This window comes from Brevundimonas sp. (genome assembly GCF_030656255.1).
Classification (GTDB): Bacteria; Pseudomonadota; Alphaproteobacteria; order Caulobacterales; family Caulobacteraceae; genus Brevundimonas.
The window spans coordinates 1-43,744 of the sequence record NZ_JAUSOE010000070.1; the positions used below are offsets into that span (position 1 = coordinate 1).

47 protein-coding genes and 1 other RNA gene are annotated in these 43,744 nt (G+C 68.5%); 27 read left to right on the forward strand and 21 right to left on the reverse strand.

The features are described 5' to 3' along the window. The 6 genes from purL to Q7J26_RS07380 all read left to right on the forward strand — a co-directional run. On the forward strand, positions 1 to 1,890 hold a 1,890-nt coding region (purL, locus tag Q7J26_RS07355), incomplete at its 5' end, for a phosphoribosylformylglycinamidine synthase subunit PurL (RefSeq protein WP_304935835.1). Further along, the gene (locus tag Q7J26_RS07360; protein WP_304935836.1) at positions 1,887 to 2,243 is read left to right on the forward strand and encodes a DUF305 domain-containing protein; all 357 of its coding nucleotides are present in this window, start codon (positions 1,887 to 1,889) and stop codon (positions 2,241 to 2,243) included. The genes purL and Q7J26_RS07360, both read left to right, overlap by 4 nt. 2 nt (positions 2,244 to 2,245) lie before the next feature. Continuing rightward, the gene (locus Q7J26_RS07365) at positions 2,246 to 2,749 is read left to right on the forward strand and encodes a hypothetical protein (protein ID WP_304935837.1); all 504 of its coding nucleotides are present in this window, start codon (positions 2,246 to 2,248) and stop codon (positions 2,747 to 2,749) included. A 101-nt stretch (positions 2,750 to 2,850) separates the two neighbouring features. Beyond that, positions 2,851 to 4,239 (forward strand): cytochrome P450, encoded by a 1,389-nt coding sequence (locus Q7J26_RS07370; protein WP_304935838.1) that lies wholly within the window; start codon positions 2,851 to 2,853, stop codon positions 4,237 to 4,239. A 90-nt stretch (positions 4,240 to 4,329) separates the two neighbouring features. Continuing rightward, positions 4,330 to 5,406 (forward strand): glycosyltransferase family 4 protein, encoded by a 1,077-nt coding sequence (locus tag Q7J26_RS07375; protein ID WP_304935839.1) that lies wholly within the window; start codon positions 4,330 to 4,332, stop codon positions 5,404 to 5,406. 91 nt (positions 5,407 to 5,497) lie between these two features. Next, positions 5,498 to 7,063 (forward strand): alkaline phosphatase, encoded by a 1,566-nt coding sequence (locus Q7J26_RS07380; RefSeq protein ID WP_304935840.1) that lies wholly within the window; start codon positions 5,498 to 5,500, stop codon positions 7,061 to 7,063. Here the strand turns inward: Q7J26_RS07380 and Q7J26_RS07385 are convergent. From Q7J26_RS07385 to Q7J26_RS07425, 9 genes are all read right to left on the reverse strand, one after another. After that, positions 7,015 to 7,368: a BlaI/MecI/CopY family transcriptional regulator gene (locus Q7J26_RS07385; protein WP_304935841.1), complete on the reverse strand. Its 354-nt coding sequence runs from the start codon at positions 7,366 to 7,368 to the stop codon at positions 7,015 to 7,017. The two genes, Q7J26_RS07380 and Q7J26_RS07385, sit on opposite strands and share 49 nt — an antisense overlap. Then, positions 7,368 to 7,823, reverse strand: a complete 456-nt coding sequence (locus tag Q7J26_RS07390; protein WP_304935842.1) for a MotA/TolQ/ExbB proton channel family protein — start codon at positions 7,821 to 7,823, stop codon at positions 7,368 to 7,370. Before Q7J26_RS07390 ends, Q7J26_RS07385 begins: the two co-directional genes overlap by 1 nt. A gap of 62 nt (positions 7,824 to 7,885) precedes the next feature. Beyond that, a complete protein-coding gene (locus tag Q7J26_RS07395) occupies positions 7,886 to 8,707 on the reverse strand; it encodes a TIGR00282 family metallophosphoesterase (RefSeq protein ID WP_304935843.1) in 822 nt (273 codons plus the stop codon). Next, positions 8,704 to 9,138, reverse strand: coding sequence for a PIN domain-containing protein (locus Q7J26_RS07400; RefSeq protein ID WP_304935844.1), 435 nt, complete (start codon positions 9,136 to 9,138; stop codon positions 8,704 to 8,706). Before Q7J26_RS07400 ends, Q7J26_RS07395 begins: the two co-directional genes overlap by 4 nt. Then, positions 9,138 to 9,338 carry a type II toxin-antitoxin system VapB family antitoxin gene (gene vapB / locus Q7J26_RS07405; RefSeq protein WP_304935845.1) on the reverse strand — a complete coding sequence of 67 codons (201 nt, stop codon included), beginning with the start codon at positions 9,336 to 9,338 and terminating at the stop codon, positions 9,138 to 9,140. The genes Q7J26_RS07400 and vapB overlap by 1 nt, the downstream gene beginning before the upstream one ends. An 88-nt stretch (positions 9,339 to 9,426) precedes the next feature. Next, entirely contained in the window at positions 9,427 to 9,969 is a 543-nt protein-coding gene (locus Q7J26_RS07410) for a 5-formyltetrahydrofolate cyclo-ligase (protein ID WP_304935846.1), read from the reverse strand. A 55-nt stretch (positions 9,970 to 10,024) separates the two neighbouring features. Continuing rightward, a non-coding RNA gene (ssrS, locus tag Q7J26_RS07415) (6S RNA) lies at positions 10,025 to 10,187 on the reverse strand. Between the two features lie 65 nt (positions 10,188 to 10,252). After that, a complete protein-coding gene (locus Q7J26_RS07420; RefSeq protein WP_304935847.1) occupies positions 10,253 to 10,582 on the reverse strand; it encodes a cell division protein ZapA in 330 nt (109 codons plus the stop codon). Next, positions 10,582 to 10,875 (reverse strand): hypothetical protein, encoded by a 294-nt coding sequence (locus Q7J26_RS07425; RefSeq protein WP_304935848.1) that lies wholly within the window; start codon positions 10,873 to 10,875, stop codon positions 10,582 to 10,584. The genes Q7J26_RS07420 and Q7J26_RS07425 overlap by 1 nt, the downstream gene beginning before the upstream one ends. A gap of 95 nt (positions 10,876 to 10,970) precedes the next feature. On the opposite strand from Q7J26_RS07425, the gene tkt reads away from it, so the two are divergent. The 3 genes from tkt (at position 10,971) to Q7J26_RS07440 (ending at position 15,820) form a co-directional block, all read left to right on the forward strand. Beyond that, a complete protein-coding gene (gene tkt / locus Q7J26_RS07430; protein WP_304935849.1) occupies positions 10,971 to 12,962 on the forward strand; it encodes a transketolase in 1,992 nt (663 codons plus the stop codon). 181 nt (positions 12,963 to 13,143) lie between these two features. Beyond that, positions 13,144 to 14,340, forward strand: coding sequence for a formate-dependent phosphoribosylglycinamide formyltransferase (gene purT, locus Q7J26_RS07435; RefSeq protein ID WP_304935850.1), 1,197 nt, complete (start codon positions 13,144 to 13,146; stop codon positions 14,338 to 14,340). A gap of 373 nt (positions 14,341 to 14,713) precedes the next feature. Further along, the gene (locus Q7J26_RS07440) at positions 14,714 to 15,820 is read left to right on the forward strand and encodes a site-specific DNA-methyltransferase (protein ID WP_304935851.1); all 1,107 of its coding nucleotides are present in this window, start codon (positions 14,714 to 14,716) and stop codon (positions 15,818 to 15,820) included. Positions 15,821 to 15,824: 4 nt separating this feature from the next. On the opposite strand, the gene mutY is transcribed toward Q7J26_RS07440, so the two are convergent. Continuing rightward, positions 15,825 to 16,871: an A/G-specific adenine glycosylase gene (gene mutY / locus Q7J26_RS07445; RefSeq protein ID WP_304935852.1), complete on the reverse strand. Its 1,047-nt coding sequence runs from the start codon at positions 16,869 to 16,871 to the stop codon at positions 15,825 to 15,827. Positions 16,872 to 16,892: 21 nt separating this feature from the next. Here mutY and Q7J26_RS07450 point away from each other — a divergent pair, with 21 nt between their 5' ends. The 6 genes from Q7J26_RS07450 to Q7J26_RS07475 all read left to right on the forward strand — a co-directional run bounded on the left by Q7J26_RS07450 (position 16,893) and on the right by Q7J26_RS07475 (position 23,262). Then, entirely contained in the window at positions 16,893 to 17,444 is a 552-nt protein-coding gene (locus tag Q7J26_RS07450; RefSeq protein WP_304935878.1) for a DUF721 domain-containing protein, read from the forward strand. 95 nt (positions 17,445 to 17,539) lie between these two features. Continuing rightward, positions 17,540 to 18,187: a DsbA family protein gene (locus Q7J26_RS07455; RefSeq protein WP_304935853.1), complete on the forward strand. Its 648-nt coding sequence runs from the start codon at positions 17,540 to 17,542 to the stop codon at positions 18,185 to 18,187. 5 nt (positions 18,188 to 18,192) lie between these two features. Beyond that, on the forward strand, positions 18,193 to 18,810 hold the full coding sequence (locus Q7J26_RS07460) for a DsbA family protein (RefSeq protein ID WP_304935854.1): 618 nt from the start codon (positions 18,193 to 18,195) through the stop codon (positions 18,808 to 18,810). A gap of 1 nt (position 18,811) precedes the next feature. Beyond that, complete coding sequence (locus tag Q7J26_RS07465; protein ID WP_304935855.1) at positions 18,812 to 19,402, forward strand: thioredoxin domain-containing protein; 591 nt, start codon at positions 18,812 to 18,814, stop codon at positions 19,400 to 19,402. 12 nt (positions 19,403 to 19,414) lie between these two features. Then, a complete protein-coding gene (locus Q7J26_RS07470) occupies positions 19,415 to 22,852 on the forward strand; it encodes an AAA family ATPase (RefSeq protein ID WP_304935856.1) in 3,438 nt (1,145 codons plus the stop codon). Next, positions 22,849 to 23,262 (forward strand): surface-adhesin E family protein, encoded by a 414-nt coding sequence (locus Q7J26_RS07475; protein WP_304935857.1) that lies wholly within the window; start codon positions 22,849 to 22,851, stop codon positions 23,260 to 23,262. The genes Q7J26_RS07470 and Q7J26_RS07475 overlap by 4 nt, the downstream gene beginning before the upstream one ends. On the opposite strand, the gene Q7J26_RS07480 is transcribed toward Q7J26_RS07475, so the two are convergent. The 4 genes from Q7J26_RS07480 to Q7J26_RS07495 form a co-directional block, all read right to left on the reverse strand. After that, on the reverse strand, positions 23,213 to 24,364 hold the full coding sequence (locus tag Q7J26_RS07480; protein WP_304935858.1) for a mechanosensitive ion channel family protein: 1,152 nt from the start codon (positions 24,362 to 24,364) through the stop codon (positions 23,213 to 23,215). The genes Q7J26_RS07475 and Q7J26_RS07480 overlap by 50 nt on opposite strands. 70 nt (positions 24,365 to 24,434) lie before the next feature. Beyond that, entirely contained in the window at positions 24,435 to 25,526 is a 1,092-nt protein-coding gene (gene murG / locus Q7J26_RS07485) for an undecaprenyldiphospho-muramoylpentapeptide beta-N-acetylglucosaminyltransferase (RefSeq protein ID WP_304935859.1), read from the reverse strand. Positions 25,527 to 25,586: 60 nt separating this feature from the next. Next, entirely contained in the window at positions 25,587 to 25,985 is a 399-nt protein-coding gene (gene folB, locus Q7J26_RS07490; protein WP_370651920.1) for a dihydroneopterin aldolase, read from the reverse strand. Between the two features lie 4 nt (positions 25,986 to 25,989). After that, the gene (locus tag Q7J26_RS07495; protein ID WP_304935860.1) at positions 25,990 to 26,751 is read right to left on the reverse strand and encodes an SDR family oxidoreductase; all 762 of its coding nucleotides are present in this window, start codon (positions 26,749 to 26,751) and stop codon (positions 25,990 to 25,992) included. A 258-nt stretch (positions 26,752 to 27,009) separates the two neighbouring features. Here Q7J26_RS07495 and Q7J26_RS07500 point away from each other — a divergent pair, with 258 nt between their 5' ends. The 5 genes from Q7J26_RS07500 to uvrC are packed head-to-tail and all read left to right on the forward strand — an operon-like array spanning position 27,010 to position 31,600. Beyond that, positions 27,010 to 27,831, forward strand: a complete 822-nt coding sequence (locus tag Q7J26_RS07500; protein WP_304935861.1) for a sulfotransferase — start codon at positions 27,010 to 27,012, stop codon at positions 27,829 to 27,831. A gap of 22 nt (positions 27,832 to 27,853) precedes the next feature. Further along, positions 27,854 to 28,327: an NUDIX domain-containing protein gene (locus tag Q7J26_RS07505; protein WP_304935862.1), complete on the forward strand. Its 474-nt coding sequence runs from the start codon at positions 27,854 to 27,856 to the stop codon at positions 28,325 to 28,327. Positions 28,328 to 28,379: 52 nt separating this feature from the next. Continuing rightward, positions 28,380 to 29,240, forward strand: a complete 861-nt coding sequence (locus Q7J26_RS07510) for an alpha/beta hydrolase (RefSeq protein WP_304935863.1) — start codon at positions 28,380 to 28,382, stop codon at positions 29,238 to 29,240. Positions 29,241 to 29,271: 31 nt separating this feature from the next. Further along, complete coding sequence (locus Q7J26_RS07515; RefSeq protein ID WP_304935864.1) at positions 29,272 to 29,718, forward strand: DMT family transporter; 447 nt, start codon at positions 29,272 to 29,274, stop codon at positions 29,716 to 29,718. Positions 29,719 to 29,734: 16 nt separating this feature from the next. Further along, on the forward strand, positions 29,735 to 31,600 hold the full coding sequence (uvrC, locus tag Q7J26_RS07520) for an excinuclease ABC subunit UvrC (protein ID WP_304935865.1): 1,866 nt from the start codon (positions 29,735 to 29,737) through the stop codon (positions 31,598 to 31,600). Between the two features lie 6 nt (positions 31,601 to 31,606). Here uvrC and Q7J26_RS07525 read toward each other — a convergent pair whose 3' ends face one another. Further along, positions 31,607 to 31,984 (reverse strand): type II toxin-antitoxin system VapC family toxin, encoded by a 378-nt coding sequence (locus Q7J26_RS07525; protein WP_304935866.1) that lies wholly within the window; start codon positions 31,982 to 31,984, stop codon positions 31,607 to 31,609. Positions 31,985 to 31,995: 11 nt separating this feature from the next. After that, positions 31,996 to 32,232 carry an antitoxin gene (locus tag Q7J26_RS07530; RefSeq protein ID WP_304935867.1) on the reverse strand — a complete coding sequence of 79 codons (237 nt, stop codon included), beginning with the start codon at positions 32,230 to 32,232 and terminating at the stop codon, positions 31,996 to 31,998. Positions 32,233 to 32,300: 68 nt separating this feature from the next. Between Q7J26_RS07530 and Q7J26_RS07535 the strand changes: the two genes are divergently transcribed. Both Q7J26_RS07535 and pgsA read left to right on the forward strand, forming a co-directional pair. Further along, positions 32,301 to 32,921 carry a carbonic anhydrase gene (locus Q7J26_RS07535; protein WP_304935868.1) on the forward strand — a complete coding sequence of 207 codons (621 nt, stop codon included), beginning with the start codon at positions 32,301 to 32,303 and terminating at the stop codon, positions 32,919 to 32,921. Positions 32,922 to 32,965: 44 nt separating this feature from the next. Beyond that, positions 32,966 to 33,610, forward strand: a complete 645-nt coding sequence (gene pgsA / locus Q7J26_RS07540) for a CDP-diacylglycerol--glycerol-3-phosphate 3-phosphatidyltransferase (protein WP_304935869.1) — start codon at positions 32,966 to 32,968, stop codon at positions 33,608 to 33,610. Here pgsA and Q7J26_RS07545 read toward each other — a convergent pair. Together Q7J26_RS07545 and Q7J26_RS07550 are read right to left on the reverse strand one after the other, a co-directional pair. After that, positions 33,607 to 34,122: a TIGR02281 family clan AA aspartic protease gene (locus Q7J26_RS07545; protein WP_304935870.1), complete on the reverse strand. Its 516-nt coding sequence runs from the start codon at positions 34,120 to 34,122 to the stop codon at positions 33,607 to 33,609. The genes pgsA and Q7J26_RS07545 overlap by 4 nt on opposite strands. Before the next feature lie 74 nt (positions 34,123 to 34,196). Next, positions 34,197 to 34,415 (reverse strand): DUF1289 domain-containing protein, encoded by a 219-nt coding sequence (locus Q7J26_RS07550; RefSeq protein WP_370651921.1) that lies wholly within the window; start codon positions 34,413 to 34,415, stop codon positions 34,197 to 34,199. 156 nt (positions 34,416 to 34,571) lie between these two features. Between Q7J26_RS07550 and Q7J26_RS07555 the strand changes: the two genes are divergently transcribed. Beyond that, positions 34,572 to 34,724: a hypothetical protein gene (locus tag Q7J26_RS07555; protein ID WP_304935871.1), complete on the forward strand. Its 153-nt coding sequence runs from the start codon at positions 34,572 to 34,574 to the stop codon at positions 34,722 to 34,724. A 115-nt stretch (positions 34,725 to 34,839) separates the two neighbouring features. Next, positions 34,840 to 35,637: a crotonase/enoyl-CoA hydratase family protein gene (locus tag Q7J26_RS07560; protein ID WP_304935872.1), complete on the forward strand. Its 798-nt coding sequence runs from the start codon at positions 34,840 to 34,842 to the stop codon at positions 35,635 to 35,637. A 9-nt stretch (positions 35,638 to 35,646) separates the two neighbouring features. Here the strand turns inward: Q7J26_RS07560 and Q7J26_RS07565 are convergent, their stop codons facing one another. The 3 genes from Q7J26_RS07565 to Q7J26_RS07575 are packed head-to-tail and all read right to left on the reverse strand — an operon-like array spanning position 35,647 to position 38,622. Continuing rightward, on the reverse strand, positions 35,647 to 36,651 hold the full coding sequence (locus Q7J26_RS07565; protein ID WP_304935873.1) for an efflux RND transporter periplasmic adaptor subunit: 1,005 nt from the start codon (positions 36,649 to 36,651) through the stop codon (positions 35,647 to 35,649). 34 nt (positions 36,652 to 36,685) lie between these two features. Further along, a complete protein-coding gene (locus Q7J26_RS07570) occupies positions 36,686 to 37,453 on the reverse strand; it encodes an ABC transporter ATP-binding protein (RefSeq protein WP_370651922.1) in 768 nt (255 codons plus the stop codon). Further along, a complete protein-coding gene (locus Q7J26_RS07575; protein WP_304935874.1) occupies positions 37,450 to 38,622 on the reverse strand; it encodes an ABC transporter permease in 1,173 nt (390 codons plus the stop codon). The genes Q7J26_RS07570 and Q7J26_RS07575 overlap by 4 nt, the downstream gene beginning before the upstream one ends. A gap of 214 nt (positions 38,623 to 38,836) precedes the next feature. Between Q7J26_RS07575 and Q7J26_RS07580 the strand changes: the two genes are divergently transcribed. The 3 genes from Q7J26_RS07580 to Q7J26_RS07590 all read left to right on the forward strand — a co-directional run bounded on the left by Q7J26_RS07580 (position 38,837) and on the right by Q7J26_RS07590 (position 43,685). Then, on the forward strand, positions 38,837 to 40,930 hold the full coding sequence (locus tag Q7J26_RS07580) for a S46 family peptidase (RefSeq protein WP_304935875.1): 2,094 nt from the start codon (positions 38,837 to 38,839) through the stop codon (positions 40,928 to 40,930). A gap of 179 nt (positions 40,931 to 41,109) precedes the next feature. Further along, entirely contained in the window at positions 41,110 to 43,179 is a 2,070-nt protein-coding gene (locus Q7J26_RS07585) for a S46 family peptidase (RefSeq protein ID WP_304935876.1), read from the forward strand. Beyond that, positions 43,176 to 43,685 carry a GNAT family N-acetyltransferase gene (locus Q7J26_RS07590; protein ID WP_304935877.1) on the forward strand — a complete coding sequence of 170 codons (510 nt, stop codon included), beginning with the start codon at positions 43,176 to 43,178 and terminating at the stop codon, positions 43,683 to 43,685. Before Q7J26_RS07585 ends, Q7J26_RS07590 begins: the two co-directional genes overlap by 4 nt. The last annotated feature ends 59 nt before the right edge of the window (positions 43,686 to 43,744 follow it).

Consider the following 43,744-nt stretch of genomic DNA (forward strand, 5'->3'; position numbering starts at 1 on the left):
GTGGGCGGCATCATGCGCGACGTCTTCACCATGGGCGCCCGGCCGGTGGCCCTGCTGAACGCCCTGCGCTTCGGCGATCCCAGCCACGAGAAGACCAAACGCCTGGTCAAGGGCGTCGTCTCCGGCATCGGCGGCTACGGCAACTGCGTCGGCGTGCCGACCGTGGCGGGCGAAACCAATTTCCACGCCGGCTACAACGGCAACATCCTGGTCAACGCCATGTGCGTCGGCCTGGCCAAGGCCGACAGCATCTTCTATTCGGCCGCGCCCTCGGCCGGCCTGTCGGTGGTCTATTTCGGTTCCAAGACCGGCCGCGACGGCATCCACGGCGCGACCATGTCCTCGGCCGAGTTCGACGACGAGTCGGAATCCAAACGCCCCACCGTCCAGGTCGGCGACCCCTTCGCCGAGAAGCTGCTGATCGAGGCCACCCTCGAACTGATGGCCTCGGGCGCCGTCGCCGCCATCCAGGACATGGGCGCGGCCGGCCTGACCTCCTCGTCGGTCGAGATGGCCGGCAAGGGCGGCGTCGGCCTCGAGCTGAACATGGACGCCGTGCCCCCGCGCGAAGAGGGCATGACCGCCTATGAGATGATGCTGTCGGAAAGCCAGGAGCGGATGCTGGCGGTCCTCAAGCCCGGGCGCGAGGCCGACGGCGAGCGCATCTTCAAGAAATGGGGCCTGGACGCCGCCACCATCGGCGTCACCACCGATACCGGCCGTCTGGTGCTGAAGCATCACGGCGAGACGGTCTGCGACGTGCCCCTGGCGCCCCTATTCGACGACGCCCCCCTGTATGACCGCCCTTGGGTCCAGCCGGAGCTTCAACCGAAGCTGAACCCCGCCGACGTCCCCGCCCCCGAAAACTGGGCCGATGCGGTGATGAAGGTGATCGCCTGCCCCGACATGGCCTCCAAGCGCTGGATCTGGGAACAGTACGATCGCCACGTCATGGCCGACACGCTTCAGGATTCGGCCACCGGCGCCGACGCCGGCGTGGTCCGTGTCCACGGCACGGACAAGGGCCTGGCCGTCACCAGCGACTGCACCCCGCGCTATGTCCAGAACGACCCCTATGAGGGCGGCAAACAGGCCGTGGCCGAGGCCTGGCGCAACCTGACCGCCGTCGGCTCGCGCCCGATCGCCATCACCGACAATCTGAACTTCGGCAACCCGCAGCGCCCCGAGATCATGGGCCAGATCGTCCGCGCCATCGACGGCATGGCCGAGGCCTGCCGCGAGCTGGTCTTCCCCGTCGTCTCCGGCAACGTCAGCCTGTACAACGAGACCAACGGCGTCGCCATTCCGCCCACCCCGACCGTCGGCGCCGTCGGCCTGCTGCCCAACTACGACGTGGTGACCAACTTCTCGACCATGGCCGCGGGCGACACTCTGGTCCTGATCGGCCAGACCGTCGGCGAACTGGGCGCGTCGATCTATCTGCGCGAGGTCTTGGGCCGTGAGGACGGCGCGCCGCCTCCCGTTGACCTGAAGCTGGAGAAGAAGACCGGCGACTTCGTGCGCGACCTGATCGAGGCCGGCGATCTGACCGTGGTCCACGACCTGTCCGACGGCGGCCTGATCGGCGCCGCCGCCGACCTGGCCCTGGCCTCCGACGTCGGCGTGACCCTGGACGCCTCCAGCGCCGCCCACGCCCACATCTTCCTGTTCGGCGAGGACCAGGCCCGTTACCTGGTCGCCGTCCCCGACGCCGACGCCCTGATCGCCAAGGCCCAGGCCGCCGGCCTGCACGCCTCGGTCGTCGGCCACGCGGGCGGCGACGCCTTCGCCTCCAAGGGCGACAAGGGCGAACTGTTCAGCATCCCCGTCGCCCACCTGCGCGAATGGCACGAAGGCTGGATGCCGGGCTGGCTCGGCGACGCCGCATGATCCGCGCCGCCCCGCCTGTCGCGCTGCTCTTCCTGTTGGCGGCCTGCGACGGCGGCGGCGACCCGGTGCAACAGGCGCTGCGTGAAGCGTCGGCCGCCAACCAGGCGGCGGCGACTCGCACCACTGCCGAGACCCAGGCCCAGGCTCGCACATCGGCTCAGACCGCGGATCAGGCCTATGTCGCCAAGATGATCGCCCATCACGAAGGTGCCGTCGCCATGGCGAGGATCGCCCTGCGCGACAGCCGCGATCCCGACATCCGCCGCATGGCCCAGACCGTCGTCGACACCCAGACGCGCGAGATCGCCGAGTTGAAGGCCTGGGTGCCGACCGCCGCTCCGGCGGCGAACTGAGCATGGCCAAAGGATCCTATCTCGGCGGTGGAAAACGGGCGGGTTCCCCCAAGGCCAAGGCGACGCCGCCCGGACGCTCTCGGGTGCAAAAGCCGGAGCGGCCCGTCGGACGCACGCCGTCCAAGCCTTCACAGATCACCAGGGACGAACTGAAGCATTTCGCCTTTCGTGATCGCTCCAAAGAGGCGTTCCTGGATGAACTCGACCCTCTGCTCCGCGCCTGTTTCAAGAGCGGCTTCACCCGGCCCAACGAGGTCGCCGGCCTGCTGAACAAGGCGGGAAAGACAACCGCATGCGGACAACCGTGGACGCCTCACCTTGTCTGGGGTCTTCAACGCTTTCTGTTCGAGCGGCGCGAAAAGAAGAGGGCGTCTCAAACGGCTCCAGCGGCGCCGTCGGCCCCTGTTTCAAAGCCCCCGGCCTCAAGCCAACGTGCGAAGGATCTGGCCGCCGAAGATATGGCGCGACTGCTCGGCGCCATCGGCAGGACGTCGCCTTCTCGTTGACGTCGCGCTGATTCACTGTGCTTCATGAACGCATTCGCCAGATCGAGCGTTTTACGGACGAAGCGCCCGGCTGAGCCGGCGATTTGCACAGGGAGCGTCTTATGGACGCCACGACCGCCGACACCATCTTCCGCCCCGCCATCCCGCCCCGTCGCACGGGCGGTCCGCTGCCCCTGCTCCCCTTCCTCTGGGTCAGCTGGCGCGATCCGCTGCGCATGTGGTCCGAGCGGCATTTCACCGAGCCGCAACTGCACGGGAACTCGGCCTTCGGCGAAATCCTGGTGGTCAGCCACCCCGAAGGCGTCCGCCACGTCCTGACGGAAAACGCTGCCAACTATGAGAAGGGCGACCTGCAACGTCGTGTGCTGGGACCGATGCTGGCCGAGGGCCTGTTGCTGACCGAGGGCGAGGTCTGGCGCCGCGCCCGCCGCATCCTGGCCCCCCTGTTCACCCCGGCCAAGATGGCCACCCTGAACGCCCGCATGGCCGAGGTCTGCCAGGCCCGCGTCGCCGCCTGGTCCCTGTCGGCGCGCGGCCGGGTGCTGGATATCGATTCCGAGATGTCGGGCCTGACCTTCGACATACTGTCCGCCACCATGTTCTCCGACGAGCTGGGCGGCGAGGCGCGTGGGTTCGAGCGCGCCCTGAACCAGTTCCTGGCTAATGGCGCGCGCATCGATCCGCTGGACGTGCTGGGCGCGCCGGACTGGGCCCCGCGCCTGGGCCGGCTGGCCAGCTTCCGCTCGGCCCGCTTCTTCGAACAGCGCGTCACCACACTGGTCGAGGCCCGCCGCGCCCGGATTGAGGCCGACGCCGACGCCCCCGACGACCTGCTCAGCGCCCTGCTGCTGGCCCGCGATGAGAACGGCGGACCCGGCCTGTCTGACGAAGAGGTCGCCGCCAACATCCTGACCTTCATCCTGGCGGGACACGAGACCACGGCCCGCGCCCTGGGCTGGACCCTGCACCTGCTGTCGCGCCAGCCCGAATACCTGGCCCGGCTCCAGATCGAGGCCGACGCCTTCGACGTCTCCGATCCCAAATGGGCCGAGAGCCTGCCCTGGACCCGCGCCGTGCTGGACGAGACCATGCGCCTGTTCCCGCCCGCCCCGACCATGGCCCGCAAGGCCCTGGCCGACGACGAGATCGGCGGCCAGCCGATCAAGGCCGGCGCCACCGTCATCATCTCGCCGTGGATCCTGCAACGCCACAGCCTGCTGTGGGACGACCCCGACGCCTTCAAGCCGGAGCGTTTCCTGCCGCAGAACCGCAAATCCATCGACCGCTACGCCTACATCCCCTTCAGCGCCGGTCCCCGCGTCTGCATCGGCGCCGCCTTCGCCATCCAGGAGGCGATGATCGCCCTGGCCTCCATCCTGCGTGTCGCCGAGGTCGAGGCTCTGACCACGGTCGAACCCCGCCCGGTCCACCAGATCACCCTGCGCAGCCGCGACCCCATGCGCCTGCGACTGCGCGCCCGACGGCGCTGACGATAACGACGGCCGGGTCGCCCGTTACAAACCCATCGCGGAGGCGACACAAACCGCCTATAGGCGGCGAATCTCTCGTCGGATCATCCCTTGCGCACCGCCGTCCTCCTGCCCCCCGGCTGTCTCTTTTCCCAAGCCCAGCCCAACTCCATGGAGACGGTCGTCCGCACCTTGCTGACCTCCGGCACGGAACACGAGACCCGGGTCTTCTGCAGCGAGGGCGCCGACGACCACAATGCGCCGGGCGTCGTCGCCTTGCCACGCCAGGGTCGCCAGCAGGCGCTGATCGCCGCCCTCAAAGACTTCCAGCCCGACCTGATCGAACACCACCAGCAGGTCAAACAGGCCCTCGCCGTCTCCTCGCGTCTCCCCGACGCCGCCCACCTGCTGTACCGGCACAACGCCCTCAAGCCGGCTCGGCATCTGCTGGACCGCTGGCGCTACGGCGCCCGCTACGCCCGCATGGACGGCTTCGTCTTCGTCAGCGTCGCCGAGCGGGACGCCTTCGCCCGCACCTATCCCCGCCTCGCCGACCTCGCCCACGCCCTGCCCAACGCCATCGACTCAGCCGCCTGGTTCGCCCCGCCAGAAGATCGTCAGCCGGTCATCGCCTTCGCCGGCCGGGCCATGCCGGAAAAGGGGCTGGACGTCCTGTGCGCCGCCCTGCCCGCCGTGCTCGACGCCCATCCCGACTGGCGGGCTGTGCTGATGTTGAACGACTGGGATAGGCACGCCGCCTGGGCCGGACCGCATCTCGCCCCGCTCGAACGTTTCGGCGCGCGTGTCGCCGTCCTGCGCTCCGCCCCCCTGTCGCAGGTGCGCGACCAGATGAAGACCGCCGCCATCGCCCTGACCCCCTCGGTCTGGGACGAGCCCTTCGGCCTGACGGCGATTGAGGCTCATGCAGCGGGCGCGGCCCTGATCTCGTCAGGTCGGGGCGGCCTGCGCGAGGCCAGCGGCGACCACGCCCTCTATGTGGACGACATCACGCCCGAAAGCCTGGCGGCGGCGATGGAGCGGCTGATCAACCGGCCTGAAGAACGCCTGGCCTTGGCCCGCGCGGGTCAGAGCTATGTGATGGCGACCCATACGCCGCAACAGCGATCCGCTGAGCTGGAACAGATCCGCAAAACCGTCCTCCTGTCGCGCCGCCGCCCCGCCGCCTGACGTGCGACACAGCGCCCCGCGCTCTGTGGCCACGGCTGGAAAATCTGTCACATCGCGGCGATAGAGCCGGGCTTCAGTTCGGGGATTTTCGATGACCAAACTCGCCCTCTCCCGCCGGTCCATGCTCGCGGCCTTCGGCGGCGGTCTGGCGCTGTCGCCCACCGGCCCCGCCCTGGCCCAGGCCGTCTTCGACACCAACCCCTTCCGACTGGGCGTGACGGCGGGCGACCCCCTGCCCGACGGCTTCGTCATCTGGACACGACTGGCCCCGGACCCCGTCGCCTACGGCTCGGGCATGCCCAGAGCGCCCGTCGCGGTGAAATGGGAAGTCGCCGCCGACCGCGGCTTCAACACCGTCGTCCGGTCCGGCGAGGTGATCGCCCGGCCCGAACTGGGCCACTCCGTCCACGTCGAGGTCGAGGGGCTGGAGCACGCCCGCCTCTATTTCTACCGTTTCCAGTGCGGGACCGAACGCAGCGGCGTCGGCCGCGCCAAGACCGCCCCCCTGGCCGGCGCCTCCGTCTCGGCCGTCCGCTTCGGCGTCGCCGGCTGCCAGGACTATGAGCAGGGCTATTACACCGCCCACCGCAAAATGGCGGCGGAGGACCTGGATTTCATCTTCTGCTACGGCGACTACATCTACGAAGATCGAGGCGACCCGATTTATCAGTCGGCCGCCGGTCCCCTGGACAACACCCGCGTCCACCTGGGCGGCGAGATCTACAGCCTCGACGACTACCGCCGCCGCTATTCCCAGTACACGATGGACGCCGACCTTCAGACCTCGCGCGCCTCGGCCGCCTGGTTCTGCACCTTTGACGACCATGAGGTCGACAACAACTGGGTCGGCGACATCGACCAGGACGGCGTCTCGCCCGAAGTTTTCAACCTGCGCCGCGCCGCCGCCATGCAGGCCTTCTACGAATTCATGCCGATGCGGAAATCGGCCTTCCCGCGCGGCGTCGCCATGCAGGCCTATCGCCGGGCCCAGTATGGCGACCTGCTGGACGTCGCCTTCCTCGACACTCGCCAATACCGCACGGACCAGCCCTGCGACGACCGCTACAACGCCACCTGCCCCGGCATAGAGGCGACGGCGGCTCAGGTGTTGGGCGACGCCCAGGAGGCCTGGCTGCTGACCAACCTCGACCGCTCGAAAGCCCGGTGGAAGGCCCTGGCCCAGCAGGTCATGATGATGGATCTGAACCGCAACACCTCCGGCGGCCAGGGGATCAACACCGACAGCTGGGCCGGCTACCGCGTGCCCCGCAATCGTCTGCTGCGCCACATCCGCGACCGCCGCATCGACAATGTCGTGGTCCTGACCGGCGACGAGCATCAGAACTACGCAGGCGGCCTGTGGCTGGACGGCAGCCAGCCCGAAGGCGCCCCCATCGCCGTCGAATTCGTCGGCACCTCGATCAGTTCGCGCGGCGACGGCTCGGACCGTGGCTCCGACTACGACCGGTTCATGGCGGCCAATCCCCAGCTGAAGTTCCGCAATTCCCAGCGCGGCTATCTGGTCTGCGAGGCCACGCCCGACCTCTGGACCACCCAGTTCAAGGTGCTCGACAAGGTGTCCGATCGGTCGGGCGTGCTGACGACCCGTCAGACCTTCGCAATCGAGGCGGGTTCGAACACGCTCACCGCCGCCTGATCCTTGAGGTAAAGCACCAGGCGTTCGCGATCACCTTCGAACAGACGATCGACGATCGCCTGAACCTCATAGTCGAGATAGTCGTCGCGGCTGACCTGGGGAACATACACCAGAACGCCCGACGTCTTGTCGGATCGAATGATCTCCTTGCGCATCAGCCGGTTCAGCAAGGTCTTGATGGTGGCGTCGCCCCACGACTGCTCCTTTCGGACTTCCTCGAGCAAGGCCTTGGGGGACAAGGCTCCCCTCCGCCAAAGCGCGGCCATGACCGCGCTTTCGGCTTCGGTGATCGCAGCGCGCAGCATCAGGCGTTCAGAACGGCGCGGTCAATTCGAGCATCGACCGCCCAGTTGCACGCCACCGCCACCACGCCGGCGAGAAGTCCGAGCACCAAGACCAGGGTCGCTTCCGCCAGCCCCGGCGCCAGCACTTCTAACGGAACCGGGCGCCCCAGGCCGGCTATGCCGAGGAACCCGAACAGGGCATTTAGACCGGCCCCCAAGAGACCCAACAAAGGACCGGCGAAACGTAGGGCGGCCAAATAGGCTGAGCCGCCGCTGATATTTGGCGACAGCAGTTTGCGCACTGTGACTACGACTGCCGCGACCATCGATGCGCAAAGCATCAGCATCATCAGCTTGATCGGAACCGCCGCATCGAGAAACACCGTCGCCGCCGTAAAGTCAGAGGCCGCGAAGGCGGGCGAAGACATGCCGATCAGCGGAACGGACGCCGGCAAAACGAGATAGGCACGTGACATGATGCTCTCCAAGATTACGTTCGTAATCTCTCGAAACTACACGCGTAATCCGCGCCGTCAAGCTACAAAGCCGGCACCGCCTGGCTCAGCCGTCCGCCGACCCGGATCGGCTCGACCCGCGTCGCCAGCCCCGTCTTGTCGTCGGTCTCCACGAAGACGCCACAGATGGTCGCCGGACCCGATGCGGGCATGTAGCGACCGCCCGAAAGCCGGGTGGTGAAGCGGCGCAACGGCTCTTCCTTCTCGTTGCCGATGACGCTGTCATAGTCGCAGCAGCCGCCGGCGTCGGTCTGATAGGCCGTGCCGCCGGGCAGGATCTGGCAGTCGGCGGTCGGGACGTGCGTATGGGTGCCGACCACCAGCGAGGCGCGGCCATCGCAGAAATGGCCCATGGCCATCTTCTCGCTGGTCGCCTCGCAGTGCATGTCCACGATCACCGCATCGGCCACGGCCCCCAGGGGCGCAGCCGCCAGCTCGCGCTCCACCGCCCCGAACGGATCGTCCATCGGGTCCATATGCACCCGGCCCAGCACGTTCATCACCAGGACGGTGCGGCCCGTGTCCGTCTCGAACAGATTGGCCCCGGCGCCCGGCGCATCCATCAGGCGCGGATAGTTGGCCGGCCGGATCAGGCGCGGCTCGCGCACGATATAGGTCAGGGCCTCGCGCTGATCCCACGAGTGATTACCCAGGGTCAGACAGTCCGCCCCCGCCATGAACAGCTCGCGCGCCGTGTTCTCGGTGATGCCGAAACCGCCTGCGGCGTTCTCCGCATTGATCACCACGAAGTCGAGCTTAAGGTCGCGCTTCAGGCCCGGAAGATGGTCGCTGATCCCGTCACGGCCGGACTTGCCGATGACGTCGCCGAAAAATGCCAGTCTCATTTGATGCTCGGCGCGTTCGGACCCGCGGGCCAGTCTTCGACCCGCAAGCCTTCGACGCGTTCGAACTCGCGCAGATTACCCGTCACCAGGATCAGACTCCGACTGCGGGCGTGCCCCGCAATCAGAATGTCGTTTGAACCGATCAATTCGCCGCGCCTTTTCAAATTGGCCTTGATGTCGGCCGCGTGTTCGGCCGCAGCCGCATCGAAATCAAGCACGGTCATCCGCGCCAGCAGTCTTTTGGTCTGTTCTCGGCGCTGCTCGGGCCGATCCGACACGGCCGCGCCATACAGAAGCTCCATCGCCACAACGGTCGAAGCCGCAATGGAGTCGGCCGCATCGTTCAGCCGATCCGCCAGGGGCCCGCTCAGAAACGGCCTGTTTCTGAGAATGCGGACACAGACATTGGTGTCCAGGCTGTAGCGCAGCATCAGAATTCCACGACGGAATCGTCGATCGGATCTTCAGGCTCGCAAATATCTATGCCCGGCTCGGCCAGAAAATCAGTCCAGACCGCATCCGCCGGCACAAGAAGCAGACTCCGCCCCTCCTGTATGACGCGCAGCTCCTTCACGTCATCGGGAAAGGCCACGGCCTTGGGCAGCCGCACCGCCTGCGAGCGGTTGGACATGAAGATCGAAGCCTTCAGCGGCGCTTTCCACGGGGCGTTCATTCCAGAACAATGAGGGAAGGCAAGGTATATGTCAACGACATATCCCTCAGAACGCCCGATACCCCGCCTCGGTCAGCACCCCGTGCAGCCCCATGTCGTGCGCCTCCAGGCTCATCACCTCCACGGCCTGCCCCGCATAGGAGAAGCCGATCCGGATCACCTCCGGCCGCGCGGCGAAGGTGCGGTCGTAATAGCCTCCGCCCTGCCCCAGCCGCCCGCCAGACGCGTCGAAGGCCAGCAGCGGCGTGATGATCAGATCCGGATCCAACACCTCCGCCAGCGGCAGGGGCGCAGGACAGCCGGCGGCGTCCATCTCCAGCGGCTCGCCCGGCGACCAGGCGCGAAAGATCATCGGCGCGTCCCGCTCCAGCACGACCGGCAGGCAGAGCCGCCGTCCCGCAGCCTCCAGCGCCACGCTCAGGGCGTCGGTGTCCAGTTCGGATCCCATGGCGCGGTAAAGCGCGACGACCTCGCCCTGCGGCAGGGCGTCGGCGTGACCGGCGGCGCGGCTCGCGGCCATCGGATCGCCCTCCGCCAGCCCCTTGCGCCGGGCGCGGGCCGCCGATCGAAGTTCGTGTTTGTCAGACATGGGGGCGCTCGGTTGGAGCGCGTCGCCGCGCAAGGCGAAGAAGGGGAAAGAGGTTGGCGGCGCCGCAAGAACCGTGAAGGGCGTTTAAATCCTCTCGAACCTGGGTAGCCAGGTGGGCTCCATATGCCCAGGCCCTCGAGCCCGGACAGGGACAGATCCCTTTGAGTGAATTAAGGTCGCGAGGAAATGTATGCCTTCGACGAGGGCCGCAGCAAGACCCGCCGTCCAGCAAGATAGGCGCTGCGCCCCGCCTTCTCAAGCGCCGTGATCAGATGGCCCGTGATCAGATGTTTTGCGCGATCTTCTCGATCCGCGCGGCGACGGCGTTCAACGCCTCGGCCACGCCGTCGGTCGAGGCCGTCGGCTGAACCATGGGCTGGCCTCCGGAAGCGGGACCGCCCCCGGCGTTCAGCCGCGCCTCGTGCAATTCATCCGACAGGATCAGGGCCGACATCAGGAACAGCCGCAGATCCCCGACATGACCGACGTCCTGGGCCACCTGGCGCACCTGGTTGTCGAACTGTTTGGCCAGGATGCGGACCCGCTCCTCCTGCCCGTCGGCGCAGCCCACCGCATAGGGGCGGCCGTTCACCTCCACCGTCACCGTCGCCATCAGCCGGCCTCGCTTTCGGTCTCGTCGTCGTCTTCGGTCAGGTCGTCCCGATCCAGCACCTCGCGCACCGCCGCAGCCGCCCGGGCCAGGGCCTGCGACGCCTCGCGCCCGGCGGCCTCCAGCTCGGCCACGCGCGCCGCATCCGCCCCGTTCCCAACTCGGGGCGCGAACAGGTCGTCGTCGGCGATCGCCGGCGCGGAGACCGGTCGGGCCTTCAGCTCCAGGATCTTGCGTTCAAGTTCGGCCAGGGCCCGGTCGATACGGGCCCGTGCGGCCGTGGTGGCGTCAGCCATCGGTCGCTCCTTATAAATTCCGTATAGAACCCGAGGACGCGCCGGGGTAAAGCGGCGCGCTTCTGAATTTCGCTTCCGCCGAAAGGTCTTCCCCCGTGACCGACGCCAAATCCGCCCCCAAGGCCACGCCCCAGCAGATGGCCAACGCCATCCGCGTCCTCGCCATGGACGGCGTCGAACAGGCCAAGTCGGGTCACCCCGGCATGCCCATGGGCATGGCCGACGTCGCCACGGTGCTGTTTTCGAAGTTCCTGAAGTTCGACGCGAGCCGCCCCGACTGGGCCGACCGCGACCGCTTCATCCTGTCGGCGGGCCACGGCTCGATGCTGATCTACTCCCTGCTGCACCTGACCGGCTACAAGGCCGCGACCAAGGAAGAACTGTCGAACTTCCGCCAGTGGGGCTCCAAGACCGCCGGTCACCCGGAATACGGCCACATGCCCGGCGTCGAGGTCACCACCGGCCCCCTGGGCCAGGGCCTGGCCACCTCGATCGGCTTTGCGATGGCCGAGCGTCACCTGGCCGCCAAATACGGCGACGACCTGGTCGACCACCGCACCTGGGTCGTCGCCGGCGACGGCTGCCTGATGGAGGGCGTGTCCCAGGAAGCCATCGCCCTGGCTGGCCGCTATCGCCTGAACAAGCTCACCGTCCTGTGGGACGACAACGAGATCACCATCGACGGCAAGGTCTCCCTGTCCGACGCCACCGACCAGAAGGCCCGGTTCAAGGCCGCCGGCTGGGCGGTCAAGGCCATCGACGGCCATGACATGGACGCGATCAAGTCCGCCCTCAAATGGGCGACCCGCCAGGACAAGCCGACCCTGATCGCCTGCAAGACCAAGATCGGCAAGGGCGCCGCCACCATGGAAGGCAGCCACAAGACCCACGGCGCGGCCCTGGGCGCGGCCGAGATCGCCGCCACCCGTCTGGGCCTGGCCTGGGATCACGAACCCTTCGAAATGCCGGCGACCATCGCCGACGCCTGGGCCAAGGTCGGGCGTCGCGGCGCCAAGGACCGCAAGAAGTGGGAGGCCCGCCTCGCCGCCTCCGGCCAAGCCGCCGACTTCACCCGCGCCATGAAGGGCGAGCTGCCGGAGGGCGCCTTCGACGCCCTGAACGCCAAGATCGCCGAACTGATCGAGACCAAGCCCGCCCAGGCCACGCGCCAGTCCTCGGGCGCCGCCCTGGACCAGGTCTTCGCCGCCATCCCCGAACTGATCGGCGGCTCGGCCGACCTGACCGGCTCGAACAACACCTTCGTCGCCGGCACCCCCATCCTGGACGCGCCGTCGTATGAAGGCCGCTACGTCAACTGGGGCATCCGCGAGTTCGGCATGGCCGCCGCCATGAACGGCCTGGCCCTGCACGGCGGGATCATACCCTATGCCGGCACCTTCATGGTCTTCTCGGACTACAGCCGCCCGGCCATCCGTCTGGGCGCCCTGATGGGGGTCCGCGCCATCCACGTCCTGACGCACGACTCGATCGGCCTGGGCGAGGACGGCCCGACCCACCAGCCGGTCGAACATCTGGCCGCCCTGCGCGCCATCCCCCACCTTCTGGTCTTCCGCCCCGCCGACACGGTCGAGGCCATGGAATGCTGGAAGATCGCGCTGGAGACGAAGACCTCGCCCTCGGCCATGGCCCTGTCGCGCCAGAAGACCCCGGCCGTCCGCACCGTCGCGGGCACTGAAAACCTGTCCGCCAAGGGCGCCTATGAGATCAAGGCCGCTTCGGCCGAGGCCAAGGCCACCCTGTTCGGCACCGGCACGGAACTGGCCCTGGCCCTCAAGGCCGCCGAAACGCTTGAAGCCGAAGGCGTCCCGACCCGCGTCGTCTCCGTTCCCTGTTTCGAGCTGTTCGAGCAGCAGGACGCCGCCTACCGGGCCTCGGTCATCGGCCGCGGCACGGTGCGCGTCGCCGTCGAGGCCGCCATCAAACAGGGCTGGGAAGGCTTCATCGGCGAAGACGGCGCCTTCATCGGCATGACCGGCTTCGGGGCCTCGGCTCCCGCCGAAGTCCTCTACGACAAGTTCGGCATCACCGCCGACGCCGTGGTCGCAGCGGTGAAGGCGCGGCTGTAATCTCTCTTCATCTCCCTCTCCCCCTGCGGGAGAGGGAGACCGCGCACGGCGGCGCAGCCGTCGTCCTGGCGCGGTCGGGCGAGGGGTCGCACCGGCCGCAAAGTTCAACATCAACCGACCCCTCATCCGGCCCTCCGGGCCACCTTCTCCCGCAGGGGGAGAAGGGACGTTGGAGCAGACGATGAAACTCGGCACCCCGCTTTCCGACACCGCCGTCCGTGTCATGCTTCTCGGCTCGGGCGAACTGGGCAAGGAGGTCGCCATCGAGCTGCAACGCCTCGGCGTCGAGGTGATCGCCGTGGACCGCTATCCCAACGCACCGGCCATGCAGGTGGCGCACCGCAGCCACGTCATCCCGATGACCGATCCTCATGTGCTGAATGGCGTCATCCTGGCCGAGGCCCCGCATATCATCGTGCCCGAGATCGAGGCCATCGCCACCGAGGTCCTGGCCGATATCGAGGCCGCTGGAATGGCCGTGGTCATCCCCACCGCGCGCGCCGTGCAGCTGACCATGAACCGCGAGGGCATCCGCCGCCTGGCCGCCGAAGAGCTGGGCCTGCCCACCAGCCCCTACGCCTTCGCCGGCAGCGCCGAGGAACTGGCCGCCGGTGCCGAGACCGTCGGCTATCCCGCCTTCGTCAAACCGGTCATGTCATCGTCCGGCAAGGGGCAATCCTTTGTCGAAAGCCCTGATGAAATCGCCGACGCCTGGACCTACGCCCAGGACAGCGGCCGCGTCGCCGGCGCCCGCGTCATCGTCGAGGGCCGCATCGACTTCGATTTCGAGATCACGCTTCTGACCGTCCGCGCGCGCGCCGCCGACGGCTCGACCGAGACCTCCTTCTGCGCCCCCATCGGCCACCGCCAGGTCAAGGGCGACTATGTCGAAAGCTGGCAGCCCCAGGCCATGACCCCCGCCGCCCTCGCCGCCTCGCAAGACATCGCCGGCAAGGTCACCGACGCTCTGGGCGGTCTCGGCGTCTTCGGCGTCGAACTCTTCGTCAAGGGCGACCAGGTCTGGTTCTCCGAGGTCTCGCCCCGCCCCCACGACACCGGCCTGGTCACCCTGGCCAGCCAGACCATGAGCGAGTTCGCCCTCCACGCCCGCGCCATCCTGGGCCTGCCCGTCGACGTGACCCTGCGCGAACCCGCCGCCAGCGCCGTCATCTACGGCGGTATGGAGGCGCAGGGCGTCGCCTTCGAAGGCGTGGCCGAAGCCCTGTCCGTCCCCACCGCCGACCTGCGCCTCTTCGGCAAGCCCGAAGCCTTCGACCGCCGCCGCATGGGCGTCGCCACCGCCCGCGGCGCTGACGTCGATCAGGCCCGCGAACGGGCGCGCGAGGCGGCGGGATGCGTGAAGGTGGTGCGCGGCTGACCTGACGCGCCCCCTCCGTCACGGCGCTCCGCGCCGCGCCACCTCCCCCAAGGGGGGAGGATCTCCGTCATCTCATTCCTCCCCCCTTGGGGGAGGTGGATCGCCGGCGAAGCCGGCGAGACGGAGGGGGCCCGAACGGCGCCAACTGTCACAATGACGCTGGTCCTGCCGTAACATTTCCAAGGGCTTGTCAGATTTTCGTCCCGACTTTCCCGCCAGGGCTTCCCCGCCCAGCCCTCCAGAACTTCGCAGCGAAAGCGCGTCGGCGCCTCCGATCACCCGCATCACGGCGCGCAAAGAAACCCCCGGAATCAACATTGCCTTAACCGTAAGGATTCACCATGCGCGTCTCACTGTTCCGGGGCCGCGTTCCATGTCCGATCTGAAGACCTCAATCCTGGCCCCGGTTCTGGACAAGGACGTCATTCACCGTGGCGACTGTATCGCCGTGCTGAAAAACCTGCCCGACGCCTCGGTCGACATGGTCTTCGCCGACCCCCCCTATAATCTCCAGCTGGGCGGCGACCTGCTGCGTCCCGACAATTCCAAGGTCGACGCCGTCGACGACGACTGGGACAAGTTCGACAGTTTCGCCGAATACGACACCTTCACCCGCGCCTGGCTGACCGAATGCCGCCGGGTGCTGAAGCCCGAGGGCTCGATCTGGGTGATCGGCTCCTATCACAACGTCTTCCGCCTGGGCGCGGCCATCCAGGACCTGGGCTTCTGGGTGCTGAACGACATCATCTGGCGCAAGTCCAACCCGATGCCGAACTTCAAAGGCACCCGGTTCACCAATGCTCACGAGACCCTGATCTGGGCCGCCCGGTCGCGCGAGCAAAAGCGCTACACCTTCAACTACGACGCCCTGAAGGCCTTCAACGAAGACACCCAGATGCGGTCTGACTGGACCTTCGCCCTGTGCACCGGCGAAGAACGGATCAAGGACGCCGACGGCAAGAAGGCCCATCCGACCCAGAAACCCGAGGCCCTGCTGCACCGCGTGCTCCTGTCGGCCACCCGCCCCGGCGACGTCGTGTTGGACCCCTTCTTCGGCACCGGCACCACCGGCGCCGCCGCCAAACGCCTGGGCCGCCACTACATCGGCATCGAGCGTGACGAGACCTATGCGACCGTCGCCGAGACCCGCATCGCCTCGGTCATTCCCGCCAATCCCGAAGACCTGATGGTCATGGGCTCCAAGCGCGCCGAGCCCAAGGTGCCCTTCGGCGCCCTGGTCGAGGCCGGCCTGCTGCACCCCGGCGACCGTTTGTACTGCCCCAAGGGCGAACGCGAGGCCCGCGTCCGCGCCGACGGCTCGCTGGTGTCCGGCTCGATGACCGGCTCGATCCACAAGCTGGGCGCCCTGTTCGAGAACGCCCCGGCCTGCAACGGCTGGACCTACTGGCGGTTCAAGACCGACCAGGGGCTGAAATCCATCGACGCCCTGCGCGCCGAAATCCGCGCGGGGATGCAATAGGCCCTCAGATCAGGGCCGGTTCGCCGGCCCGATCCAGCGCCTTGGCGAAGACCGTGGGCAGAGCCGCCCGCGCCGCCTCGAGCGCCAGCCACTGATAGTCACCACCCGCCTCGACCCGCGCTGTCCGCACCGTCAGGGTCAGGCTGAAATGGGTGAAGACATGCTCGACCGCCCCGGCCTCACGCCAATCGGCGGACACGGGCGGCTTCACGTCAGGCGCCGCGCCCCAATCCGACGTCGGCAAGCCGAGCATCCCGCCCAGCAACCCCTTGTCCGGCCGCCGCTCCAGCGCCACCCGCCCCTCGGCGTCGATCATGACGAAGGCCACGCCTCGGCGATGCGGCCGCTCCGCCTTCTTCAGTTTTACCGGGAACCGATCCGGCGCTCCGCTCGCCAGGCCCAGACACTGGTCCGCCGCCGGGCACTGGCCGCACAGCGGCGACTTGGGCCGGCACACCGTCGCCCCCAGATCCATCAGCGCCTGCGCCCAGTCGCCCGGCCGCTCATCGGTGACGAAGAGGCCCGCCAGCCGCTTCAACTCGGGCCGGGCCTTTGGAACCGGGATCTCGACCGCGAACAGCCGCGCCATGACCCGCTCGACATTGCCGTCCACCACATTGGCCGCGCGATCAAAGGCGATGGCGGCCACGGCGGCGGCCGTATAGGCGCCCACCCCCGGCAGGGCCAACAGGCCGGCTTCCGTATCCGGAAACACCCCGCCATGCTCGCCCGCCACGGCCCGCGCACAGGCCAGCAGATTGCGAGCCCGGGCGTAATATCCCAGCCCCGCCCAGGCGGCCATGACCTCGCCGTCCTCGGCCGCCGCCAGATCCGACACCGTCGGCCAGCGGGCGGTGAAGCTCTGGAAATACGGCGTCGCATGCGGCGTCGTGGTCTGCTGCAGCATCACCTCCGACAGCCAGACCCGATAGGGATCGGTCCGCGCCTCCGCCCCCGGCGGCGCGCGCCACGCCAGGCGGCGCGCATGGCCATCGTACCAGGCCAGCAATTCGGAACGGATCAGAGAGACGTTGGGAGAGACGGGGGGCATGAGATGACGCTATATAACCCCATGCGCCGCCCGCTGCCCACAGACGCCGAGGTCCGCGAGATCCTGTCGCGCCGCCGCACCCGCCCGGCGCCGCGCCCGGCGCCGCGCGCCGGCAAGGCCCTGACGCCGCTGATCAAGAAACTGGACGAGAAGTTCGGCCGCGGCGCCGGCGCGCTGGAGCCCCGCTGGCGCGAGATCGTCGGCGACCGCCTGGCCCGCGTCACCCGCCCGCAGAAACTGACCAAGGGCAAGGCCGGCCAGCCCGGCGTGCTGGAGCTGCGCGTCGCCGGCGCCGCGGCGCTTCTGGTCCAGCACCAGTCCGAAGACATTCTGGCCCGCGTCAACCTGTTCCTCGGCGCCGGTTCGGTCGATCGCCTCCGCATCGCCCAGGGCCCGATCAAGCCCCTGACCGAGGCCGCCGCCCGGCCCAACCGCGCCGCCAAGCCCCCGCCCCTGGCCGCCCAGGCCGAGGCCGATCTGGCCGCCTCCATCGCCGACGCCCCTGAAGAACTGCGCGCCGCCCTCGCCCGCCTGGGTCGCGCCACCCTGTCGCGTTCGAACGACCGCGATTGACAAATCTTCGCCGCACCTGTTCTCGAATGATCAAGGTTGCGCTGTTCCCCGGGAATCGCGCGATCATCCGGCAACGCTCCGACCAAGGAAGTCCCATGGCCAACTTCGAAACCCGCTTCGCCCGCATGAGCCGCCGTGCGGCCATCACCGGCGCCGCCATGGCGACCATGGCCCTGGCCGCCTGCGGCGGCGGCTCCAAGGGCGCGGCCGAGGGCGACATGGGTCTGGGCGCGCCGGAAGGCGCCAAGGTCACCGTGGTCGAATACGCCTCGGTCACCTGCCCCCACTGCGCCCTGTGGCAGGCCAACACCTGGCCGGCATTCAAGGCCAAATACGTCGACACGAACAAGGTCCGCTACGTCTTCCGCGAACTGCCGACACCGCCGGTCGACGCCGCCACAGCCGGCTTCCTGGTCGCCCGCTGCGCCGGCCCGGACAAGTATTTCGACGTCGTTCACCAGCTGATGGCCACCCAGCAGGAGATGCTGACCTCGTCGCCGCGCGACTGGCTGCTGCGCACCGCCCAGGCCGCCGGAATGTCCGAACAGCAGTTCAACGACTGCGTCACCGACAAGGACGCCGTCGCCGCTATGGAGACCCGCGTCCAGGCCGCCCGCACGGCAGGCGTGACCGGCACCCCGGCCTTCTACGTCAACGATACCCAGGTCATCACCCCCGGCGGCGAAGGCGCCAGCCTGGCCGACCTGTCCGCGGCCATCGACGCCGAACTGGCGAAGAAGTAACGATCATGCTTCGGGGGGCGGGCATGTTTGGAAAACTGGCGCTGATGCTGGCGGCGACGCTGGTCATCGGCGCCTGCGGTCAATCGGGCGGCAAGGCGGCCGAGGGCGAAATGGCGCTCGGCGCGGCCGAAGGCGCCAAGGTCACGGTGGTCGAATACGCCTCCGTCACCTGCTCGGCCTGCGCCGCCTGGAACGAGACGGTATGGCCCGCTTTCAAAGCCAAATACGTCGACTCCGGCAAGGTCCGCTATATCTTCCGGGAATACCCCACCCCGCCGGCCGATGTGGCGGCGGCCGGCTTCCTGATGGCGCGGTGCGCCGGGCCGGACGCCTACTTCCCCACAATCGACGCCATCATGCGTAGTCAGGTGGAATGGCGTAACGGCGTGGCGCCGCGCGACAGCCTCATTCGGATCGCCGCGGCCCACGGCATGGACGAACAGGCCTTCATGGCCTGTGTGACCGACGAACAGGCCATCAAGGCGCTGGAAACCCGCACGGCAGCCGCGCGCGCCGCCGGCGTGACGGGCACGCCCGCCTTCTTCATCAATGATCAGCAAGTCCAAGGCCGGTCTCTGGATGAGCTTTCCGCCGTGATCGACCCTCTGCTGGGAGCCCCCTGACATGCGTCTGGCCCTGATCTTCTCGCTTCTTTTCGCGCCGCTCCCGGCCTTCGCCGCCGAGCCGCCGCCGCCCGTGACGGCCCAGGATCATGTGCTGGGCCGGGCCGACGCGCCGGTGACGGTGATCGAATACGCCAGCTTCACCTGCTCGCACTGCGCCGACTTCCACAACGACGTCCTGCCGGCCTTCAAGGCCCGCTATATCGACACGGGCAAGGTCCGGCTGGTCCATCGCAACCTGCCGACCGCCCCGGCCAATGTCGCCGCCGCTGCGGCCGCCGTGGCCATCTGCGCCGCGCCCGGCCGCTATTTCGACGTGGCCGAGGTCTTCATGCGCGATCAGGCTGAGCTGCGCACCACCGGCGCCCAGCCCTGGTTCGAGGCCGGCGTGGCCGCCAGCGGCAAGACGCGCGAGCAGATCGAAACCTGCCTCAGCGACCCCGCCACCGGCGCCGCGCTTCAGGCCCAGATCGCCGGGGCGCAAGAAGCCGGCGTGGCCGGCACGCCCAGCTTCTTCGTCAACGGCAAGCCCGTCGCCGATCATTCGCTGGAAGCTCTGTCGGCCGCCGTCGACCCGCTGCTGCGCCGGTAAACGCCAGGCCCGATGCAGTTCCAGCGCCTCCGGCTCGTCGGCTTCAAGTCGTTCGTCGACCCGGCGGAGGTGCACATTGAATCCGGTCTGACCGGCGTCGTCGGGCCCAACGGCTGCGGCAAGTCCAATGTGCTGGAAAGCCTGCGCTGGGTCATGGGCGCCAACTCCGCCAAGGCCATGCGCGGCCAGGGCATGGACGACGTCATCTTCGCCGGCGCCTCGGGCCGCCCCCCGCGCAGCCACGCCGAAGTCAGCCTGACCATCGACAACGCCCAGCGTCGTGCGCCCCAGCCCTTCACCGACAGCCCGGTGCTGGAGGTATCGCGCCGCATCGACCGGGGCCAGGGCTCGACCTACCGGATCAACGGCAAGGAGGTCCGCGCTCGCGACGTCCAGCTGCTGTTCGCCGACGCCTCGACCGGCGCCAACTCCCCCGCCCTGGTCCGCCAGGGTCAGATCAGCGAACTGATCGCCGCCAAACCCCAGAACCGCCGTCGCATCCTGGAAGAGGCGGGCGGCGTCGCCGGCCTGCACACCCGCCGTCACGAGGCCGAGCTGCGGCTGAAGGCGGCCGAGACCAATCTGGAACGCCTCGACGACATCGGCCGCGAGCTGGAGACGGCGCTGAACCGGCTGAAACGTGAAGCCCGCCAGGCCGAGAAATACAAGAAGATTTCCGCCGAGATCCGCGCCCTCCAGGCCGCCCTGCTCTACGTCCGCTGGAACGACGCCCAGGTCGCCGCCGAGTCCGCCGCCCAGGAACTGCGCGACGCCGACCGCGCCGTGGCCGAAACCACGACCGCCGCCGCCGCCGCCCAGACCGCCGCCCTGTCCGCCCAGGAAGCCCTGAAGCCGGCGCGGGAGGAGGACGCCGTCGCCTCCGCCCTTCTGCACCGCGCCAGCCTGGAACGCGACCGCCTCGACATGGCCGAACAGGCCGCTCGCGCCGAAGTGGACCGCCTCAAGGCCGAAACCGCCCGCATCGCCGCCGATACTGAGCGCGAGACCAATATGGCGGCCGACGCCCAGCGCGAACTGGACCGGCTGGACCACGAACTGACCCGGCTCCAGGCCGAGATCGCCGCCGCCCCCGAACGCGGCCCCGAACTGGACAAGGCCCTGGTCGCCGCCGAGGAGGCCCGCAAGGCCGCCGACGCCGAGGTCGAACGCCTGGCCGGCGCCCTGGCCGCCGTCGAGGCCCGCGCCGCCGCCGAAGCCGCCCGCCGCCGCGACGCCGAAACCCGCCTGTCACGCGTCGCCGGACAGTTGGACCAGGCGAAGCGGGAACGTGACGCCCTGGGTCCGCTGGAAACACCCGAGCTTGAAACCGCACGCCAGACGCTGGAGACGGCTCAGACCGAACTGACCGCCGCCCGCGAAGCCGTGGAGGCGGCCGAGGCCAAACGCGGCGACCTGGCCCGCGCCGAGCAAGAGGCCCGCACCGCCGCCCGCACCGCCGAAGACCGGCTGGGCCGGTTGCAGACCGAAGCGCGCGGCCTGGCCCAGCTGCTGGTCGGCGGCAAGCGTGACCATCCGCCCGCCCTCGACAGGGTCCGCGCCGACCGGGGCTATGAAGCCGCCCTCGCCGCCGCCCTGGGCGAGGATCTGGATGCAGCCCTGGACGCCCGCGCCGCCGCCTATTGGGGCGGGGCCGATCCCCACCCGCCGGTCTGGCCCACGGGTGTCGAACCCCTGTCCGATCACGTCCAGGCCCCCGAGCAACTGGCCGCCCGCCTAGCCCTGTGCGGCGTCGCGCCCCGCGCCCAGGCGGCCGAGCTGGCCCGCACCCTGCCGGTCGGCGCCCGTCTGGCCACGCCCGAGGGCGACCTCTATCGCTGGGACGGCTTCGTCAGCCGCGCCGAGGCCCCCCGCCCCGCCGCCGTCCGCCTGGCCCAGCGCACCCGCCTGGCCGAGCTGGAAACCGAGATCGATAAGGGCAAGCCGGCGCTGGAGCAGGCCCAGGCCGCGCAAAAAGCCGCCGCCGACGCCTTCCGCGCCGCCGAGGAGGCGGTGAAGACCGCCCGCCTGAAACCCTTCGCCGCCGACAAGGCCGTGACCGCCGCCCGCGACCGCGTCGAAACCCTTGCCCGCGACCAGACCCGCCGCGAAGCCCGCGCCCAGGCCCTGGACGAAGCCCTGGCGCGCTTGACCGCCGAGGTGGCCGAGGCTGAAGCCGCTCTGGCCGCCGCACAGACCGTCGATGCTCCATCCGAGACCCTGGCCGGCCTGCGCGACGACTTGACCGCCGCCCGCGCCGCAGCCGACGCGGCTCGCAGCGCCGCCCAGACCGCCCGGTCGGACCGCGACGCCGAGGCCCGCGACCGCCAAGGCCGCGAGCAACGCCTGGGCAGCTTGACCCGCGCCCGCGACGGCTGGATCTCCCGCTCCAAGGACAGCGCCGCCCGCGTCTCCGCCCTGGCGAAGGACGCCGAGCGGACCGCCGCGCAACTGAAGCAGGCCGAGGTCGCGCCCCAGGGCTTCGCCGAACAGCGCAGCAAGCTGCTCGACACCCTGACCGCCGCCGAACAACGCAAACAGGCGTCGTCCGACGCCATGGCCATGGCCGACACCGCCGCGACCGAGGCCGACCGCGCCGCCCGTGCCGCCGACGCCGCCGCATCCCAAGCCCGCGAGACCCGCGCCGGTCTAGCCGCTCGCGCCGAAGCCGCCGCCGAAAAACTGACCGAGGCCGAGGCCACCCTGCGCGAAACCGCCCAGATGTCGCCGGAAGACCTGGCCCGCAAGCTGACCGACGAGGCCGTGGCCCGGCCGCCGGACGCCGCCGGCGCCGAGAGCCTGCTGTACGGGCTGGAGCGCGAACGCGAGGCCCTGGGCGCCGTCAATCTGCGCGCCGAGGACGAAGCGACCGAATACGGCGACCGGCTGAACAGCATGAAGTCGGAACGGATCGACCTGACCCAGGCCATCGCCAAGCTGCGCGACGGTATCGACGAACTGAACGCCGAGGGCCGCGAGCGGCTGATCGCCGCCTTCGATGTGATCAACGCCAACTTCAAGGCCCTGTTCGAGGCCCTGTTCGACGGCGGCCAGGCCGAGTTGAAACTGGTCGAGAGCGACGATCCGCTGGAGGCCGGGCTGGAGATATACGCCTGCCCGCCCGGCAAGCGGCTTTCGGTCATGAGCCTGATGAGCGGCGGCGAACAGGCCCTGACGGCGGCCGCCTTGATCTTCGGCGTCTTCCTGGCCAACCCCGCCCCCGTCTGCGTGCTGGACGAGGTCGACGCCCCGCTGGACGATGCGAACGTGGACCGGTTCTGCAAGATGCTGCACGAGATGCGGTCACGCACGGACACCCGCTTCATCGTCATCACCCATAACCCGGTGACCATGAGCCGGATGGACCGGCTGTACGGCGTCACCATGCCCGAACGCGGCATGAGCCAGCTGGTCAGCGTGGACCTGCACCAGGCGGAGAAACTGGTCGCATGATCGCCCTGCTGCTGGCTTTTGCAGAGCCCCAGTTGGTCGAAACCGGCGTCGGTCGGTTCGCCATCTACGCCGATGTCGCCTCCATCGAACGGGAGGGCGATACGGCCTGGATGCGCGAGCTTCAGGTCACCGAAGCGGGATTCAAGGTCGGGGATGTGACCTTTGTCGGCGGCTGGTCCCGCTGGGCCTTCGACTGCCGGGCCCACACGGCGGATCGGCTCGACTTCGCTTCCCTGCGCGAAGACGGGACCGAAGGCCCCGCGACCGCAGACCCCGCCCCGGCCTATGCGGCGGCGCCGGGCGGAGATGCGGCCGAACTGCTGGCGGTGGCGTGTGGCGAGGCTCCTGTTCGCGAGACCCTCAGACTGGACGAAGCAATCCTTCGGGGCCAGGCGGCGCTGGCGGACTGACCGGCCGCTCTTCTCCCTGCGGCCATTCCAGGCGGTCGCGCGGCAGGGCTTCGCGGCATTGGTCGCGCATGAAGGCCATCAGCTTCTCGCGGATCTCGCAGCGCAGGTCGAAGGCCACCGGGGCGGACCGCGCGCTGGCCAGGCAGCGGACCTGAAGCACACGCTCGGTGATGTCCGTCACCTGCATGACCTGGACGTCGCCGTCCCACAGCTTGGACGCCTTGACGATGCCCTCGAAGGCCTCACGCAGCCGGTCGATCGGCGCCTCATAGTCGACGTAGAAAAAGGCCGTGCCGATCAGACGGGCGTTCTCGCGCGTCCAGTTCTGGAAGGGCGTCGAGATGAAGTAGGACAGGGGCAGCACCATGCGCCGCCAGTCCCACAGCTTGACCACCACATAGGTGGCCGTGATCTCCTCGACATTGCCCCACTCGTTCTCGACGATGACGGCGTCGTCCAGGCGGATGGGCTGGGTCAGGGCGATCTGGATGCCGGCGACCATGTTCGTCAGGATCGGCTGCAGGGCCAGACCGGCGATGATGCCGACCACCCCGGCCGAGGCCAGCAGGCTGACGCCCCACTGGCGGAAGCCGGCGATGGTCATCAGGGCCAGGCCCACGGTGACGATGAACAGGATCACCTTGGCCACCCGCTGCAGGATGCGGGTCTGGGTCAGGTGTTTGCGGGCGAGCAGATTGTCCTCGACGGCGATATTGTACCGCTTCAGGTGCATCACCGACCACATGTCCAGCAGGCCCGAGGCCAGCCAGCCCAGGGTCAGGACGAACAGGAACTGCAGGATGTTGCGGATGTCCTGGGACGGGCCGGGATCCATCGGCGAGACGGTCACGCCGATGCCGACGCCGATGATGATGATCAGGACGCGCAGCTTGACCCGGGCGCGTTCGACCGCCCCGCGCCAGAAGACGTCCTTGTTCTTCACGACCCGGCGCAGGATGGCGAAGACGATCTTGTGCGTCAGCCAACCGCCGCCGACGAAGACCAGCAGGACCAGGACGATGACCGCCCATTCGGGCAGCCAGTCGAACTGATTCCACAGGGCGCGGATCTGGCGGGTGACGGCGATGATTTCGGGAGGCATGGCTTCCTAACGCATCAGGTCCGCAAGGGTTGAGGTCTCCTCCCTATCGCGAAGCGATGGGGAGGAAACATTATGAGCGCCTCGCTGTCGCCTCGACCAGATCGGCCAGACGTTCAGCGGCGTCAGGGATGGCCACCGAACGCGCCGCCGCCGACATGGCGGACAGGCGGGCGGGGTTGGACAACAGCCCCTCCAGCGTCGTCGTCAGCCCCTGAACCGTCAGATCATCCTCCAGCAACATCTCGGCCGCCCCGGCGTCGACCAGAGCCTTGGCGTTCAGGCGCTGGTGGTCGTCCATGGCGATCTTCAGCGGGATCAGCACCGACGGCAGGGCCGCAACCGCCAGCTCGGCGCAGGTCGAGGCCCCGGAACGACCGACGACCAGATGCGCCTTCGACAGCCGTTCGGCCATGTCGCGGAAGAAGGGGGCGACCTCGGCCTCGATCCCGGCCTCCAGATAAATCTGGCGGGCGGTCTCCAACGTCTCGGGCCGCGACTGCTGCTGCACCTTCAGACGACGCCGCAGGGCCTCGGGCAGGGCCCCCAGGGCGCGGGGCGTGGTCTCGGACAGGATGCGGGCGCCCTGGCTGCCGCCCGTCACCAGCACATGGATAGGGCCGCCCTCGACCGGCGCGGCATAGGGGCGGTCAAACAGGGCGCGGATCTCGGCCCGCACCGGCGAGCCGACGACGTGCGAACGCCCCTGCACCTTGGCCGGCGCCCGCTCCAGCGTCGGAAAGGAAGAGGCGACTTCGTTCACATAGGGGGCCAGGACGCGGTTGGTGCGGCCCAGGACCGCATTCTGTTCATGAATGACCGTCGGCCGCTGCGACGTGACCGCCGCGACCAGGGCCGGCGCCGACGGATAGCCGCCGAAGCCCACCACCACATCCGCCCCCAGCCGGTCGAAGGCCTCGCGCGCCTGCATCACCCCCTTGAAGATGGCGACGCCCGCCTTGACCAGGCCCAGCGGCCCGGAACCGGTCGCCGCATCCAGGGCCAGCCGTTCCTCGGCCGGGAAGGCGTGGGCGTATTGTTCGCCGCGATGATCGGTCGCCAGCACCACGCGCCAACCGCGCGCGGCCAGCTCACGCGCCAGGGCCTCGGCCGGGAACATATGGCCGCCGGTGCCCCCGGCGGCGAGGACGCAGAGCTGGGTCATGGATGCGGTCTCCGAAAAACACCGTCTGAATAGTCTGAAACCCGGACGACAAGGACGCCCTTAGCGCCCCAGCACGATCTCGCAGCCCGGCGCGATCACGGCGGCCAGGGCGCCCGGCTTCTCGATCCGCACCGTGGCCCGCTGCACCCGTCGATCCTCCAGACAGGCGCGCGCCAGACGTTCGGCGAAGGTCTCGACCAGGCCGACATGCCCCTCGGCCGCAATCGCCCGCGCCGCATTGGCCACGGTCTCATAGTTGATGGTGTCGCCCAGCCGTTCGATGGGTTTGGGCTCCAGCTCCAGGGTCACGTCGATGACCAGCCGCTGCAACCGGCCCTGTTCGTGGTCATAGACCCCGATCCCGGCCTCGACCTCCAGCCCGCGCACGAAGACGCTCAGCCGCTCGTAGCGCAAGGGTTCGTCCGCCGGGAACGGCGAGACCGACGACGACTGAACCACGCGGCTACTCCTGGATGTCGGGGGTGCGCCAGGCCAGATGCTGGCCCCCATCGACGGCGATCATCTGGCCCGTGACCATGCGCGCGTCAATGAGCCACAGCACGGCCTCGGCCACCGCCTCGGGGCTGCCGGGCGTCTGCAACAGGGTGCCGCGCGCCTCGGCCGCAAATTCCTCGGGCGTCTGATGGATGGACGGCAGGGTCGGCCCCGGCCCCACGCCATTCACCCGAATGCCCGGCGCCAGGGCCTGGGCCAGGGTCTGGGTCGCCCACCACAGGCCGTTGCGCGACAGGCTGTAGGAGAAGAAGCGCGGATCCGGCTTCAACACCTTCTGATCCAGCAGATTGATGATCACGCCTTCCACGGTCTGGGCGGCGAAAGCTTCCGCCAGCACGATGGGCGCCCTCAGATTGGTCTCGATATGCAGGTCCCAGCTGTCACGCGTCAGGCCGCCGACCCGGTCGTCCTCGAACACCGAGGCGTTGTTGACCAGCACGCTGACCGGCCCCAGCGAATCCGCCGCCGCCGGAACCAGCGCCCGCACCTTGGCCTCGTCCGTCAGGTCCGCCTGCAACAGGCACGTGCGCCGCCCCAGGCCCGCGATCTCGTCGGCCAGGGTCCGGGCGTCCTCGCCCGACGCATGATGATGGATCGCCACGTCGAACCCGGCTCGCGCCAGCTTCAGACAGATGGCACGCCCGATCCGCCGCGCCCCGCCCGTGACCAGGGCGACGCCCCGGCCCGCGCTCGCCGAGGATTCAGTCAACCCGACCGAACTCGAAGAAGTTAAAGGCCGAGAGGACGGCGATGAAGCCGAAGATGATGCCGAGAGCCAGCATGGGATGCTCCTGTTCGGCTTAAGGACTAGAGGGAGATTAGAGGCGGTTCAAGCCGCCTGCGGCTCTCGTTCTCCGTCGCACCCTCGAAACATCCGCCCCCGGACCGAAACGCAGGCGACACCCAAAGACCAAACGACGCCCGCATTGCTCGGCTTCACTGGCGCCTCACCCCGACGAGGCCCCGAATGCACGACGATCCCCGCCCGCGACGCCTCCACATCACCGGCGCGCCCCGCAGCGGCACCACCCTGCTTCACGTCATGGTCCTGACCTGTTTCGACATCGACGGACCGATCGAGGCCGAGCAGCGCCTCCGTCGCCGCGTCCCGCGCGACCGGCGTCTGGTCTGCTCCAAATGTCCGGGCGAGGTGGACGCCGCCGTCTCGATCCTGAGGTTCGCCCCGCGCCTGGACGTCATCTACGTCGCCCGCGATCCGCGAGAGATCGTCACCAGCGAGCACGGCGCCCATCCCGGTCGCTATTTCACCAATCTGAGGGTCTGGCGCCGCGCCGCCCGCGCCGCCGCCCGCGCCCAGGGCCATCCGCGCTTTCACGTCGTGGACTACCACCGGCTGGTGACCCAGCCCGACGCCGTCCAGGCCGAGTTGATGACCGCCATGCCCTGGCTGCGGCCGCTGCGCCCGTTTTCGCAGTATCATCTGGCCGTCCGCCGCCCCAATTCGGAATGGCTGCCGGCCATGCGCCAGATCCGCCCGGTCTGTCCGTCCAGCCTGGGCGCCTGGCGGCGTCACCTGCCCCGCATCCAGGGTCAGATCCGCCGTCACGGCGATCTGTGCCGCGACCTGATCGCCCTGGGCTATGAGCCCGACCGAAGCTGGATGCAGGTGCTGGACGGGGTCGAACCCGACCTGCGCCCCAGCGTCAACGCCGAGACCCCGTCCCTGCGCCGCCGCCTGAAGGAACGCCTGCCTCGCTTGCGCGACATCGCCCTTTACGTGATCCGCAACAGGGTGCCCGCATCGGCGCGGCTCTTGACCCAACGGTGATCCCTAATGCCATGGTCGCGGCATGAGCACCTGGCGCACCCGCATCGAACCCTTCACCCGGCCGCTGTTCTTCGCCTGGTCGCGGCTGACGCGCGGCATGACCCTGGGGGTGCGGGCGGTGGCGGTGGATGACGAGGGGCGGGTGCTGCTGGTCAAGCACACCTATCTGGCCGGCTGGTGGCTGCCCGGCGGCGGAGTGGACAAGGGCGAGACCACCCAGGCCGCCGTGGTGCGCGAACTGCACGAAGAGGCGGGGCTGATCGCGCGGGGGGCGCCGCGCCTGGTCTCGATCCATTCCAACGAACGCTTCTTCCCTGGCGATCATGTCGTGGTCTTTCGCATCGACGCCTTCGACAGCGGCGAGCGCACCAGTCATGGCGAGATCGCCGAGATCGGCTGGTTTTCTCCCTCCGACCTGCCGGACGACGCCCACCGCAGCACGCGGGCGCGACTGGCCGAGATGTTCGACGGCGTACAAATCGATACAAATTGGTGAGGCGGATCGGACGGCGCACGGCGTTATTCTGAGGGTCACGAAAGGACGTCCCATGCCCGTCTCCCGCCGCGCCGCCCTGATGGGCCTGACCCTCGCCGCCCTGCCGCTCTCGACTCCGGCCTTGGCCCAGCGCCGCTTGAGACGCCGGGAAACCCAGACCGGCCGCAGCGCCGTCGTCCCCGCCCACACCTGGACCTTCGGCACCGATCCGCTCCAGGCCTATGACGTCTATGCCGACCACGGCTCCGGGCCGATCCTGATGTTCGTCCACGGCGGCGGCTGGTCGCGCGGTGAACGGGCGATGGTCAGCGAACTGCCCGCCTACGCCCAACGCCACGCCCTGACCCTGGCCTCGACCAGCTATCGTCTGGCGCCCGCCGTCAGCGCCCGCGAATCGGCCATGGACGTCGCCGCCGCCGTGGCCGACCTGAAACGCCGCCTGCCCGGCCGCCCCCTCTATCTGCTGGGCCATTCGGCCGGCGCCCATCTGGCCGCCCTGGTCGGGATCGACCCCGACTATCTGGGCGCGGTCGGGCTGAAGCCGTCGGATTTGGCGGGGGTCATACTGCTGGACGGCGCCGGCTATGACGCCACCGCCTCGCGCGGGGACGGCCGGCTCGACCAGTGGCTGGGCCAGACCTATGACCAGGCCTTCGGCGACCAGGCCGCCGCCCTGTCGCCCACCCTGCGCGTCCGCCCCGACGTGGCCTATCCGCCCTTCCTGATCTTCCACGTCGCCCGGCGTCAGGATTCGGCCCTCCAGAGCCGCGGCCTGGCCGACGCCCTGACCCGCGCCGGCGGCCGGGCCGATGTCGTCGCCGCCCCCGACGACAGCCACATGACCATTAACCGCGGCTTCGGCGTCGCCGGCGACCCCGAGGGCGAACGCGCCGCTCGCTTCATCTCGGGCTAGCAAACGGCCGGGGCCGTGCTAGCCAAGGCGCATGAACCCGTCCCTGATCGCCCTCCTCATCGTCGTCCTGGCTGGGGGCGCCACCGCCCTCCAGGCGCCGACCAACGCCAAGCTGGCGACCGCCGTCGCCTCGCCGGTCAACGCCGCCTTCATCTCCTTCGCCGTCGGCACCACGGTGCTGGGGATCGTCGCCGCCCTGATGCATACCCGCCCCGACTTCGCCGCCGCCCGGGCGCTGCCCTGGTACGCCTGGCTGGGCGGGGTCTACGGCGCCTGTTTCGTGGTCGCCGCCGCCTGGGGCGTGCCGCGCCTGGGGGTGGCCATGACCATCACCCTGATGGTCGGCGGCCAGCTTTTGCTCAGCCTGATCCTCGACCATTTCGGCGCGTTGGGCGTCCCGCGCCAGCCGCTGAACCTGGGCCGGATCGCCGGGGTCGGTCTGGTCTTAGCGGGCGTCCTTCTGGTTCGGCGGTCGTGAGCCTATATCCCCCCGGATGACCGAGGAGACGCTCGATTCGAACCTGACGGCCGCCGCGCTGATCGCCGACGAGGCGCGTCGGGCGCCCGACAAGCCGGGCGTCTATCGCATGTACGGCGAGGACGGCTCTTGCCTGTATGTCGGCAAGGCCAAGTCGCTGAAAAAGCGCATCGTCCAGTACGCCCAGGGCCGGTTCCACACCCAGCGCATCGGCCTGATGGTGGCCCAGACCCGGTCGATGGAGCTGGTCGTCACGGCGTCCGAGACCGAGGCCCTGCTGCTCGAATCCAACTTCATCAAGAAGCTGAAGCCGCGCTTCAACGTCCTGCTGCGCGACGACAAGTCCTTCGCCGAACTGATGATCCGCAGCGACCACCGCGCGCCCCAGGTGAAGAAGCATCGCGGCGCCCACACCACCCCCGGCCACTACTTCGGCCCCTTCGCCTCGACCTGGGCGGTCAATCGAACCCTGAATACGCTGCAGAAGGCCTTCCTGCTGCGGTCCTGTTCGGACAGTGTCTACGAAACCCGAACACGCCCCTGCATGCTGCACCAGATCAAGCGCTGCTCGGCCCCCTGCACCGGCCTGATCTCGCTGGAAGACTACGGCGAGCTGGTGACAGAGGCCGAACAGTTCCTGCGCGGCAAGTCGCGCGCCGTCATCGGCCGCCTGTCGCAGGAGATGCAGGCCGCCTCCGACGAGATGGATTTCGAACAGGCCGCCCGCGTGCGCGACCGCATCCGCGCCCTGTCCGCCATTTCCATGGAGAACTCCGTCAGCGCCGACAGCGTGGCCGAAGGCGACGTCTTCGCCCTGCACTCCGACGGCGGCCAGGCCTGCGTCCAGGTCTTCTTCTATCGCGCCGGCCAGAACTGGGGCGGCCGCGCCTATTTCCCGCGCGTGGACAAGACCGACACCGATCCTGAGATCCTGGCCGCCTTCCTGGGTCAGTTCTACGAGGACAAGCCGATCCCGCGCCTGATCCTCTCCAACGTCCGCCCGCACGAGCTGGAGCTGCTGGAAGAGGCCTTCTCGATGAAGGCGGACCGCAAGATCGAGATCGTCCGCCCGATGCGCGGCGAGAAGCTGGCCTTGGTCGACCACGCCCTGACCAACGCCCGCGAGGCCCTGGGCCGCCGCCTCGCCGAAAGCTCGGCCCAAGGGAAAATCCTGGACGAGGTCTGCGAGGCCTTCGGCCTGGAGACCCGGCCCGAGCGGATCGAGATCTACGACAACGCCCATATCCAGGGCACGAACGCGGTCGGCGGCATGGTCGTGGCCGGCCCCGACGGCTTCCAGAAGTCGCAGTATCGCAAGTTCAACATCCGGGGCGAGGATCTGACGCCCGGCGACGACTACGGCATGATGCGCGAGGTCATGCGCCGCCGCTTCGCCCGCCTGGTCAAGGACGAGGAAGAGGGCGAGGACGCCGTCCGTCCCGACCTGCTGCTGATCGACGGCGGCGCCGGGCAGTTGGCCGAGGTGCTGGCGGTCCTGGCCGACCTGGGCCTGGACGACATCGCTGTGGTCGGGGTCGCCAAGGGGCCGGATCGCGACGCGGGCATGGAAAAGTTTTTCATGCCCGGCAAGCCGCCCTTCATGCTGCCGCTGAAGTCCCCGGCCCTCTACTATCTCCAGCGGCTCCGTGACGAGGCCCACCGTTTCGCCAACGGCGCCCACGCCAAGCGCCGCTCGATGGACATCAAGAAGAATCCCCTCGACGAGATCGAAGGCGTCGGCCCGGGCCGCAAGAAGGCCCTGCTCCACGCCTTCGGCTCCGCCAAGGGCGTCGGCCGCGCCTCGGTGTCGGACCTGGTCAAGGTGGACGGCATCAACCAACCCCTGGCCGAACGCATCCACGCCTTCTTCAGGCAGCCATAGGCCGCCTCACCACTCCAGCAGGGTCAGGCCGGGAATGTCGCGAAAGTCGTCGGCGTTGCGGGTCACCAGCGTCGCGCCCGAAGTGATCGCCTGCGCCGCGATCATCCGGTCCAAAACCTTGCGGCGTGAGAAGCCGCAGGTTTCGACGATGACGCGGTACGCCTTCGCCTCGTCGGATCCGAATGGAAGCACCGGCACGACCTCCAGCAGAGCGTCCAACCGCGCCCGCCGTTCTGCGGTGCTTGCGTCCAGCCGGCCAAGATCGGCTTCCAACTCCACGCGGCTGATGACGGACAGCAGAAGCGGAGGATCAAGGGCGTCCACCCGTTCGTCGATCAGCGCGTCGCCATCCCGCAGATGAATGGCGACATTGGTGTCAAGCATATAGGCCACGCCTAGAGACCCGGACGTTCGGGGATCTCGACCTCGTGGCGAATACCGATGCTGGCCGGCTTAGGCAGGCTACGAAGCTTGGCCAGCATCTCTTTGACAGGTTTTCGCTTAGGCGAAATGGTAACGACGTCGCCCTTGCGATCGATCTCGACCTCGACGCCCGGCCCAAACGCAAATTCCTTGGGCAGGCGTACGGCTTCACTGTTGCCGCTGCGGAATGTTCGACTGGTGACGGGCATGGCGCGCTCCTTTGTATACACACGTATACACGATTTATCGACGCGGCTCAAAGCGCTACAGGCGCCTTATGAGCGACATCAACGATGAACTGACCGCCGGCTATCGCCGCTTCCGCGCCGACCAATGGCCTGCCGCCCGCGCCGAGTATGAAGCCCTGGCCCAGGGCCAGAAGCCGCACACCCTGATCGTGGCCTGTTCGGACAGCCGCGCCGATCCGGCCCTGATCTTCGACGCGGCGCCCGGCCAGCTGTTCGTGGTGCGCAACGTCGCCAATCTGGTGCCGCCTTATGAGCCCGACGGCCTGCTGCACGGGGTTTCGGCGGCGCTGGAGTTCGGGGTCAAGGTGCTGAACGTCAAGCGCATCGTGGTCATGGGTCACGCCCACTGCGGCGGGGTCAACGCCATGCTGAACGGCGCGCCCGACAGCTGCGCCGACTTCGTAGCCCCCTGGGTGGCGCAAGGCTCGGCGGTGGTCCGCCGCGTGGCCGAGGAAGTGTCCGAAGACCAGGTCGAAGGCGCCGCCGAAGAGGCCGTCGTCCGCCTGTCCATCGAAAACCTGCGCACCTTCCCCTGGATCGCCGAACGCGAGGCGGCCGGCGAACTGACCCTGACCGGCCTGCATTTCGGCATCGCCGACGGCGTCCTGCGCGCCCTGACCAACAAGTCGAGGTTCGAACCGTTGGCGTGATCGCCGAACCATGCCACACCCGGCGCGTTGCAACGGACATGACGATGACCACCGCCCACCGCGCCAATCCCATTCCGAACATCCTGACCGGCATCCGCCTGTTCGCCGGGGTGGTCATGTTCGCCATGATGGCCGGGGCGGCGCCGGGGGCGCTGGACGCCTGGCTGTCGCCGGACACCCAGGCCAAGTTCGGGATCTGGGCCTTCTGGATCTTCGTCATCGCCGCTTCGACCGACTGGGTCGACGGCTTCCTGGCGCGCCGCTGGAACTCGACCACACGCTGGGGCGCCATTCTGGACCCGATCGCGGACAAGGTGCTGATCACGGGGGCCATCCTTGGCGTGCTCGCCTCCGGCTCCCTGCCGGGCATCGCCCTGCCCTGCGGCCTGATCCTGTTCCGTGAGTTCGCGGTCTCGGCCCTGCGCGAGACCATGGCCGGTCGGATCGAACTGCCCGTGACCCTGGCCGCCAAGTGGAAGACCACCGTGCAGATGGTGGCCCTGGCCGCGCTTCAGCTGACCCTGTTGTGGACCGCCTTCGGCCTGCAGGAGCCGGACGGTTCGCCCCTGTCGTGGCAGCCGGCGTTCGAATCCTTCGCCGTCTTCCTGATCTGGTTCGCCGCCGTCATCACCCTGTGGACCGGCTGGCAGTATTTCCGCGAAGCCAAACGCCAGATGCGGGATCTTTAGGGCCTGAGCGTCAAGCCGTTCGGCGTCGCCTCGAAAGCGGACAGCCGGCCCAGATAGCTCCTGCCCACCAGCGAATACGTCAGGCCGTCCTCGACCACCAGGGCCTCGACATAGTCGACCCGAACGCCGGCGACCGAGATCGTCTTCAGGTCGACCGGCGCGGCCCGCACCACGCCCGAAGCGGTCTGGACCTTGCCGGTGAAGGCTTCGGGCGCCGGATCGACGCCCAGCCGACGCGCGTCGGCGCGGGTCAGGGCCACCACGGTGGCGCCCGTATCCACCAGCACCTGCACCGCACGGCCTTCGATCTTGGCCTGGGCCCAGTAATGGCCGTCCGGTCCCTTGACCACCTGGGTCGGGGTTCCAGACGCGGAGGCCGTGATCGCGACATCGGCGGTCGCCGCCATGGCGGCCTCTCCGCCTTGCAGATGACGGATCGTCAAAGCTGTCGCGAACGAGGCCACAAGGGCGACGCTCATCACGGCGGCGGACTGAAGGTCGATGCGGATCATGGACCCTGCCTATCCGACCCAGGTTGGAATGCGGTGAACCGACTTGGCTGACGAAACCTTAAGCCCCGACCGACCTAGCCCAGCTTGGCCGGGTCCACCCGAGACCGTCGAGACGGCAGATCCGCCATCACCGCCGCCCGTTCTGCGTCGCTGAGCGCGCGCCATCCAGCGATCTCGCCCAAGGTCCGGAAACATCCCAGACACAGGCCGCTTTCGCCGTCGACGGCGCACACCATGACGCAGGGCGTGGCGATCGACTTCGGCGGCCCGGCCGGGCGCGGGGCCTCGCTCAATGTGACACCGTCAAGAAATATACTCCGCTTGCTGATCGATAAATTTGCAATTTCCGCGAAGCTGTCTATCTTGGGCTCTGACGCGAAACGACTGATGGTGAGATTCCATAGGTACGACGCGTCTCTTTTCATCGTTCTGCGAAAGGAGACGCCAAAATGAACGATAAGGAGCGTAACCTCCAACACGCCATGATGTCCTTCGCCCTTTGGGGCGGGATGCTGGTCAACAGTCGGCACCTGCCGTCGAACTCGGGACGGGCGGTCAGCCATCCGTCCAACTTCGTACCCTATACGCCCAAGAAACGCTGACGGCCTCGAAAGCCTGATGCTGCGGAAGCCCCGGTCCAGCCGGGGCTTTTGCAATTCCGGGCTTGCCTGACGCGGCGTTCGCGGTCGATGACGGCGGGGAACGAGGGAGACGACCATGGGCCTGATCACTGAAACGAGACAGGGCGCGATCCTGGTCTGGACGCTGGACCGCGAGGCCCGGCTGAACGCCCTGCCCGATATGACGGACGGGGAAGAGTTCGCCGAGGCCTGCGCCCGCGCCAATGCGGACATGACGGTCAAATGCGTGGTCCTGACCGGCGCCGGGCGCGCCTTCTCCGCCGGCGGCGACCTGACCGCCATGCGCGACCGCCGCGATCTGTTCGAGGGGTCCGGCGCCGACATCCGCGCGCGCTATCGCCGCGTCGTCCACCGGATCGTCCGCAGCCTCTATGATCTGGAGATCCCGCTGGTCTCGGCCGTCAACGGCCCGGCCATGGGCCTGGGCTGCGGCATCGCCGCCACGGCGGACATCCGCATCGCGTCGGACCGCGCCAGCTTCGGCGTGCCCTTCCTGAAGTTGGGCATCATTCCCGGCGACGGGGGCGCGTGGCGGCTGCCGCGCGACGTCGGCTACGCCCGCGCCGCCGAAATGCTGTTCACCGGCCGCAGCGTCGACGCCGAGACGGCCGAGCGTTGGGGCCTGGTCAACCGGGTCGTGCCGCACGACCGGTTGATGGAAGAAGCCCTGGTCACCGCTGGCCAGATCGCCGCCCAGCCGCCCCAAGCCCTGCGCATGGCCAAGACCCTGATGCGCCAAGGCCGCGATCAGACCTTCGAACAGATCCTGGAGCTCTCGGCCGCGATGCAGGCCCTGGCCCACATGACCGACGACCATCTGGAGGGCGTGAACGCCGTGCTGGACAAGCGGCCAGGCGAATTCACCGGCCGCTGATCCGTTTGCTTACTGAGGGCGCATCGCCTGGTTCGGGCCGACGCCGGCGGCGACGGCGCGCTTGGCGCCGGCGGTCTCGCCCGGCTTCATGAACTTGACCAGAACCCTTTGGCCGATCAGCAGAGGCGCGTCGCCGGCCGAGGCCACGACCTCGACCACCCGCTCGTCGGTGCGCTGCGAGGGATCGTCCGAGGCCAGCTTGCGGGCGCCGAACACAGCCGCCCGACGCATGACGGCGCCGATATAGACCTTGGTCGTGTCGCCTTCCGGCGTAATCTCGACGGCCTGGCCGTCGCGCAGGTTCGGCAGGTCGCTTTCGACCACTTCAGCGCGGACGATGCGCGGCGCATCCGGCTCCAGATCGAACATGGTCGAGACGTTCAGGGTCGAGGCGCCGGCGCCGGGATTGGCGTAGCGACGCACGATCCGGCCGGCGCTGGGCGCACGGATGATGGTCAGTTCCTGATCATAGCGCGCCTGGTCCAGTTGGGCGCGTGCGGTCTGGACGGCGGCGGTCTGGGAGCCGAGGCGCGCCTGAGCCGAGGCGATGGCGTCCTGGGCCTGGTCGATGCGCTGGGCGGCGACGAAGTTGGTGGCGACCAGACGCTGCAGACGGTCGCGTTCGCGCTGGGCGGTGCGGATATCGACGCGGATCTGGGCAAGTTGGCTTTCGGCCTGGGCCACGGCGGCCTGGGCGCTCTGCACCGCCAGCCGCGCCTCGTCGTCTTCCTGGCGGGCCAGGATCTGACCGGCGACGACGGTGTCGCCCTCCTGCACCAGGACTTCGCGGACGATGCCGCCGCGACGCGCCGCGATCTGGATGATGCCGCCCTCGACATCGACCTTGCCGTTGGCGATGGCCGCATAGGGGCTCTCGACCTTGGTCGCGGCCGCCTTCTCCTGTTCGGCCTTCTTGGTCTTGGCCGAGGACTGGAACAGCATGAAGCCGACCACCAGCACGATGACCAGCAGCAGGCCGAGCCAGGTGCGTTTTTTCTTCAGAAAGCCGGGCATGGGCGTATCGTCCTAAGGGATTTCGTCGTTGTGTTCAGTGGGACGCCAGGATGGCGTTCGGATCTGGGATGCGGCGCTGATCGTCCAGGATCTTGCCGTCCTCGATATGGATGACCCGGTCGGCCCAGGCCTCCAGGCGCGGGTCGTGGGTCACGCAGATCACGGCGGCGCCGTGTTCGGTGGCGGCGCGGCGCAGCAGCTTGATCACCACCTGGCCGTTCTCGCCGTCCAGGGCCGAGGTCGGTTCGTCGGCGAACAGGATCTTCGGGTCCTTGGCCAGGGCGCGAGCGATGGCGACCCGCTGCTTCTCGCCGCCCGACAGGGCCGCCGGCCGCTGGTGCAGGCGATGGCCCAGGCCGACTTCTTCCAAGGCGGTCGTGGCGCGTTTGCGCGCCTGGCCCGAGGTCAGGCCCTGGAACTTCAGCACGGTCTCGACCTGCTGCAGCGCCGTCAGGGCCGGGAACAGGTTGAAGCCCTGGAAGATGAAGCCGCAATTATCCAGCCGGAACTTGTCGATCCGGCCCGACGAAAATTTCCACAAGTCGTCGATATCCAGCACGTCGACCCGCCCCTCTTCGGGCCGCAGCAGGCCCGAAAGCGCCGCGATGAGGGTCGACTTGCCCGAGCCTGACGGCCCCATGACCATGGTCAGGTCGCCGTGTTTGGCGTCAAAATCGACGCCCTTCAGCACCTCGACCCACGACTTGCCGGACTTGAACCGCTTGACCAGTCCCTTGGCCTCGATGGCGTAATCGCCGTGCTTGCCGTGAACCTTGGTGTGACCGAATGACATGTCGTTCATCGCAGCAGGTCCGCCGGTTGGCTGTTCTTGAGGATGCCCAGCGACAGCAGGCCGGACACCATGGAGATCAGGATCAAGCCGATCCCGACGACCAGCAGCAGGCTGAACGGCAGGGCGATGATGACCGCCCCGGCCATGGCCAGCAATGACACAAGCCAGGTCAGGAAGATGGCGGCGAACACCCCCACCACCCCGACCCAGAAGCTGAGCTCGACCACGATCCGCCTCAGCGATCCCATGCCCACGCCCAGGGCCCGCAGCGAGGCGAACTCCTTGATATTGGCCATGATGGCCCCGCGCAGCGTCTGCCAGGTGATGGCCACGCCGATGATGATCCCCAGCACGACGCAGCCGCCGATGATGATGACCAGAATGCCTTCCTCGAACATGGCGCCGGCGTTGGCTTCGGCCAGCTGCTGTTTGGTCCAGGCCTTCCATTGGCCGGCGCCCATCTCATTCAGCTGGGCGACGACGATGGGCGCGCGGGCCGGATCGCGCAGCTTGACCATCAGCGGGCCGACGCGCGGGCCGGTGTCCGCCTGCCCCAGCATCCGCAGGGTGTCGCGCGACATCACCACGCCGGGCTGCATCATATTGGGATAGCCGCGCGTCACGCCGACGATGGTGACGGTCTGACCATTATACAGAGCCTTGTCGCCCAGTTTGACGCCCAGGGTCGACAGCGCCGTTTCATCCACCGCCACCGTGTAGGGCTGACGCAGGGCGTCCACCAGTTCCTGGGAATAGTCGGTCGGAATGGTCACCGAACCTGGGCGGGTGTCGATGATGCTGGCCTGAACGAACTTCTGGCGGGGCGCGCCCTGGCTGGCGTTGTCCGCCTGGCTCTTGGTCGGATCGACGTTCTTGATGTTCTGGAAGGTGCCGCCGGCGCCGTCCAGCGGCATGACCTCGATCACCTCGGGGTGATTATAGGCCAGCGGAATGAACCGGCGCGGCACGCCGGACGGTCCGCTGATCAGGCTCTTGGCGCCGGGTTGCATGATGAAGATGTCGGCGCCCGACCGTTCGATGGTCGCGGTGAAGCCCTTGCCGATGCCGATGAAGACACCGGTCATGGCCAGGACCAGCAGACCGGACAGGGCCAGGGCCATGACCGCCGCCATATAGCGGCGCCACTCGAACAGCAGCGTAGATAGCGCAAGCGACATGGTCGTCGATAAACCCCCGATACGTCTGCCTATCTGAGCGCGCGCCGCCTCACGGCCAAGTTAAATCGGGGTAAGGCTTTGCCGCTTCGTCACATTGCGCGCCCCAAACCGAACGATTAAGCCCGTTTCAGCCTCTTGGCGGCGCCGACAAAACGGCGCTAGTTACAAGATAACAGTCGGGTCAAATTCGATCCGCACTCCGGAGAAGTCCTGAATGTCGCTGCCCTCGCTTCGTCTCACCGCCTCGCTGGCCGCCCTCGGCGCCGCGACCGTCGTCCTGTCCGCCCCCGCAACCCCGGCCAAGGCCGACGAGGGCATGTGGACCTTCGACAATTTCCCAATTGCGACGGTGAACGAGAAATACGGCACGAACATCGACCAGGCCTGGCTGGATCGGGTGCGCAACGCGGCCGTGCGCCTGCAAGGCTGCTCGGCCTCGCTGGTTTCGGGCGAGGGTCTGATCCTGACCAACCACCACTGCGTCGTCTCCTGCGTCCAGGACCTGTCCACGGCCGAAAACGACTACGTCAAGAACGGCTGGATGCCCGCGACGCGCGAGGACGAGAAGAAATGCCCCGGCCAGACGGCCGAGATCCTGACCGACATCACCGATGTGACCGACCGGGTCGTCGGCGCCGGCGCCGGGCTTGAAGGCGCCGCCTTCGTCCAGGCCCGGGCCGCCGAGATCGACAAGATCCAGAAGGAAGTCTGCGGCGACGACCAGAAACTGACCTGCCAGGTCATCAGCTTCTATCGCGGCGGTCAGTACAAGCTGTACAAGTTCCGCAAATACGACGACGTGCGCCTGGTGTTCGCGCCCGAGTTCCAGGCGGCCTTCTTCGGCGGCGACCCCGACAATTTCAACTTCCCGCGCTACGCCCTGGATGCCGGCTTCCTGCGCATCTACGAGGACGGCAAGCCGGTCGCCACGCCGAACCACCTGACCTGGAACGCCAATGCGCCCAAGGAAGGCGACGTCACCTTCGTGGCCGGCAACCCCGGCTCGACCTCGCGCCTGTTGACCATGGCCCAGTTGGAGGCGCTGCGGGACCAGCAGCTGCCCCTGACCCTGATCCAGACCTCGGAACTGCGCGGCCGCCTGCTGGAATATTCGACCACCGGCGAAGAGGCCAAGCGCGTCTCGGTCGATCCGATCTTCGGCCTGGAGAACGGCTTCAAGGTCTTCTACGGCCAGCAGGGCGCCCTGACCGATCCGGCCTTCATGGCGACCAAGCGCACCGAGGAGCAGGAGTTGCGCCAGCGCGTCGCCGCCGATCCGGCCCTGGCCCAGCGCATCGGCGATCCCTGGGCCGAGCTGGAGCGCGTCTCGACCGCCCAGCGCGACCTGTATCTGCCCTATCGCCAGCTGGAATCGGCCGCCGGCCAGCGCTCGTCGCTGTACAGCTACGCCAAGGCCATCGTGCGCGCGTCCAAGGAACGGGCCAAGCCGGTCGCCGAACGCCGCGCCGGCTATTCGGACGCCGACATCGCCTCGCTGGGCCGCCGCCTGGCGACCGAGACGCCGATCTCGACGGATCTTGAGAAGATCTATCTGGACTTCTGGCTGTCCAAGACCCGCGAATATCTGACCGTCGACAATACCGACGTGAAGGCCCTGCTGGGCAAGGAAAGTCCGGAACAGATCGCCGAACGCCTGGTGGACGGCACCCGCCTGGCCGATCCGGCCTTCCGCGCCCAGGCCCTGGCCATGACGCCGGAACAGCTGGCCGCCTCGGGCGATCCGCTGATCCAGTTCGTCCTGGCCAATGACCCGGCGGCTCAGGCCGTCCGCACCCAGTGGGAGGCCGCCGTCTCCGGCCCGACCAGCCGCGCGGGCGAGAAGATCGCCCAGGCCCGGTTCGCGGTTTACGGCACCAACCTGTATCCCGACGCCACCTTCAGCCTGCGCCTGTCCTACGGCCAGGTGAAGGGCTGGACCTATCGCGGCGTGACGGTGGCGCCCTTCACCGAGATCGGCGGCCTGTACGAGCGCAACACCGGCGCCGAGCCGTTCAACGCCGCCGAGGACTGGATGGCGGCCGAGGGCAAGATCGACAAGTCGACCGTCTATGACTTCGTCTCGACCAACGACATCATCGGCGGCAATTCGGGCTCGCCCGTGATCAACGCCAAGGGTGAAGTCATCGGCGCCGCCTTCGACGGCAACATCCACTCGCTGGGCGGCAGCTTCGGCTACGACGGCGAACTGAACCGCACGGTGACGGTCTCGACCGCCGCCATCACCGAGGCCCTGCGCACCGTCTACAACCAGCCGCGCCTGCTGCGCGAACTGGGCGTTCGCCGGTAACACCGGCGCATAAGCGCCTCTCCCTCCCCCTCGGGGGAGGGGGTCGCGAAGCGACCGGGTGGGAAGGGCTCGGCGATCCATCACAGGACCGCCCCCTTGTCGCCCTGCCGCCCCCACCCGTCCGGCGCTGCGCGCCGGCCACCCTCCCCGGACGGGGAGGGAGAGTTCTGGAGCCCCCCATGCGCCTCGCCCTTCTCGCCTCCGCCGCCGTCATCGCCCTCGCCTTTGCCTCCTCGGCCAGCGCCGAAGAAGGCATGTGGACCTACGATAACTTCCCCATCGCCCGCGCCAACCAGGCGCTGGGGACGAACATCGACCAGGCCTTCCTGGACCGTGTCCGCCTGTCGTCGGTGAAGTTCGGCGGCTGTTCGGCCGGCGTGATATCGGGCCAGGGCCTGGTGATGACCAACAACCACTGCGTCGCCACCTGCGTCGCCAACCTGTCCACGCCCCAGGTCAACTACGCCGAGACCGGCTTCACGCCGAAGTCGCGCGAGGAAGAGCTGAAATGCCCCGGCGCCACCGCCGAGATTCTGACCGACATCAGCGACGTGACCGAGCGGATGCACAAGGCGGGCGAAGGGCTTGAGGGCCAGGCCTTCACCCAGGCCCGCGACGCCGAGGCGGGACGGATCGAAAGCGAAGCCTGCGGCAATGACCCCAAGATCCGCTGCCAGGTCGTCAGCCTGTACCGGGGCGGCCAGTTCAAACTCTACAAGTACCGCAAATATTCCGACGTCCGCCTGGCCTGGGCGCCCGAGGATCGCGCCGCCACCTTCGGCGGCGACCTGGACAACTTCTCCTTCCCCCGCTTCGCCATCGATGCCGCCTTCATCCGCCTGTACGAGGACGGCAAGCCGGTCGAGACCCAGACCCATTTCGCCTGGAACCCGAACAAGCCGACCGAAGGCGAGGCCGTCTTCATCTCCGGCAATCCCGGCTCGACCCAGCGCCTGCTGACGATGGATCAACTGATCACCATCCGCGACGTGGTCCTGCCGCTGGACCAGCTTATTGCATCAGAGCTGCGCGGCCGGCTGATCCGCTATTCCGAAGAAGGCGAGGAGCAGGCCTTCATCGCCATGGACCCCATCGTGGGCCTTGAGAACACCTACAAGCGCGGCCGTGGCCGGATGGCCGCCCTGATCGATCCGGCCTTCATGGCCAGGAAGGCCGAACAGGAAGCCGACTTCCGCGCCCGCGCCGCCGCATCCGGCGTCGATCCCTGGTCCAGCCTCAGCGCGGTCCAGCCCGTCGCCCGCGAACTCTATCCGTCCATGGCCCTGCTCGAGGGCGGCACGGGCCTGGGCACCACCTCCGTCGCCGGCGGGTCGCAGCTGTTCGCCTACGCCCGCACCCTGGTGCGCGGCGCCCAGGAGCGGGCCAAGCCGTCCGACCAGCGCCTGCCCGAGTTCGCCGACAGCCGCCTGTCGGGCGTCGAATCTCGCCTGTTCGCCGAACGCCCCACCTATCCCGAGCTGGAGCAGATCCGTCTGGAATGGTGGCTGTCCAAGACGCGTGAATGGCTGACGGTCGACAACCCTTCCGTCCGGACCCTGCTGGGCAAGGAAAGCCCCGAGACCCTGTCGGCCCGCGTCGTCGCCGGCACGACCCTGGCCGACCCGGCCGCGCGCCGCGCCCTGTGGACGGGCGGTCTCGCCGCCGTCCAGGCCTCGACCGATCCGATGATCCAATACGCCCTGGCCATAGACGCTGACGCCCGCGCCGTCCGCGACGCCTGGGAGACGCGGGTCCAGGCCCCGACCGACCGCGCCTCGGAACAGCTGGCCGCCGCCCGCTTCGCCGCCTATGGCGACGCCGTCTATCCCGACGCCACCGGCACGCTTCGCCTGACCTACGGCCAGGTCGAAGGCTCGGACGTGCCGGGCCAGCGGTTCGGCGCCTTCACCACCTTCGCCGGCCTGTGGGACCGCGCCACCGGGGCCGAGCCCTTCGCCGTCGCGCCCCAACTGCTGGCGGCCAAGGACCGGATCGACCCGAACGCCGTCATGGACATGGCCGTCTCGACCGACACCATCGGCGGCTCGTCCGGTTCGCCCGCCATCAACGCGAAAGGCGAGATCATCGGCGCCAACTTCGACTCCACCGTCCTGACCCAGCGCAACGCCTACGGCTACGACCGCGCCGTCAACCGCAGCGTCATCGTCACCACCCAGGCCGTCACCGTGGCCCTGCGCGACGTCTATGGCATGGACCATCTAGTCGCGGAGCTGGGCGTTTCACAGTGAGCGAGATCGCCTTCCGCCCCGCGACGCCCGAAGACGTCGCCGCCCTCCATCCGCTGATCGAGCGGGCCTATCGCGGCGACACGGCCAAGGTCGGCTGGACGCATGAGGCGGACCTGTTGTCCGACACCCGCACCAGCGTCGACGAACTGTCAGCCCTGATCGCCGATCCCGAGCGGGTCGTCTTGCTGGCGCATCAGGACGGCGTCCTGATCGGCTGCGTCCAGGTCGCCCGCGTCGGCGACGACCGGACCTATCTCGGCCTGCTGACAGTCGAGCCCACCTTGCAGGCCTCAGGCCTGGGCCGCCGCCTGATGGCCGCCGCAGAAACCGAGGCCGTCACCCGCTTCGGCGCCCGCCGCATGGAGATGACCGTCATCAACCGCCGCGCCGAACTGATCGCCTGGTACCAACGCCGCGGCTACCACCCCACCGGCGAAACCCGCCCCCTGCCCGTCGATCCGCCCCGGCCGGAGCTGGACTTCGTGGTGTTGGAGAAGGGGCTCTAGCCACTTCTTCTTTCGTCATTCCGGGCGCAGCGCAGCGGAGACCCGGAACCCAGCGGCGC

What these genes read in the sequence shown, in the direction of transcription:
- Q7J26_RS07525 (WP_304935866.1), bottom strand. Translation starts at nt 31,984, where the DNA reads ATGCTTGACACCAATGTCGCCATTCATCTGCGGGATGGCGACGCGCTG.
- Q7J26_RS07455 (WP_304935853.1), top strand. Translation starts at nt 17,540, where the DNA reads ATGGCCAACTTCGAAACCCGCTTCGCCCGCATGAGCCGCCGTGCGGCC.
- Q7J26_RS07460 (WP_304935854.1), top strand. Translation starts at nt 18,193, where the DNA reads ATGCTTCGGGGGGCGGGCATGTTTGGAAAACTGGCGCTGATGCTGGCG.
- Q7J26_RS07385 (WP_304935841.1), bottom strand. Translation starts at nt 7,368, where the DNA reads ATGCTGCGCGCTGCGATCACCGAAGCCGAAAGCGCGGTCATGGCCGCG.
- Q7J26_RS07580 (WP_304935875.1), top strand. Translation starts at nt 38,837, where the DNA reads ATGTCGCTGCCCTCGCTTCGTCTCACCGCCTCGCTGGCCGCCCTCGGC.
- Q7J26_RS07475 (WP_304935857.1), top strand. Translation starts at nt 22,849, where the DNA reads ATGATCGCCCTGCTGCTGGCTTTTGCAGAGCCCCAGTTGGTCGAAACC.
- Q7J26_RS07510 (WP_304935863.1), top strand. Translation starts at nt 28,380, where the DNA reads ATGCCCGTCTCCCGCCGCGCCGCCCTGATGGGCCTGACCCTCGCCGCC.
- Q7J26_RS07480 (WP_304935858.1), bottom strand. Translation starts at nt 24,364, where the DNA reads ATGCCTCCCGAAATCATCGCCGTCACCCGCCAGATCCGCGCCCTGTGG.
- Q7J26_RS07515 (WP_304935864.1), top strand. Translation starts at nt 29,272, where the DNA reads ATGAACCCGTCCCTGATCGCCCTCCTCATCGTCGTCCTGGCTGGGGGC.
- pgsA (WP_304935869.1), top strand. Translation starts at nt 32,966, where the DNA reads ATGACCACCGCCCACCGCGCCAATCCCATTCCGAACATCCTGACCGGC.
- Q7J26_RS07450 (WP_304935878.1), top strand. Translation starts at nt 16,893, where the DNA reads ATGCGCCGCCCGCTGCCCACAGACGCCGAGGTCCGCGAGATCCTGTCG.
- Q7J26_RS07530 (WP_304935867.1), bottom strand. Translation starts at nt 32,232, where the DNA reads ATGCCCGTCACCAGTCGAACATTCCGCAGCGGCAACAGTGAAGCCGTA.
- Q7J26_RS07575 (WP_304935874.1), bottom strand. Translation starts at nt 38,622, where the DNA reads ATGTCGCTTGCGCTATCTACGCTGCTGTTCGAGTGGCGCCGCTATATG.
- Q7J26_RS07545 (WP_304935870.1), bottom strand. Translation starts at nt 34,122, where the DNA reads ATGATCCGCATCGACCTTCAGTCCGCCGCCGTGATGAGCGTCGCCCTT.
- Q7J26_RS07360 (WP_304935836.1), top strand. Translation starts at nt 1,887, where the DNA reads ATGATCCGCGCCGCCCCGCCTGTCGCGCTGCTCTTCCTGTTGGCGGCC.
- Q7J26_RS07470 (WP_304935856.1), top strand. Translation starts at nt 19,415, where the DNA reads ATGCAGTTCCAGCGCCTCCGGCTCGTCGGCTTCAAGTCGTTCGTCGAC.
- Q7J26_RS07410 (WP_304935846.1), bottom strand. Translation starts at nt 9,969, where the DNA reads ATGTCTGACAAACACGAACTTCGATCGGCGGCCCGCGCCCGGCGCAAG.
- Q7J26_RS07555 (WP_304935871.1), top strand. Translation starts at nt 34,572, where the DNA reads ATGAACGATAAGGAGCGTAACCTCCAACACGCCATGATGTCCTTCGCC.
- murG (WP_304935859.1), bottom strand. Translation starts at nt 25,526, where the DNA reads ATGACCCAGCTCTGCGTCCTCGCCGCCGGGGGCACCGGCGGCCATATG.
- Q7J26_RS07500 (WP_304935861.1), top strand. Translation starts at nt 27,010, where the DNA reads ATGCACGACGATCCCCGCCCGCGACGCCTCCACATCACCGGCGCGCCC.
- Q7J26_RS07420 (WP_304935847.1), bottom strand. Translation starts at nt 10,582, where the DNA reads ATGGCGACGGTGACGGTGGAGGTGAACGGCCGCCCCTATGCGGTGGGC.
- Q7J26_RS07535 (WP_304935868.1), top strand. Translation starts at nt 32,301, where the DNA reads ATGAGCGACATCAACGATGAACTGACCGCCGGCTATCGCCGCTTCCGC.
- Q7J26_RS07380 (WP_304935840.1), top strand. Translation starts at nt 5,498, where the DNA reads ATGACCAAACTCGCCCTCTCCCGCCGGTCCATGCTCGCGGCCTTCGGC.
- purT (WP_304935850.1), top strand. Translation starts at nt 13,144, where the DNA reads ATGAAACTCGGCACCCCGCTTTCCGACACCGCCGTCCGTGTCATGCTT.
- Q7J26_RS07440 (WP_304935851.1), top strand. Translation starts at nt 14,714, where the DNA reads ATGTCCGATCTGAAGACCTCAATCCTGGCCCCGGTTCTGGACAAGGAC.
- Q7J26_RS07505 (WP_304935862.1), top strand. Translation starts at nt 27,854, where the DNA reads ATGAGCACCTGGCGCACCCGCATCGAACCCTTCACCCGGCCGCTGTTC.
- Q7J26_RS07565 (WP_304935873.1), bottom strand. Translation starts at nt 36,651, where the DNA reads ATGCCCGGCTTTCTGAAGAAAAAACGCACCTGGCTCGGCCTGCTGCTG.
- vapB (WP_304935845.1), bottom strand. Translation starts at nt 9,338, where the DNA reads ATGTCCAACCGCTCGCAGGCGGTGCGGCTGCCCAAGGCCGTGGCCTTT.
- Q7J26_RS07465 (WP_304935855.1), top strand. Translation starts at nt 18,812, where the DNA reads ATGCGTCTGGCCCTGATCTTCTCGCTTCTTTTCGCGCCGCTCCCGGCC.
- Q7J26_RS07400 (WP_304935844.1), bottom strand. Translation starts at nt 9,138, where the DNA reads ATGCTGCGCTACAGCCTGGACACCAATGTCTGTGTCCGCATTCTCAGA.
- Q7J26_RS07395 (WP_304935843.1), bottom strand. Translation starts at nt 8,707, where the DNA reads ATGAGACTGGCATTTTTCGGCGACGTCATCGGCAAGTCCGGCCGTGAC.
- Q7J26_RS07585 (WP_304935876.1), top strand. Translation starts at nt 41,110, where the DNA reads ATGCGCCTCGCCCTTCTCGCCTCCGCCGCCGTCATCGCCCTCGCCTTT.
- Q7J26_RS07365 (WP_304935837.1), top strand. Translation starts at nt 2,246, where the DNA reads ATGGCCAAAGGATCCTATCTCGGCGGTGGAAAACGGGCGGGTTCCCCC.
- Q7J26_RS07370 (WP_304935838.1), top strand. Translation starts at nt 2,851, where the DNA reads ATGGACGCCACGACCGCCGACACCATCTTCCGCCCCGCCATCCCGCCC.
- mutY (WP_304935852.1), bottom strand. Translation starts at nt 16,871, where the DNA reads ATGCCCCCCGTCTCTCCCAACGTCTCTCTGATCCGTTCCGAATTGCTG.
- uvrC (WP_304935865.1), top strand. Translation starts at nt 29,735, where the DNA reads ATGACCGAGGAGACGCTCGATTCGAACCTGACGGCCGCCGCGCTGATC.
- Q7J26_RS07390 (WP_304935842.1), bottom strand. Translation starts at nt 7,823, where the DNA reads ATGTCACGTGCCTATCTCGTTTTGCCGGCGTCCGTTCCGCTGATCGGC.
- Q7J26_RS07560 (WP_304935872.1), top strand. Translation starts at nt 34,840, where the DNA reads ATGGGCCTGATCACTGAAACGAGACAGGGCGCGATCCTGGTCTGGACG.
- Q7J26_RS07425 (WP_304935848.1), bottom strand. Translation starts at nt 10,875, where the DNA reads ATGGCTGACGCCACCACGGCCGCACGGGCCCGTATCGACCGGGCCCTG.
- Q7J26_RS07570 (WP_370651922.1), bottom strand. Translation starts at nt 37,453, where the DNA reads ATGAACGACATGTCATTCGGTCACACCAAGGTTCACGGCAAGCACGGC.